This window comes from Streptomyces sp. NPDC001514 (assembly GCF_053597075.1).
Genome location: NZ_JBSFHO010000011.1, coordinates 57,672 through 112,299, shown reverse-complemented (window position 1 = coordinate 112,299; position 54,628 = coordinate 57,672). Strand labels below are relative to the sequence as shown.

59 protein-coding genes and 2 pseudogenes (2 of these 61 only partly in view) are annotated in these 54,628 nt (G+C 71.0%); 26 read left to right on the top strand and 35 right to left on the bottom strand.

The features are described 5' to 3' along the window. The 6 genes from ACWCXB_RS14505 to ACWCXB_RS14480 all read left to right on the top strand — a co-directional run. Positions 1-347, top strand: partial view of a carbohydrate ABC transporter permease gene (locus ACWCXB_RS14505; RefSeq protein ID WP_450722616.1) — the 3' end only. The gene continues 487 nt to the left of window position 1, outside the view; 347 of the gene's 834 nt are visible here — the last part of the coding sequence; its start codon lies beyond the left edge, outside the window; the stop codon is at positions 345-347. Beyond that, entirely contained in the window at positions 347-1,678 is a 1,332-nt protein-coding gene (locus tag ACWCXB_RS14500) for an ABC transporter substrate-binding protein (protein WP_450722614.1), read from the top strand. Before ACWCXB_RS14505 ends, ACWCXB_RS14500 begins: the two co-directional genes overlap by 1 nt. Before the next feature lie 57 nt (positions 1,679-1,735). Then, entirely contained in the window at positions 1,736-2,935 is a 1,200-nt protein-coding gene (gene mgt, locus ACWCXB_RS14495; RefSeq protein WP_450722612.1) for a macrolide-inactivating glycosyltransferase, read from the top strand. A 562-nt stretch (positions 2,936-3,497) separates the two neighbouring features. Continuing rightward, complete coding sequence (locus tag ACWCXB_RS14490) at positions 3,498-4,700, top strand: S8 family peptidase (protein ID WP_450722610.1); 1,203 nt, start codon at positions 3,498-3,500, stop codon at positions 4,698-4,700. Between the two features lie 91 nt (positions 4,701-4,791). Further along, positions 4,792-5,352, top strand: a complete 561-nt coding sequence (locus ACWCXB_RS14485) for a DUF1697 domain-containing protein (protein ID WP_450722608.1) — start codon at positions 4,792-4,794, stop codon at positions 5,350-5,352. Beyond that, positions 5,352-5,762: a nuclear transport factor 2 family protein gene (locus ACWCXB_RS14480; protein WP_450722606.1), complete on the top strand. Its 411-nt coding sequence runs from the start codon at positions 5,352-5,354 to the stop codon at positions 5,760-5,762. The genes ACWCXB_RS14485 and ACWCXB_RS14480 overlap by 1 nt, the downstream gene beginning before the upstream one ends. On the opposite strand, the gene ACWCXB_RS14475 is transcribed toward ACWCXB_RS14480, so the two are convergent. Then, the gene (locus ACWCXB_RS14475) at positions 5,719-5,922 is read right to left on the bottom strand and encodes a DUF4236 domain-containing protein (protein WP_450722604.1); all 204 of its coding nucleotides are present in this window, start codon (positions 5,920-5,922) and stop codon (positions 5,719-5,721) included. The two genes, ACWCXB_RS14480 and ACWCXB_RS14475, sit on opposite strands and share 44 nt — an antisense overlap. 92 nt (positions 5,923-6,014) lie before the next feature. Next, entirely contained in the window at positions 6,015-6,857 is an 843-nt protein-coding gene (locus ACWCXB_RS14470; RefSeq protein WP_450722602.1) for an aldo/keto reductase, read from the bottom strand. 56 nt (positions 6,858-6,913) lie between these two features. On the opposite strand from ACWCXB_RS14470, the gene ACWCXB_RS14465 reads away from it, so the two are divergent. Both ACWCXB_RS14465 and ACWCXB_RS14460 read left to right on the top strand, forming a co-directional pair. Next, the gene (locus tag ACWCXB_RS14465; protein WP_450722600.1) at positions 6,914-7,378 is read left to right on the top strand and encodes a hypothetical protein; all 465 of its coding nucleotides are present in this window, start codon (positions 6,914-6,916) and stop codon (positions 7,376-7,378) included. Positions 7,379-7,445: 67 nt separating this feature from the next. Continuing rightward, on the top strand, positions 7,446-8,102 hold the full coding sequence (locus ACWCXB_RS14460; protein WP_450722598.1) for a mycothiol-dependent nitroreductase Rv2466c family protein: 657 nt from the start codon (positions 7,446-7,448) through the stop codon (positions 8,100-8,102). A 16-nt stretch (positions 8,103-8,118) separates the two neighbouring features. Here ACWCXB_RS14460 and ACWCXB_RS14455 read toward each other — a convergent pair whose 3' ends face one another. The 15 genes from ACWCXB_RS14455 to ACWCXB_RS14385 form a co-directional block, all read right to left on the bottom strand. Continuing rightward, positions 8,119-8,892 (bottom strand): sirohydrochlorin chelatase, encoded by a 774-nt coding sequence (locus ACWCXB_RS14455; protein ID WP_450722596.1) that lies wholly within the window; start codon positions 8,890-8,892, stop codon positions 8,119-8,121. 9 nt (positions 8,893-8,901) lie between these two features. After that, a complete protein-coding gene (locus tag ACWCXB_RS14450; protein WP_450722594.1) occupies positions 8,902-9,786 on the bottom strand; it encodes an ABC transporter permease in 885 nt (294 codons plus the stop codon). Beyond that, positions 9,773-10,564: an ABC transporter ATP-binding protein gene (locus ACWCXB_RS14445; protein ID WP_450722592.1), complete on the bottom strand. Its 792-nt coding sequence runs from the start codon at positions 10,562-10,564 to the stop codon at positions 9,773-9,775. The genes ACWCXB_RS14450 and ACWCXB_RS14445 overlap by 14 nt, the downstream gene beginning before the upstream one ends. A 35-nt stretch (positions 10,565-10,599) precedes the next feature. After that, the gene (locus ACWCXB_RS14440) at positions 10,600-11,727 is read right to left on the bottom strand and encodes an aliphatic sulfonate ABC transporter substrate-binding protein (protein ID WP_450722590.1); all 1,128 of its coding nucleotides are present in this window, start codon (positions 11,725-11,727) and stop codon (positions 10,600-10,602) included. Positions 11,728-11,958: 231 nt separating this feature from the next. After that, the gene (locus ACWCXB_RS14435) at positions 11,959-13,314 is read right to left on the bottom strand and encodes a sulfate adenylyltransferase subunit 1 (RefSeq protein WP_450722588.1); all 1,356 of its coding nucleotides are present in this window, start codon (positions 13,312-13,314) and stop codon (positions 11,959-11,961) included. A 2-nt stretch (positions 13,315-13,316) separates the two neighbouring features. Beyond that, positions 13,317-14,252: a sulfate adenylyltransferase subunit CysD gene (gene cysD / locus ACWCXB_RS14430; RefSeq protein WP_450722586.1), complete on the bottom strand. Its 936-nt coding sequence runs from the start codon at positions 14,250-14,252 to the stop codon at positions 13,317-13,319. After that, positions 14,249-14,836, bottom strand: a complete 588-nt coding sequence (gene cysC / locus ACWCXB_RS14425; protein ID WP_450722584.1) for an adenylyl-sulfate kinase — start codon at positions 14,834-14,836, stop codon at positions 14,249-14,251. Before cysC ends, cysD begins: the two co-directional genes overlap by 4 nt. Beyond that, positions 14,836-15,546, bottom strand: coding sequence for a phosphoadenylyl-sulfate reductase (locus tag ACWCXB_RS14420; protein ID WP_450722582.1), 711 nt, complete (start codon positions 15,544-15,546; stop codon positions 14,836-14,838). The genes cysC and ACWCXB_RS14420 overlap by 1 nt, the downstream gene beginning before the upstream one ends. After that, the gene (locus ACWCXB_RS14415; protein ID WP_450722580.1) at positions 15,543-15,722 is read right to left on the bottom strand and encodes a hypothetical protein; all 180 of its coding nucleotides are present in this window, start codon (positions 15,720-15,722) and stop codon (positions 15,543-15,545) included. Before ACWCXB_RS14415 ends, ACWCXB_RS14420 begins: the two co-directional genes overlap by 4 nt. 31 nt (positions 15,723-15,753) lie before the next feature. Then, complete coding sequence (locus ACWCXB_RS14410; RefSeq protein WP_450722578.1) at positions 15,754-17,451, bottom strand: nitrite/sulfite reductase; 1,698 nt, start codon at positions 17,449-17,451, stop codon at positions 15,754-15,756. Between the two features lie 126 nt (positions 17,452-17,577). After that, positions 17,578-17,661 (bottom strand): putative leader peptide, encoded by an 84-nt coding sequence (locus ACWCXB_RS14405; RefSeq protein WP_313879519.1) that lies wholly within the window; start codon positions 17,659-17,661, stop codon positions 17,578-17,580. A gap of 183 nt (positions 17,662-17,844) precedes the next feature. Then, positions 17,845-18,411 (bottom strand): GNAT family N-acetyltransferase, encoded by a 567-nt coding sequence (locus ACWCXB_RS14400; protein WP_450722576.1) that lies wholly within the window; start codon positions 18,409-18,411, stop codon positions 17,845-17,847. 64 nt (positions 18,412-18,475) lie between these two features. After that, positions 18,476-18,796, bottom strand: a complete 321-nt coding sequence (locus ACWCXB_RS14395; RefSeq protein WP_450722574.1) for a hypothetical protein — start codon at positions 18,794-18,796, stop codon at positions 18,476-18,478. A gap of 41 nt (positions 18,797-18,837) precedes the next feature. Further along, positions 18,838-20,121, bottom strand: a complete 1,284-nt coding sequence (locus ACWCXB_RS14390) for a GAF domain-containing protein (protein WP_450722572.1) — start codon at positions 20,119-20,121, stop codon at positions 18,838-18,840. A gap of 296 nt (positions 20,122-20,417) precedes the next feature. Next, complete coding sequence (locus tag ACWCXB_RS14385) at positions 20,418-22,052, bottom strand: acyl-CoA dehydrogenase family protein (protein ID WP_450722570.1); 1,635 nt, start codon at positions 22,050-22,052, stop codon at positions 20,418-20,420. A 17-nt stretch (positions 22,053-22,069) separates the two neighbouring features. Between ACWCXB_RS14385 and ACWCXB_RS14380 the strand changes: the two genes are divergently transcribed. Beyond that, the gene (locus ACWCXB_RS14380) at positions 22,070-23,236 is read left to right on the top strand and encodes a YihY/virulence factor BrkB family protein (RefSeq protein ID WP_450722568.1); all 1,167 of its coding nucleotides are present in this window, start codon (positions 22,070-22,072) and stop codon (positions 23,234-23,236) included. Positions 23,237-23,378: 142 nt separating this feature from the next. Continuing rightward, the gene (locus ACWCXB_RS14375; RefSeq protein ID WP_450722566.1) at positions 23,379-24,113 is read left to right on the top strand and encodes a helix-turn-helix domain-containing protein; all 735 of its coding nucleotides are present in this window, start codon (positions 23,379-23,381) and stop codon (positions 24,111-24,113) included. On the opposite strand, the gene ACWCXB_RS14370 is transcribed toward ACWCXB_RS14375, so the two are convergent. After that, positions 24,053-24,445, bottom strand: coding sequence for a VOC family protein (locus ACWCXB_RS14370; RefSeq protein ID WP_450722564.1), 393 nt, complete (start codon positions 24,443-24,445; stop codon positions 24,053-24,055). The genes ACWCXB_RS14375 and ACWCXB_RS14370 overlap by 61 nt on opposite strands. 176 nt (positions 24,446-24,621) lie before the next feature. Here ACWCXB_RS14370 and ACWCXB_RS14365 point away from each other — a divergent pair, with 176 nt between their 5' ends. From ACWCXB_RS14365 to ACWCXB_RS14350, 4 genes are all read left to right on the top strand, one after another. Then, positions 24,622-25,377, top strand: coding sequence for a response regulator transcription factor (locus ACWCXB_RS14365; RefSeq protein WP_450722562.1), 756 nt, complete (start codon positions 24,622-24,624; stop codon positions 25,375-25,377). Continuing rightward, the gene (locus ACWCXB_RS14360; RefSeq protein WP_450722560.1) at positions 25,370-26,479 is read left to right on the top strand and encodes a sensor histidine kinase; all 1,110 of its coding nucleotides are present in this window, start codon (positions 25,370-25,372) and stop codon (positions 26,477-26,479) included. Before ACWCXB_RS14365 ends, ACWCXB_RS14360 begins: the two co-directional genes overlap by 8 nt. 237 nt (positions 26,480-26,716) lie before the next feature. Beyond that, positions 26,717-26,839 (top strand): hypothetical protein, encoded by a 123-nt coding sequence (locus tag ACWCXB_RS14355; protein WP_450722558.1) that lies wholly within the window; start codon positions 26,717-26,719, stop codon positions 26,837-26,839. Between the two features lie 133 nt (positions 26,840-26,972). Then, positions 26,973-28,514: a N,N-dimethylformamidase beta subunit family domain-containing protein gene (locus ACWCXB_RS14350; RefSeq protein WP_450722556.1), complete on the top strand. Its 1,542-nt coding sequence runs from the start codon at positions 26,973-26,975 to the stop codon at positions 28,512-28,514. 37 nt (positions 28,515-28,551) lie between these two features. Here the strand turns inward: ACWCXB_RS14350 and ACWCXB_RS14345 are convergent, their stop codons facing one another. From ACWCXB_RS14345 to ACWCXB_RS14330, 4 genes and pseudogenes are all read right to left on the bottom strand, one after another. Further along, the gene (locus ACWCXB_RS14345; protein ID WP_450722554.1) at positions 28,552-28,920 is read right to left on the bottom strand and encodes an SCO4225 family membrane protein; all 369 of its coding nucleotides are present in this window, start codon (positions 28,918-28,920) and stop codon (positions 28,552-28,554) included. 125 nt (positions 28,921-29,045) lie between these two features. After that, positions 29,046-29,381, bottom strand: a pseudogene (locus ACWCXB_RS14340) (transposase); the annotation flags it as partial. A gap of 212 nt (positions 29,382-29,593) precedes the next feature. Further along, entirely contained in the window at positions 29,594-30,679 is a 1,086-nt protein-coding gene (locus ACWCXB_RS14335; RefSeq protein ID WP_450722552.1) for an NAD(P)/FAD-dependent oxidoreductase, read from the bottom strand. A 100-nt stretch (positions 30,680-30,779) separates the two neighbouring features. Then, positions 30,780-31,958 (bottom strand): serine hydrolase domain-containing protein, encoded by a 1,179-nt coding sequence (locus tag ACWCXB_RS14330; RefSeq protein ID WP_450722550.1) that lies wholly within the window; start codon positions 31,956-31,958, stop codon positions 30,780-30,782. 211 nt (positions 31,959-32,169) lie between these two features. Between ACWCXB_RS14330 and ACWCXB_RS14325 the strand changes: the two genes are divergently transcribed. Continuing rightward, the gene (locus ACWCXB_RS14325; protein ID WP_450722548.1) at positions 32,170-32,424 is read left to right on the top strand and encodes a hypothetical protein; all 255 of its coding nucleotides are present in this window, start codon (positions 32,170-32,172) and stop codon (positions 32,422-32,424) included. Here ACWCXB_RS14325 and ACWCXB_RS14320 read toward each other — a convergent pair. From ACWCXB_RS14320 to ACWCXB_RS14310, 3 genes are read right to left on the bottom strand one after another with little or no spacing between them, the layout of a single operon-like run. Beyond that, positions 32,399-32,965, bottom strand: coding sequence for a cupin domain-containing protein (locus tag ACWCXB_RS14320; protein WP_450722546.1), 567 nt, complete (start codon positions 32,963-32,965; stop codon positions 32,399-32,401). The genes ACWCXB_RS14325 and ACWCXB_RS14320 overlap by 26 nt on opposite strands. Further along, positions 32,959-34,182: a cytochrome P450 gene (locus ACWCXB_RS14315; RefSeq protein ID WP_450722544.1), complete on the bottom strand. Its 1,224-nt coding sequence runs from the start codon at positions 34,180-34,182 to the stop codon at positions 32,959-32,961. The genes ACWCXB_RS14320 and ACWCXB_RS14315 overlap by 7 nt, the downstream gene beginning before the upstream one ends. Positions 34,183-34,185: 3 nt before the next feature. After that, on the bottom strand, positions 34,186-35,274 hold the full coding sequence (locus ACWCXB_RS14310) for a type III polyketide synthase (RefSeq protein WP_450722542.1): 1,089 nt from the start codon (positions 35,272-35,274) through the stop codon (positions 34,186-34,188). 464 nt (positions 35,275-35,738) lie between these two features. On the opposite strand from ACWCXB_RS14310, the gene ACWCXB_RS14305 reads away from it, so the two are divergent. Beyond that, positions 35,739-36,941, top strand: coding sequence for a cytochrome P450 (locus tag ACWCXB_RS14305; RefSeq protein WP_450722758.1), 1,203 nt, complete (start codon positions 35,739-35,741; stop codon positions 36,939-36,941). Between the two features lie 7 nt (positions 36,942-36,948). Beyond that, positions 36,949-37,182 carry an acyl-CoA carboxylase subunit epsilon gene (locus tag ACWCXB_RS14300; protein ID WP_450722540.1) on the top strand — a complete coding sequence of 78 codons (234 nt, stop codon included), beginning with the start codon at positions 36,949-36,951 and terminating at the stop codon, positions 37,180-37,182. Positions 37,183-37,315: 133 nt separating this feature from the next. Here ACWCXB_RS14300 and ACWCXB_RS14295 read toward each other — a convergent pair whose 3' ends face one another. Next, positions 37,316-38,290, bottom strand: a complete 975-nt coding sequence (locus tag ACWCXB_RS14295; protein ID WP_450722538.1) for a hypothetical protein — start codon at positions 38,288-38,290, stop codon at positions 37,316-37,318. A gap of 65 nt (positions 38,291-38,355) precedes the next feature. Further along, positions 38,356-39,366 carry an SPFH domain-containing protein gene (locus tag ACWCXB_RS14290; RefSeq protein WP_450722536.1) on the bottom strand — a complete coding sequence of 337 codons (1,011 nt, stop codon included), beginning with the start codon at positions 39,364-39,366 and terminating at the stop codon, positions 38,356-38,358. Between the two features lie 119 nt (positions 39,367-39,485). Here ACWCXB_RS14290 and ACWCXB_RS14285 point away from each other — a divergent pair, with 119 nt between their 5' ends. From ACWCXB_RS14285 to ACWCXB_RS14265, 5 genes are all read left to right on the top strand, one after another. After that, entirely contained in the window at positions 39,486-39,857 is a 372-nt protein-coding gene (locus tag ACWCXB_RS14285; RefSeq protein WP_450722534.1) for a DUF488 domain-containing protein, read from the top strand. A gap of 579 nt (positions 39,858-40,436) precedes the next feature. Beyond that, entirely contained in the window at positions 40,437-41,480 is a 1,044-nt protein-coding gene (locus ACWCXB_RS14280) for an amidase domain-containing protein (protein WP_450722532.1), read from the top strand. Between the two features lie 46 nt (positions 41,481-41,526). Then, positions 41,527-41,997: a hypothetical protein gene (locus ACWCXB_RS14275; RefSeq protein ID WP_450722530.1), complete on the top strand. Its 471-nt coding sequence runs from the start codon at positions 41,527-41,529 to the stop codon at positions 41,995-41,997. A 126-nt stretch (positions 41,998-42,123) separates the two neighbouring features. Continuing rightward, on the top strand, positions 42,124-42,252 hold the full coding sequence (locus ACWCXB_RS14270; RefSeq protein ID WP_450722528.1) for a hypothetical protein: 129 nt from the start codon (positions 42,124-42,126) through the stop codon (positions 42,250-42,252). Next, complete coding sequence (locus ACWCXB_RS14265) at positions 42,249-42,599, top strand: hypothetical protein (RefSeq protein ID WP_450722526.1); 351 nt, start codon at positions 42,249-42,251, stop codon at positions 42,597-42,599. The genes ACWCXB_RS14270 and ACWCXB_RS14265 overlap by 4 nt, the downstream gene beginning before the upstream one ends. A gap of 66 nt (positions 42,600-42,665) precedes the next feature. Here the strand turns inward: ACWCXB_RS14265 and ACWCXB_RS14260 are convergent, their stop codons facing one another. The 4 genes from ACWCXB_RS14260 to ACWCXB_RS14245 form a co-directional block, all read right to left on the bottom strand. Then, positions 42,666-43,526, bottom strand: a complete 861-nt coding sequence (locus ACWCXB_RS14260) for an amidohydrolase family protein (protein ID WP_450722524.1) — start codon at positions 43,524-43,526, stop codon at positions 42,666-42,668. A 5-nt stretch (positions 43,527-43,531) separates the two neighbouring features. After that, positions 43,532-43,843 carry an L-rhamnose mutarotase gene (locus ACWCXB_RS14255; RefSeq protein WP_450722522.1) on the bottom strand — a complete coding sequence of 104 codons (312 nt, stop codon included), beginning with the start codon at positions 43,841-43,843 and terminating at the stop codon, positions 43,532-43,534. Further along, positions 43,840-44,820, bottom strand: a complete 981-nt coding sequence (locus ACWCXB_RS14250; protein ID WP_450722756.1) for an aldo/keto reductase — start codon at positions 44,818-44,820, stop codon at positions 43,840-43,842. The genes ACWCXB_RS14255 and ACWCXB_RS14250 overlap by 4 nt, the downstream gene beginning before the upstream one ends. A gap of 191 nt (positions 44,821-45,011) precedes the next feature. Further along, complete coding sequence (locus ACWCXB_RS14245; RefSeq protein ID WP_450722754.1) at positions 45,012-45,869, bottom strand: VOC family protein; 858 nt, start codon at positions 45,867-45,869, stop codon at positions 45,012-45,014. A 218-nt stretch (positions 45,870-46,087) separates the two neighbouring features. Here ACWCXB_RS14245 and ACWCXB_RS14240 point away from each other — a divergent pair, with 218 nt between their 5' ends. The 3 genes from ACWCXB_RS14240 (at position 46,088) to ACWCXB_RS14230 (ending at position 49,031) form a co-directional block, all read left to right on the top strand. Beyond that, a complete protein-coding gene (locus ACWCXB_RS14240; RefSeq protein ID WP_450722520.1) occupies positions 46,088-46,213 on the top strand; it encodes a hypothetical protein in 126 nt (41 codons plus the stop codon). A 70-nt stretch (positions 46,214-46,283) separates the two neighbouring features. After that, positions 46,284-47,405 carry a ribosome small subunit-dependent GTPase A gene (gene rsgA / locus ACWCXB_RS14235; RefSeq protein ID WP_450722518.1) on the top strand — a complete coding sequence of 374 codons (1,122 nt, stop codon included), beginning with the start codon at positions 46,284-46,286 and terminating at the stop codon, positions 47,403-47,405. A 291-nt stretch (positions 47,406-47,696) separates the two neighbouring features. Beyond that, positions 47,697-49,031 carry a DNA-3-methyladenine glycosylase 2 family protein gene (locus ACWCXB_RS14230; protein ID WP_450722752.1) on the top strand — a complete coding sequence of 445 codons (1,335 nt, stop codon included), beginning with the start codon at positions 47,697-47,699 and terminating at the stop codon, positions 49,029-49,031. A 4-nt stretch (positions 49,032-49,035) separates the two neighbouring features. Here the strand turns inward: ACWCXB_RS14230 and ACWCXB_RS14225 are convergent, their stop codons facing one another. From ACWCXB_RS14225 to ACWCXB_RS14210, 4 genes and pseudogenes are all read right to left on the bottom strand, one after another. Then, on the bottom strand, positions 49,036-49,413 hold the full coding sequence (locus ACWCXB_RS14225) for a PPOX class F420-dependent oxidoreductase (protein WP_450722516.1): 378 nt from the start codon (positions 49,411-49,413) through the stop codon (positions 49,036-49,038). A gap of 80 nt (positions 49,414-49,493) precedes the next feature. Then, positions 49,494-50,184, bottom strand: a pseudogene (locus ACWCXB_RS14220) (glycosyl hydrolase family 95 catalytic domain-containing protein); the annotation flags it as partial. 25 nt (positions 50,185-50,209) lie between these two features. Beyond that, positions 50,210-50,692: a DUF456 domain-containing protein gene (locus ACWCXB_RS14215; protein ID WP_450722514.1), complete on the bottom strand. Its 483-nt coding sequence runs from the start codon at positions 50,690-50,692 to the stop codon at positions 50,210-50,212. Positions 50,693-50,868: 176 nt separating this feature from the next. Further along, a complete protein-coding gene (locus ACWCXB_RS14210; protein ID WP_450722512.1) occupies positions 50,869-51,882 on the bottom strand; it encodes a helix-turn-helix domain-containing protein in 1,014 nt (337 codons plus the stop codon). Positions 51,883-52,079: 197 nt separating this feature from the next. On the opposite strand from ACWCXB_RS14210, the gene ACWCXB_RS14205 reads away from it, so the two are divergent. Further along, positions 52,080-54,628, top strand: partial view of a S8 family peptidase gene (locus ACWCXB_RS14205; protein ID WP_450722510.1) — the 5' portion only. It continues 1,198 nt past the right edge of the window; 2,549 of the gene's 3,747 nt are visible here — the first part of the coding sequence; it begins with the start codon at positions 52,080-52,082; the stop codon falls past the right edge of the window.

The window sequence follows — 54,628 nt, the reverse complement described above, 5'->3', positions numbered from 1 at the left end:
CCGTACCGGCCGAGCTGGAGGAGGCCGCGGCGGTCGACGGCGCCGGAAAGGCCCGTACGCTCGTCTCGGTCACCGCGCCGCTGCTCGCGCCCGGGATCGTGGCCACGGCGATGTTCGCGTTCATCACCGCATGGAACGAGTTCTTCTTCGCCCTCGTCCTGCTCAAGACCCCGGAGAAGCAGACCCTGCCGGTCGTCCTCACCCACTTCATCGGCGCGGAGGGCGCCGCCGACCTCGGGCCGCTCGCCGCGGCCGCGTTCCTCGCGACGATCCCCTCGCTCGTGATCTTCGCGGTCATCCAGAAACGCATCACGGGCGGAATGACGGCCGGGGCGGTGAAGCACTGATGCGATCGACGAGACCGACGAGACCGACGAGATCGACGAGACCACGTGCCTGGGCCGCGGCGGCCGCGGCGCTCGCGCTGCTCCTGACCGGCTGCTCCGATGACGGCTCCTCCCGCACCGCCGGGAAGGTCACCCTCCGCTTCCAGTCCCTGGCCTGGCAGGAGGAGTCCGTCGCCGCCAACAAGGAGCTGGTGAAGGAGTGGAACGCGACCCACCCCGACATCCGCGTCGAGTACGTCCAGGGCAGTTGGGACAGCGTCCACGACCAACTGCTCACCTCCTTCGAGGGCGGCGAGGCGCCGGACATCATCCATGACGCGTCCGACGACCTCGCCGACTTCGCGTACGGCGGCCGTCTCGCCGATCTGCGTGAGCTGCTGCCCGCCCGGCTCACCGCCGACATCCCGGAGCGGAGCTGGGAGACGACGACGTTCGGCGAAGGCGTCTACGGCGTCCCGTTCCTCCAGGAGCCGCGCGTCCTCATCGCCAACAAGAAGCTCCTCGACGCGTCCGGAGTCCGCATCCCGACCCCCGAGAGGCCGTGGAGCTGGGAGGAGTTCCGGGCCATCGCCAAGAAGATGACCGCACAGCTCGGTCATGAGAAGTACGCGGTCGCCTGGCCGTTCAAGGACCCGGTTTCGGCCACCCTCAACCTCGGGCTCTCGGCGGGCGGGCAGATGTTCCAGCGCGGTCAGGACGGGCGGGTACGCATTGAGTTCACGGACGCCGACGCGCTGGTCCCCGAAACCGTCCACGATCAGGTCAACGTGGACCGGAGCGCGTCCAGGACCGCGCTCGGCGGGGGCGGCTCCGACTCCCTGCCCGGCTTCTTCGGCGGGAAGTACGCGATGGTCCCGCTCGGTTTCTCGTACCGCCAGCAGGTCGTCCAGCAGGCACCCGAGGGCTTCGAGTGGACCGTGCTGCCCGCGCCCGCCGGCAGTGAAGGGCTCGCGCAGGGCGTCAGCCCGCAGACCCTGTCGGTGGCCGAGGACAGCCCGCACAAGAAGGAGGCGGTGGAGTTCATCGACTTCCTGCTGCAGCCGCGGAACATGGTGCGGCTGGCGAAGGGCGACTGGATGCTCCCGACGGGCACGCAGGCGCTCGCCGACGCCGCCCTGCACAGCCCGGAGGACGGCTGGGCGACGGGCGCGGCGCTGGCGGAGCATCTGCGCTCGGCACCCGCGCAGTCGGTGCGCGGTTATCCCGAGTGGAAGGACAAGGTGGCGACACCGGCGCTCCAGGAGTACTACTCCGGCGGCATCGACCGCGCCGAGCTGGAGAAACGACTGGTCGAGGACGGGAATCGGGTGCTCACCCGCTATCAGCGCTAGGGGCGCCCGGCCGTAAAGAGATTGCACGAGACGTCTCGTCTCGTTTAGCGTGAGGGTATGACCGAACCGAAGCGTGCCCATGTCGCCATGTTCTCCATCGCCGCCCACGGGCACGTGAACCCGAGCCTCGAAGTGATCCGGGAACTCGTGGCCCGTGGGCACCGCGTCAGTTACGCGATCCCGCCGTCCTTCGCCGAGAAGGTCGCCGCCACCGGCGCCGAGCCGGTGATCTACACCTCCACGCTCCCGACCGACGACGAGCCGGAGGCGTGGGGTACGGATCTCATCGACAACATCGAGCCGTTCCTCGCGGATGCCGTCCAGGCGTTGCCGCAGCTCGCCGAGGCGTTCGCCGGCGACGAGCCCGACCTCGTCCTGCATGACATCACCTCGTACCCGGCGCCCGTGCTCGCCCACCGCTGGGGCGTGCCCGCCGTGTCGCTCTGGCCCAACCTCGTGCCGTGGGAGGGGTACGAGGAGGAGGTCGCCGAGCCGATGACCGCCGAGCTCAAGGCGTCGGAGCGGGGCAAGGCGTACTACGCCCGCTTCGAGGCGTGGCTCGCGGAGAACGGCATCGACATCCATCCGGACCCGTTCGTCGGCCGCCCGCGACGGGCCGTCGTGCTGATCCCCAAGGCGCTGCAGCCGAACGCCGACCGGGTCGACGAGTCCGTCTACTCCTTCGTCGGCGCCTGCCAGGGCGACCGCGCGGAGCAGGGGGAGTGGCGGCGTCCGGCGGACGCGGAGAAGGTGCTTCTGGTCTCGCTGGGTTCGGCCTTCACCAAGCAGCCGGATTTCTACCGCGAGTGCGTGAAGGCCTTCGGTGATCTGCCGGGGTGGCATGTGGTGCTGCAGATCGGCAAGTTCGTCGATGCATCGGAACTGGGGGACGTACCCGCCAACATCGAGGTCCACCACTGGATCCCGCAGTTGGCGGTCCTGAGGGAGGCCGACGCCTTCATCACCCATGCCGGTGCGGGTGGCAGCCAGGAGGGCCTCGCCACCGCGACCCCGATGGTGGCGGTCCCGCAGGCCGTCGACCAGTTCGGCAACGCGGACATGCTCGTCTCGCTGGGCGTGGCACGGCACGTCCCGATGGAGGAGGCCACCGCCGACACCCTCCGCGAGGCGGTTCTCGCCGTGGTCGCCGACCCGGACGTCGCCCGCCGCCTCCAGGAGATCAGGCTCTCCATGGCGGGCGAGGGCGGCACGCGGCGCGCGGCGGACCTGATCGAGGCCGAACTCCCGCAAGACTGAAGCGCAAAGCTCGGCGCGCAAAGGTCGGCGCGCATAGCCCGGCAAGTGTGGACCGGCGCGGTATGGCCCGGCCGAAAAGCCCAGTGCCCGCGGGCCGGACGCGTAAAGCCCGGTGCCCGCGGGCCGGATGTGTAAAGCCCGGTGCCCGCGGGCCGGATGTGTAAAGCCCGGTGCCCGCGGGCCGGATGCGTAAAGCCCGGTGCCCGCCGACCGGACTCGTAAAGCCCGGCCGTTAAGTCCGGCGCGTAAAGCCGGTGCCGTGGACCGGCCCGTGAGACTCCGGTGAGACCGGCCCTCAAGGGCCGGTCTCCCTTTTGCGCTGCGGAATTCGGGTGGAGTATGTGAAGGCCTCAAGCCCCTTGTGTGTAAGCCGAGTTGACGGCCAAGTCCGACATGTGCAGCCCTGGTCGTTTCGTTATTACGAAGGCTTGTTGAGTAAGTCACAGGTGTATGAAGGTCTTGATCTGAGCCCGTCAATCGGTCAGGGTTTCGAGTCAACCCCCGGAGATTTTCCTTCCGGAGGCCAAACCCCCCACAAATGATGACGAGGAGACCCCTCTTCATGGCAACTCACAAGCGCTCGAGCAGGATCAAGCTCACCGCGGCGATAACCGCCGTGGCCGCAGCCGCCGGAGTGACCGTACTCAACACCTCGTTCGCCGGAGCAGCACCCGCTCCCGCGGAGGGCACGATCTACGGCGCGAACGCCGAAGGCGCCGTCGCCGGCAGCTACATCGTGCTGCTGGACGAGAAAGCGAACAAGAAGGAACTGGCCAAGGAGTACGGCGGCACGCTGCAGCGCACCTACAACTCCGCCATCAACGGCTTTTCCGCCAGCGGGCTTTCGGAGACCGAGGCCAAGCGTCTCGCCGCCGACCCCGCCGTCGCCAAGGTCGTCCAGAACAAGAAGTTCACGATCAACGCCACCCAGGACAACCCGCCGTCCTGGGGCCTGGACCGGATCGACCAGGCCGACACCGCCGGCGACAGCAAGTACACGTACCCCGACAGCGCCGGCGAGGGCGTCACGGCGTACGTCATCGACACCGGAGTCCGCATCTCCCACAAGGACTTCGAGGGCCGCGCCACGCACGGCTTCGACGCCGTCGACAACGACGACTCCGCCGACGACGGCAACGGCCACGGCACGCACGTGGCGGGCACCATCGCCGGCTCCGCCCACGGAGTCGCCAAGAAGGCGAAGATCGTCGCCGTCCGTGTCCTCGACGACAGCGGTTCCGGCACCACCGAGCAGGTCGTGGCCGGTATCGACTGGGTCACCAAGAACCACCAGGGCCCGTCCGTCGCCAACATGAGCCTCGGCGGCAGTGCCGACCCGGCGCTCGACGAGGCCGTCCGCAAGGCCATCGCCGCCGGCGTCACCTTCGGCGTGGCCGCGGGCAACGAGTCGAGCGACGCGAGCCAGGGCTCCCCGGCCCGCGTCGAGGAGGCCATCACCGTCGCCTCCTCCACCAAGGACGACAAGCAGTCCGACTTCTCCAACTTCGGCAAGGTCGTGGACATCTACGCCCCGGGCTCGGACATCACGTCCGACTGGAACGACAGCGACGAGGGCACCAAGACCATCTCCGGTACGTCGATGGCGACTCCGCACGTCGTCGGCGCCGCCGCGGTCTACCTCGCCGCCCACAAGGACGCCACCCCGGAGCAGGTCGCCAAGGCGCTGACGGACGGCGCCACGGCGGACAAGATCAGCAACCCGAGCGAGGGCACGCCCAACAAGCTCCTGAAGGTCGTCGAGTGATCAACTGACCGACGACCGGTGATGAGCCGGCGGCCGCCGCGCCCTCCCCCACGGGGCACGGCGGCCGTCCTGTCGTGTGACCATGGCGACCATGACGAAGACCTCTGCGTACGCGCTGCTGCTGCGCGGCATCAATGTCGGCGGACACCGCAAGGTCCCCATGGCCGACCTCCGTGCGCTGCTGACCGAGCTGGGTCACGACGACGTCCGTACGTATCTGCAGAGCGGCAACGCCGTCTTCACCAGCGCGACGCGCGACGAGGACGCGCTCGCGGCGGGCATCGGGCAGGCCATCGAGAGGCACTTCGGCTTCACCGTCGACTGCCTCGTCCGCGGAGGCCCGTATCTTCGGGCCGTCGTCGAGAGCTGCCCCTTCCCGGCGGCCGAACTGGAGGGCAAGCAGCTCCACGTCACGTACTTCTCGGCGCGCGTCGACCCCGAGCGGTTCGCGTCCATCGACGCGGCGGCCTTCCTCCCCGAGGAGTTCCGGCTCGGCGACCGCGCGCTGTATCTGTACGCGCCCGAAGGGCTCGGCCGCTCCAAGCTCGCGGAGGCCCTCTCCCGGCCGGGCCTCACGAAAGGCGTCGTGGCGACGGCCCGTAACTGGAACACTGTCGTCAAGCTCGCCGAGATGACCGGAGGACATGCGTGATGACCGGGTCCGAGTCCGGCTCCGCCGCCGTCGACGCCGCCATCGAGGGCGAACTCCGACTCCTCGACCCTCTCGTACGCACCGAACCGGCGCTGGTCGCCGGGCTGCTCCACCCCGACTTCCTGGAGTTCGGTGCGTCGGGGCGCCGCTGGGACCGCGACGCGATCATCGAGGCGCTCGCCCAGGAGGGGGCCCAGGCCTCCGCCAAGCCGATCACCGCGTCGGAGATCAGAGGCACCCAGCTCGCCCCCGACGTCGTCCATCTGACGTTCGTGACCGAGTACAACGGGCAGCGCGCCCACCGCAGTTCACTGTGGCGTTCGACCGATGACACCTGGCAGCTCTACTTCCACCAGGGCACGCCGTTCAGTGCCGATGAGAGCTCCGACGAAGACTCCGGCGCCAGCTGAAGCCGCCGGGCAGCCGCACGGAAGCACTGTGGTGACCTGAGCTGTCCCGCGTGACGTGGGCGCGGCGCGTGCCGACGCTCAGCGACCAGCCGTGCGTGCTGAGGTTCAGGTGGACCAGCTTCGGGATGATCGTGATCCGCTTGTGGTAATAGATCGACATATCGGCCTCCTTGTCGCCATGGTGCGCGAAGGGCTCGGCGCGGCTGTCACGGCACCGCCACGGTCGTGTCACCGTGACGGCCGCCACCGCCGCTACCGCTGCCCCAGGGCAGACATGTCCTCATCCGACAGCCGGATCGCGGCCGCGTCCAGGTTCTCCTCCAGATGGGCGAGCGAACCCGTGCCCGGCGTCGGGCAGAGGGCGGGGGAGCGGTGCAGCAGCCAGGCCAGGGCGATCTGCCCGCGCGACGCGCCATGCCGCTCGGCAACCCGGTCCAGGGCGCCGGCCGCCGCGCCCGTGAGCGCCCCGTCGGCGAGCGGGAACCACGGCAGGAACGCCGCACCGCGCGCCTCGCACACCTTCAGCACGGCCTCCGACTCCCGGTCGATGAGATTGAAGCGGTTCTGCACCGACGCGATGTCCGTCAGCGCCAGGGCCGCCTCCAGCTGCTCCGCGGTCACCGTGTCCAGCCCGATGTGCCGGATCTTCCCCTCGCGCCGCAATTCGTCGAGCGTGCCCAGCTGCTCGGCCAGGGGCACCTTCGGGTCCAGCCGGTGCAGCTGGTAGAGGCCGATCGTGTCCGTGCGCAGCCGCCGCAGGCTCGCCTCGCACATCGCCCGCAGCTGCTCGGGCCGTGCCGCGACGTGCCACGCACTGGCGCTCGTCCGTACGACGCCGCCCTTGGTGGCCACGAGCAGGTCGGCCGGATACGGGTGCAGGGCCTCGGCGACCAGCTCCTCGGCGAGGCCGGGGCCGTAGTTGTCGGCCGTGTCGATCAGCGTGACACCGCGCTCGACGGCACGGCGCAACACGGCCACGGCGTCCGCGCGCTCGCCCCGGGGTCCCCAGTAGCCGGTCCCGGTGAGCTGCGCCGTACCGTACCCGAGCCGCCGGACCGACGGGCCTTCGCCGAAGGTGTACGTGTCGTTGATCATGCGGGCACGGTAGCCGAGCCGCCGGAATGTCAGTGCCGCGGCCTATGGTCGCTTCCATGTACGACGACGGTGACGGGCCGCCACGCGACCGCGGGGAGCGGGCGGCGCAGGCACGCGCGGCCGAGGTGCGGGTCGCCTTCGAAGGGCTGCTGCAGATCCGCCGGCTGACGAACACCGGCGCAGCCGACCCGGAGACGATACCGGCGGCATGGGAAAGAGGCCGGACGGTGCGGGCGGTCGCACTCGCGCTGGAGGCGTCCGGGATCACCCCTTCCGCGGTCGACGAGTCCACCGGACAGCGGGTCGCGACGGGATACCGCGTCAGGGAACGGGAGGACGAACCGGGCACGGTCACGGTCGAATGGCTCGGACCGCACGGCAGCGGGGCCGCGGCCCAGGAGGAGAGCGCCCTCACCGAATGCGCGCGGGTACTGGACCGGCTCGGCTGGGACGCCCTGCTGTACCGGGGACGCGGCCGTCACCGCTTCCTGGAAGTGCGGCCACCCCATCCCGGGCGCTGAATGGCCCACGTATCCGGTCCCTGATTGGCCCTCAGGGCAGGGACACCTGCCGCCTAGGGTGGCAGTCATGACAACCGAGTCCCCGGCCGAGCCCACGTCCGTCTTCACGTCCGCGCAGCCCGCAACCGCTGTCGACTTCTACTTCGACCCCGCCTGCCCGTTCGCATGGATCACCTCCCGCTGGATCCTGGAGGTCGAGAAGCAGCGCGACATCGAGGTGCGCTTCCGTCCGATGAGCCTCTACCTGCACAACATCGGCAACGAGCTGCCCGACTGGTACCGCGACCTGGTCGACCGCTCCATCGGTCCCGTCCGGGTCGCGGTTGCCGCGGCCGAGCAGCACGGCGAGAAGGTCCTGCGCGACCTGTACACCGCGATGGGCACCCGCATCCACCAGCAGAAGGCCGATGACTTCGACACCGTGATCGCCGAAGCCCTCGCGGAGACCGGTCTCCCGGCCGAGCTGGCCGCCGCCGCGCACGACACGGCGTACGACGACGCGGTGCGCCGCAGCCACGACGCGGGCAAGGACCCTGCGGCGGACGGCTACGTCGGTACGCCGACCATCCATGTCGACGGCGCCGTCTGGTTCGGGCCCGTCCTCAACTCGGTGCCGCGCGGCGAGGAGGCGGGGCGGCTCTTCGACAGCTTCCGCGTGCTCGCCAACCATCCCGACTTCTTCGAGCTCAAGCGGACGCGGACGGGGAAGCTGAACACGGCCTGACCGGGGCAGCGGCGGCTCAGCCGGCCAAGGCGACGATCCGGTCCACGTGCGCCTCGTCGTAGCGCTCCAGCAGCAGACGCGCCAGCTCGGGGCCCGGGCCCAGCACGTCCGCGAGGACGTCCGCGCCCGCCTCGGCGGCGCCCGCGACGATACGGTCCGGGAGGCGGCCCGGGGCGATGACGTACGGCGCCACCGCGACCCGGGCGACGCCATCGGCGCGCAGCGCCCGTACCGCGTCCTCGGGACGGGGACAGCCCGCGGCAGATACAGCGGAGGCGAACGCAGGTCGCACGGCGCACCAACCGGTGTGCCGCAGCTCCCGCGCCACATCTGCGATCACTGCGATCGCCTCCCGGTCGGAGGAGCCCGCCGAGGCCAGGACGACCCCGGTCGAGCGCTTGTCGCCAGGCGTGAGCCCGGCCTCGTACAGCCGCCGCTCCAGCGCGTCCAGCAGCAGCGGTGACGGGCCCAGCACGTCCGCCTGGGTGATCCGCAGCCGCGGGTGCCTGGCCCGCGCCTCGTTCAGGACGGACGGGATGTCGGCCTTGGCGTGGAAGGCGCGGGTCAGCAGCAACGGCAGCGCCACCACGTCCCGTACGCCGTCGTTCGCCATCCGCTCCAGGACCTGCGGCACGGAGGGTGCGTTGAAGTCGAGGAACGCCGTCGACACCCGCAGCTCAGGACGGTGCGACCGGACGCGCCGTACGAGGGCGTGCACGGTCGCGGCGTGCCGCGGGTCGCGGCTGCCGTGGGCGATGACGAGCAGGACGGGGCCGTGCGGGTTGTCCATGGGAGACGCTCAGTTCTTGACGAGCAGACCGCGGCTGCGCAGCACCCACCGCTCCAGCGGGCTGAAGAACAGCAGGTCGATGGCGATGCCGACGATCAGGATGAGGATGATCGCCAGGAACACCCCTGGCATGTCGATGTTGTTGCGGGCGTTCTCGAGCAGCTGGCCGAGGCCCAGGCCGAGGTCCGGAGACGACGCGATGATCTCGGCGGCCATCAGCGAGCGCCACGAGAAGGCCCAGCCCTGCTTCAGGCCGGCCAGATAGCCGGGCAGTGCGGCCGGCATGACGATGTGCCAGGTGCCCTTGAGGCCGGTGGCGCCCATGGTGCGTCCGGCCCGCAGAAACAGCGGCGGCACCTGGTCGACCCCGGAGACGAGTCCGTTGGCGATCGACGGGACCGCGCCGAGCAGGATGACCGCGTACATCATCGAGTCGTTCAGGCCGAGCCAGATGACGGCGGGCGGCACCCATGCCACCGACGGCAGTGACTGCAGACCGGAAAGGATCGGGCCGATCGCGGCGCGGACGAACTTCACCCGGGCCACCAGCAGACCCAGCGGCGTACCGATGGCCAGGGCCAGCAGGAAGCCGAACAGACCGCGCGAGATGCTGGTCCAGACGACGTCCAGCAGGGTGCCCTGCAGCCACATGTCGGTCACACCGGTCCACACCGCGGACGGGGCCGGCAGCTTGTCCTCGGACGTGACCTTCGCGGAGACGAGGAGCTGCCAGGCGACCAGAACGAGGCCGACGGCCACGACGGGCGGCAGGACCTTCTTGACGAGGACCTCGCGGACGGGCGTACGGCGGATCTCGACTGCGTCGAGTGCGTCCAGGCCGGCCTCCAGACCGGCGAGGTCGTCCTGCTTCGGGGCGGTGTCAGTGCTGGCCATGGCGGCGGATCTCCCCACGCAGTTGTTCAGTGATCTCGATGGACAGCTCCGCCACGGCGGCGTCCTCGATACGGCGCGGCTGGGGGATGTCGACCGTCCACTCGCGGGCCACCCGGCCCGGACGCGAGGACAACAGCACCACGCGCTGCGCGAGCCGCACGGCCTCGCGGACGTTGTGCGTGACGAAGAGGACCGACAGGTTCGTCTCCGCCCAGATCCGCGTCAGCTCGCCGTGGAGCACGTCCCGGGTGATGGCGTCGAGCGCCGCGAACGGCTCGTCCATGAGGAGCAGATCGCTGTCCTGGGCGAGCGCGCGGGCCAGTGCCACGCGCTGGCGCATTCCGCCGGACAGCTCGTGGACGCGCTTTCCGTACGCGCCGCCGAGCCGGACCAGCTCCAGCAGCCGCTCGGCCTCCGGGCGGCGCTCGGACTTGGGGACCCCGCGCAGCCGCAGGGCCAGTTCGATGTTCTTGCCCGCGGTCAGCCACGGGAAGAGGGCGTGCTCCTGGAACATCAGGGCAGGCCGCCCGCCGGGCGTCTCGATGGACCCGGCGGTCGGCTCGTCGAGCCCCGCGACCAGGTTGAGCAGGGTGGACTTACCGCACCCCGACGCTCCCAGGATGGTGACGAACTCTCCGGGCGCGACATCCAGGCTGATGTCGTCCAGGACGAGCTGCGATCCGGCCGGGCCGGAGAAGGACTTCGAGACGTGCTCGATCCGGGCGGCGTGCGACACCGTGGTGGTGTCCTCAGCAGCCTTGGCAAACGTGGTGGCCATGGTCGTCACCTCCTGGGAACGTGCGGGAATGCGGGCTACTTGACGCCGAGGCCGGCGTCGGAGACCTCGGACTTGCCCTCGGCCTTCAGCACCTTGTTCAGGAGCGTCAGGTCGTAGATGCCGTTCAGGTCGGGCTCCTTGATCAGTTGGGCCTTGACCGCCCACTCGGACTGCGTCTTCAGCGTGGCGGCCAGCGGGTCGTCGGTGATCCGGATGCTCGGCCACGCCGGGTCGATGACCTTGGCGGCGAGCTCCTTGCCGGTCTCCGCCTTCAGATGGGCGTTGGCCGACGCCTTGGCCTTGTCCGGGTTGGCGTTGATCCACGCGTTCGTCTTCACCGTGCCGCGCAGCACGGCCTCGACGACGTCCGGGTGCTCCTTGAGGAACGTCTGCGACACGATGACGTTCGTGATCACGAACTTCTTGTCGGGCCACAGGGTGGCCTCGTCGAGGAGGACCTTCGCACCCTCGGAGACCAGCTTGGACGCGGTCGGCTCCGGCACCCAGGCGCCGTCGATCGAGCCGGACTTGTAGGCGTCCGGGGTCACCTTGTTGTCCGTGCGGACGACGGAGACGTCACCCTTGCCGCTCTCGGAGTCGACTTTCCAGCCCTTCTCCGCGATCCAGTTGAGGAACGCGACGTCCTGCGTGTTCCCCTTCTGCGGAGTGGCGATCTTCTTGCCCTTGATGTCGTCCAGGGTCTTGATCTTGTCCGGGTCGACGACGAGCTTCACTCCGCCGGAGGCGGCGCCGGAGATGATCCGCAGGTTCTTGCCCTTGGACTTCACATAGGCGTTGATGGACGGCGAGGGGCCGATGAAGCCGATGTCGAGCGATCCGCCGTTGAGGGCCTCGATCTCGGACGGGCCGGCGTTGAAGGTCTGCGGCACGATCTTGGTGCCGCCGAGCTCCTTCTGGATCAGGCCTTCCTGGATGCCGACGAGGGCGGTGGCGTGGGTGAGGTTCGGGAAGTAGCCGATGCGGACGTTCTCGGCGGAGAGCTTCTCGCCCTTGGCCGCCACCTCGGTCTTCTTGTCGTCCTTGGCCTCGGAGCCGTAGCCGCAGGCGGTGAGCGCCACGGCGAGCAGCGGGAGGGCGGCGGCAGCGGCGACGGTGCGGCGCAGGGCGGTGCTGGTCGTACGGCTGGAACGGGCTGCAGGCACGGGAGGTCTTCCTCTCGGAGGCCCGGCGGTCACGGTTCTCAGGCCGTGGCCGGGAGGTCGGCAGGTCTTCGTCGCTTCCGGGACGTCGGGTGGGGGGACGGGGCGCGCAGGCAGTGCGCGTACGTCATCACGCACATCGCGCCACTCCGCCCGTGCCCGCGCCGAGTGCGCCGCTGCCGACGCGGCCGCCCTCCTTGGCGAACGTCGAGTAGAAGTCGGGGGATTCCATGATCAGAAGTCCCACCCGTCGTCCTCGGCCTCGCCCTTGACCGGCTCCGGCGAGGCGAACGACTCGCCGACCATGCCCGCGGTGAGCGTGGTGCCGTCGGCCGGGTCGATCAGGATGAACGAGCCGGTGCGACGCGAGTCCGCGTAGGAGTCGACCGGCAGCGGCTCGGCGGTGCGGATCTTCACGCGGCCGATGTCGTTGGCGACGAGCTGTCCCGGGTGCGGATGCAGCGACAGGTCGTCGAGCGTGAGACGGGACGGGATGTCCTTGACGATCCCCTTGACCGTGCGGGTGCCGTGCTTGAGCAGCACGCGGTGACCGACGGTCAGCGGCTGGTCGGCGACGTGGCAGACGGTCGCCTCGATGTCCTGGGTGGTCGGCGGTGCGTCCTTGCTGGGCACGATCAGGTCGCCGCGCGAGATGTCGATGTCGTCCTCCAGCAGGAGGGTCACCGACTGGGTCGTCCAGGCGACGTCGACCGGCTCGCCGAGCAGGTCGATGCCGGAGATCTTCGTCGAGCGGCCGGAGGGCAGGACGGTGATCTGCTCGCCGACACGGAAGGTGCCGGCGGCGATCTGGCCCGCGTAGCCCCGGTAGTCCGGGTGCTCGGCGGTCTGCGGCCGGATCACGTACTGCACGGGTAGCCGGGCGTGGCAGTGCGCCAGGTCGTGGCTGACCGGAACCGACTCCAGGTGCTCCAGGAAGGTCGGCCCGCCGTACCAGTCCATGTTCGCGGACGGCTCCACGACGTTGTCACCGGCGAGGGCCGAGATCGGGATCGCGGTGACCTCCGGGACGCCCAGCTCGGTCGCGTACGCCGTGAACTCCTCGGCGATCGCGGCGAACACGGACTCCTGGTAGTCGACGAGGTCCATCTTGTTGACGGCGAGGACGACGTGCGGGACGCGCAGCAGCGCTGCGATCGCGGCGTGGCGGCGGGTCTGCTCGACGACGCCGTTGCGGGCGTCCACGAGGATGACCGTGAGCTCGGCGGTGGAGGCACCCGTCACCATGTTGCGCGTGTACTGCACGTGGCCGGGGGTGTCGGCGAGGATGAACCGGCGCCGGGGCGTGGCGAAGTAGCGGTACGCCACATCGATCGTGATGCCCTGCTCCCGCTCGGCCCGCAGACCGTCGGTCAGCAGCGCCAGGTCGGGGGCGTCCTGCCCGCGGCTGCGGGAGGCGTGCTCCACGGCCTCCAGCTGGTCGGCGAGGACCGACTTGGAGTCGTGCAGCAGCCGCCCGACGAGGGTGGACTTGCCGTCGTCGACCGAGCCGGCGGTGGCGAACCGCAGCAGGGTGGTCGCCGACAGCTGCTCGACCGACAGCGTCTCGGTGGGTTCGGTGGTGCTGGTCATGGCTAGAAGTACCCCTCGCGCTTGCGGTCTTCCATCGCGGCCTCGGAGAGCTTGTCGTCGGCACGGGTGGCGCCGCGCTCGGTGAGCCGGGAGGCGGCGATCTCGGCGATGACCTGCTCCAGGGTCACCGCGTCGGAGTCGACGGCGCCGGTGCAGGACATGTCGCCGACAGTCCGGTAGCGCACCAGCCGCTTCTCCACGGTCTCGGCCTCCTTCGGACCGCCCCACTCGCCGGCGGTCAGCCACATGCCGCTGCGCCGGAAGACCTCGCGCTCGTGCGCGAAGTAGATCTCGGGCAGCTCGATGCCCTCCCGGGCGATGTACTGCCACACGTCCAGCTCGGTCCAGTTGGACAGCGGGAACACGCGCACGTGCTCGCCGGGCGCGTGCCGGCCGTTGTACAGGTTCCACAGCTCGGGTCGCTGGCGGCGCGGGTCCCACTGGGAGAACTCGTCGCGCAGCGAGAAGACGCGCTCCTTGGCGCGGGCCTTCTCCTCGTCCCGACGGCCGCCGCCGAACACGGCGTCGAACCGCTCCGACTGGATCTTCTCCGTCAGCGGCAGGGTCTGCAGCGGGTTGCGGGTGCCGTCCGCACGATCCTTGAGGACACCGCGGTCGATGTATTCCTGCACCGAGGCGACGTGCAGGCGCAGGTTGTGCTTCTCGACCGTGCGGTCCCTGTACTCGATGACCTCGGGGAAGTTGTGCCCGGTGTCCACATGCAGCAGCGAGAACGGGATCGTGGCCGGGGCGAAGGCCTTCAGCGCCAGATGCAGCATGACGATGGAGTCCTTGCCGCCGGAGAACAGGATCACCGGTCGCTCGAACTCGCCCGCCACCTCGCGGAAGATGTGCACCGCCTCGGACTCCAGCGCGTCCAGGTGGCTCAGGGCGTACGGGCTGTCCGTGCCTTCCTCGAGCTTGGCTACGGTCGTCACGCCAGTCCCCTTTCACTGAGCAGCGCGTACAGCGACGCCGCGGACTCCTGCACGGTCTGGTTGTGCGACTCGACCCGCAGATCCGGGGACTCCGGCTCCTCGTACGGGTCGTCGACCCCGGTCAGCCCGCTGATCTCGCCCGCGGCCTGCTTGGCGTACAGCCCCTTCACATCGCGTACGGAGCACACCTCGACCGGAGTCGCGACATGCACCTCGACATACGGCGTGCCCTCGGCGCCGTGGCGCTTGCGCACCGCCTCGCGGCTGTCGGCGTACGGGGCGATCACCGGGACCAGGACCTTGATGCCGTTCGACGCCAGCAGCTCGGCGACGAAGCCGATCCGCTGCACATTGGTGTGGCGGTCCTCGCGGCTGAAGCCGAGACCCGCGGAGAGGAACTCGCGGATCTCGTCGCCGTCGAGCACCTCGACACGATGGCCCTCGTCACGCAGCCGGCCCGCCAGCTCGTACGCGATGGTCGTCTTGCCCGCGCTCGGCAGCCCGGTGAGCCAGATGGTGGCCCCAGTCACGTGCTTCTCCCGATGGTTCACGTTCGGATTCAGGTCGTCGTTCGTCGTCGTCATCAGCCGTGCAGCCCGCACTCGGTCTTGGCGCGGCCCGCCCAGCGGCCGGCCCGGGCGTCCTCGCCCTCCAGCACCCTGCGGGTGCAGGGGGCGCAGCCGACCGAGGCGTAACCGTCCATCAGCAGCGGGTTGGTGAGGACGCCGTGCTCGGCGACGTACGCGTCCACGTCGTCCTGCGTCCAGCGCGCGATCGGCGAGATCTTGACCTTCTGCCGCTTCTCGTCCCAGCCGACGACGGGGGTGTTCGCCCGGGTCGGGGACTCGTCGCGGCGCAGTCCCGTCGCCCAGGCGTCGTACGCGGTCAGGCCCTCCTCCAGCGGCTTGACCTTGCGCAGCGCGCAGCACAGGTCCGGGTTGCGGTCGTGCAGCCTGGGGCCGTGCTCGGCGTCCTGCTCCTCGACCGTCCGGCGGGGGGTGAGCGTGATGACGTTGACGTCCATCACGGCCTCCACCGCGTCCCGGGTGCCGATGGTCTCCGGGAAGTGGTAGCCGGTGTCGAGGAAGACGACATCGACGCCGGGGAAGACGCGCGAGGCGAGGTGTGCGACGACCGCGTCCTCCATGGAGGAGGTGACGCAGAACCGCGGGCCGAAGGTTTCCGCCGCCCAGCGCAGGATGTCGAGGGCGGAGGCCTCTTCGAGATCCCGTCCGGCCTGCTCGGCGAGCGACTTGAGCTCGTCCTTCGTACGGTCCGTCCGAACCGCCGTCATATCTCGTCCCCTCCCACGTCGCCCCGTTGAACCCCGCGGGCGAGCAGCCCGAGGAACTTCAGCTGGAAGGCTCGATTGCATGCCGCGCATTCCCAGGCGCCATGGCCCTGCTCGCTGGGACGCAGGTCCTCGTCGCCGCAGTACGGGCAGTAGAAGGGGGCGGCCCGCTCGCTCATGACCCCTCCTTTCGCTGCCGTTCGCCGACGCTCATGACAGTGACTCCTCGCCGGCCCGCGCCGCCCAGGTCGCGAAGCGCTCGCCGTCCTTGCGCTCCTCCTGGAAGCGCCTGAGGACGCGCTCGACGTAGTCGGGCAGCTCGGCGGACGTGACCTTCAGACCGCGGACCTTGCGGCCGAAGCCGGCCTCCAGACCGAGCGCACCGCCCAGGTGCACCTGGAAGCCCTCGACCTGGTTGCCGTTCTCGTCCAGCACCAGCTGGCCCTTGAGACCGATGTCCGCCACCTGGATACGGGCGCAGGCGTTCGGGCAGCCGTTGATGTTGATCGTGATCGGCTCGTCGAACTCGGGGATGCGGCGCTCGAGTTCGTCGATCAGCGAGGCGCCACGGGCCTTGGTCTCGACAATGGCGAGCTTGCAGAACTCGATACCGGTGCAGGCCATCGTGCCGCGCCGGAACGGGGACGGGCTGACCCGCAGATCCAGCGCCTCCAGACCGGCCACGAGCGACTCGACCTGCGGCTCCTCGACGTCGAGGACGAGCATCTTCTGCTCGGCGGTGGTACGGACCCGGCCCGAGCCGTGCGCCTCCGCCACCGCGGCGATCTTGGTGAGCGTGGCGCCGTCGACGCGGCCGACGCGCGGCGCGAAGCCGACGTAGAAGCGGCCGTCCTTCTGCCGGTGCACACCGACGTGGTCGCGCCACTGCTGCACGGGCTGCTCGGGCGCCGGGCCGTCGACGAGCTTCCGCTCCAGGTACTCGTCCTCCAGCACTTGGCGGAACTTCTCCGCGCCCCAGTCGGCGACCAGGAACTTGAGCCGCGCACGGGTGCGCAGCCGGCGGTATCCGTAGTCGCGGAAGATCGAGATGACGCCCTCGTACACGTCCGGAACCTCGTCCAGCGGCACCCAGGCGCCCAGCCGGACACCGATCTTGGGGTTGGTGGAGAGGCCGCCGCCGACCCAGAGGTCGAAGCCGGGGCCGTGCTCGGGGTGGTTCACCCCGACGAAGGCGATGTCGTTGATCTCGTGCGCCACGTCGAGCAGCGGAGAGCCGGAGATCGCCGACTTGAACTTACGGGGGAGGTTGGAGAAGTCCTTGTTGCCGACGATGCGGCGGTGGATCTCGTCGATGGCGGGGGTGCCGTCGATGATCTCGTCCTCGGCGATGCCGGCGACGGGCGAGCCGAGGATGACACGTGGCGTGTCACCGCATGCCTCGGTGGTCGACAGGCCGACGGCCTCCAGCCGGTTCCAGATCTCGGGGACGTCCTCGATCCGGATCCAGTGGTACTGGACGTTCTGCCGGTCGGTGATGTCGGCGGTGCCGCGCGCGAACTCCTGGGAGATCTCGCCGATCACCCGCAGCTGCTCGGTGGTCAGCCGCCCGCCGTCGATCCGGACGCGCAACATGAAGTACTCGTCGTCCAGCTCCTCCGGCTCCAGGATCGCGGTCTTTCCGCCGTCGATCCCGGGCTTGCGCTGGGTGTACAGCCCCCACCAGCGCATCCGGCCGCGCAGGTCCGCGCCGTCGATCGAGTCGAAGCCGCGATGGGCGTAGATCGTCTCAATGCGTGTCCGCACATTGAGACCGTCGTCGTCCTTCTTGGTCTGCTCGTTGGCGTTCAGCGGTGTCATGTGGCCAACGGCCCACTGGCCCTCGCCGCGGTGGCGACCGGCCTTGCGGCGGGGCGTGGCGGTGGTGGGCTTTTCGGGGGTGGCGGCCATGGCGGTACGTCCTTCGGGACTGCAGGAGGGCGGCTCTGACCTGCACACTCGCGGACCGTACGGACGTACGGCGCGGCGGTGCGCAGAAGGCGGGGGATGCTCGGAAAGTGCGGCTGGGCTGTTCTGTCAGCTCGCCGGACAGATGGCGCTGGACATGCGGCCGAGGTCGACGTGCCGCCGACTCACCAAGGCAATTCCAGCTCGAGACATGACGGAAGCGTGTCACGGGACTTTGGACCCAGTCCACCGCTATCCAAAATGTGGACAACACTGTCCCGCATCACGAGACAGTGTGTCCTCGGTCACCGTGCCCCGGACGGCAGGCGCCGGGCCAGGGTCGGGGTGGTGCCGGGTCAGGCCCGGGCGCCGGGCCAGGGTCGGGGTGGTGCCGGGTCAGGCCCGGGCGCCGGGCCAGGGGCCGGGGACCTCGACCTCCGGCTCCTCCTCGACCTTGGTGGCGAACAGCGTGAAGCCGCGACGCAGATAGTTGTCCATGGCGTGCGGCCCGTCCTTGGAACAGGTGTGCAGCCACACCCGCTTCGTCGGCGTCCGGCCCGGCCAGCGCTCCGCCAGATCCCAGGCGCGGGCGGTCCCGTACGACAGCAGATGACCACCGATCCGCCGCCCCCGGAAGGCCGGGACGAGCCCGAAGTAGACGATCTCGACGACGCCCTCGTCCTGCGCCTCCAGCTCGATGTACCCGGCGGGCGTCCCCTTCTCGTACGCCACCCAGGTCTCCACGCCCGGCCGGTTCACGGCCTCGTCCCACTGTGCGTACGTCAGACCGAGCCGGTCGGTCCAGCGGATGTCGCCGCCGACAGCCGTATAGAGGAAGCGGCTGAACTCGGGCGACGGCACCTCGGCCCGTACGATCCGCACGTCTCCCGAAGGCTCTGCGGCCGGTCGCAGATCGGCGGGTGAGGTCTGCTCCAGGGACCACGTGGTCACAGTGATGCTCATGGCCGCCAGGGAACCACGTCGGCGGCCCGGGTCCAAAAAGCCGGCCCATGACACCGCGCCCGTGTCAGCCGCTCCGCTCTGCCCGACCGCCCAGCAGCCTGGCCGTCTCCTCGTCGGCCGGGAGGAACGCCTCCATCCTCAGCTCGGCGACCGTCACGTCCACCAGCGCCCCGGACCGCTCGCCGACGCGCTGCGCCCGGTCGGTCACGCCTCCGGGCTGCGCCGCAAGGTCGTCGCCGAGCTGTGGACCGAGGACGGCGTCCACGTCCTCCAGCCGCCCCAGGAGATGCGCACCGCGGCCCAGGGCCTGGGCTTCACCACCGCCGTCCTCGCGCGCCCGGAAGACCATGGTGCCGGGGGCGATCACCGCCGACCACCAGTTCATCGAGAGCTGACAAGGGCTGCGGCCGTGGCCCGGGACGGGAGCTATCCGCCTGTCATCCGTTCCTCGTTGACCGCAGGCGCCGACGAGTGCGGCAGGAGGTCCGCCGGGTCGGCAGGCCGTACGACCTCCACCTCGACCTCCTCGCTGAAGCGGTACGGACGGTGCGCCAGCACCCCCGCGAGATAACGCCGCACACGTGACATTTCCGCGCGCACGGTCACCGTGCGGGTCGGATCGCCGAAGACGTCGGCCGCCAGCTCGGCCGCCGTACGGCCCTGCGGACAGCTGGCCAGCACGTACAGCAGCTCGGCGTGGCGCGGGCTCAGCTCCTGGGTCCAGCTCCCGGCGGGGCCGGAGACGGCGACCGTCCAGCGGCGGGGGCGGCTGACGTCCAGGACGACGCGGCTCGCCGCCTCCGCCGGTCTCGCCTCGTCGGGACGCACCAGCCAGCCGCCCGGCAGGGGCTCCACCGTGCACATGCCCAGCGACGGCAGCCAGAGCCGGCCCGCCCTGAAGGACTTGGGCAGCGGCAGCCGGTCCACGGGCGCCATGCCCGTCACCGCCGCCGTCCAGCCGTGCAGGTCCACGGCCACCGCCCGGCCCGTGAGCCGGCACAGGATCGGCGCGGCCACCGAGCGCAGCCGCTCCACGGTCCGCAGATGCCGGTCCCGCAGCTCCGCCTCGGCCAGCTGCGCCACCGAGTTGACGAGGGCCAGCGTCGCCGGGTGGAAGCTGGAGGCGGGGCCGCTGACGTCGACGATGCCGAGCAGCCGCCCGTCGCGCGGGTCGTGCACGGGGGCCGCGGCGCAGGTCCAGTTGTGCAGGGTGTGCACGAAGTGCTCGGCCGAGTGGACCTGTACGGGCCGGCGAGCGGCGAGCGCCGTGCCGATCGCGTTCGTGCCGGTGGTGTCCTCGCTCCAGGCGGCGCCCTCCTCCAGGCAGATGGTGTTGGCCTTGCGCATGACCCTCGCGTTGCCCTCGCGCCACAGCACCCGGCCCTGAGCGTCCGTCACCACCATGATCTGCAAGGACGCGTCGGCGATCTCGGTCAGCCCGCCGCTCAGCGTGCGCATGACCTCGCCGATCACGGTCGCCCGCCGCCGGTGCTCCAGCTCGCCGGGCTCCAGCAGCACGCTGCTGGTGTCCCGGTCCGGGTCGAGCCCCAGCCGGAACATGCGCTGCCAGGACGCGTCGATGACCGGACGGGGCGCGATCGGCGGGCGCCGGCCGGCCAGCGTCGCGGCGCGTACCTGATGGAGCAGGCGGTTCGCATGAGCGGCGTCCATGGTGGCGAGCCGTGCCATGTCGAGAGCTGTGTTCCTCATCGGTACCCCCCGCCGCGCGCGGCGCTGAATGAGCTGCCTGTGGTGCTGGTCCGTCGTGGCTCCCATCGTGCCGCTCGCGCAGGTCCCTGGAGGGCCGCTTCACATATCTCCTGCAACGGTCTGCAACTCTGGCAAACAACAGTCCGATGCACGAAGGTGACAACAGCTGAGGGTGGTGCCGTGTCGGCGCAGCACCACCCTCGGCTCTTTCGTCACTCCGGGGCTGTTCCGTCAGCCCGGGGCTGTTCCATCACCCCGGGTCTGTTTCGTCACCCCGGGACGCCCGCAGCCGGCGCTCACACCTCGACGCGTGCCCGCTCCACCACCGCCGCCAGGTCGAGCCCGTGCGGCAGCGTCCCGAACGCCGCCCCCCAGTCCCCGCCCAGCCGCGAGGCACAGAAGGCGTCCGCGACCTCGGGCGGCGCCCAGCGCACCAGCAGCGACCCCTGCAGCACCAACGCCATCCGCTCGACCAGCCGCCGCGCCCGTACCTCCACGGTCTCCAGATCGGCCAGCTCGGTCAGCATCGCCTTGATCGCGCCGTCCAGCCGGTGGTCGGCGCCCCGGGCCTGACCGACCTCCCGCAGGAACGCGTCCAGGGCGCCCGGCTCCCGCTGCAGCGCCCGCAGTACATCCAGGGCCTGTACGTTGCCCGACCCCTCCCAGATCGAGTTGAGCGGCGACTCCCGCAGCAGCCGGGGCATCCCGGACTCCTCGACGTAGCCGTTCCCGCCCAGGCACTCCAGGGCCTCGGCGGTCAGCGGCGTGCACCGCTTGGTGACCCAGTACTTGGCCGCGGGCACCGCGAGCCGCAGCAGCGCCCGGTCGGCCTCGCCGTCGGAGTCGTACGCCGCGGCCAGCCGCATCGCCAGCACCGTCGCCGCCTCCGACTCCAGCGCCAGATCGGCCAGTACGTTCCGCATCAGCGGCTTGTCGATGAGCAGACCGCCGAACGCGCTGCGGTGCGCGGCATGGTGGACCGCCTGGGCGACGGCCTGGCGCATCAGCGCCGCGGAGCCGAGCACACAGTCGAGCCGGGTCGCCGCCACCATCTCGATGATGGTGCGCACCCCGCGCCCCTCGTCGCCGACCCGGCGCGCCCAGGTGCCGTCGAACTCGACCTCGCTCGATGCGTTCGACCGGTTGCCCAGCTTGTCCTTGAGCCGCTGGATCGCGAAGACGTTCCGTGTGCCGTCGTCCAGCACCCGCGGCACCAGGAAGCACGTCAGACCCTCGGGAGCCTGCGCGAGCACCAGGAACCCGTCGCTCATCGGCGCCGAGCAGAACCACTTGTGCCCAGTCAGCTCGTACTCCCCGGCCGCGGCCAGCGGCACCGCGCGGGTCGTGTTCGCCCGTACGTCGCTGCCGCCCTGCTTCTCCGTCATGCCCATCCCGAACAGGACACCGGCCTTCTGTGCCGCCGGCCGCAGCCCCTGCTCGTACACCTGGGAGGTGAGCAGGGGCTCCCACTCGTCCGCGAGCGCCGGGTCCGTGCGCAGCGCGGGCACCGCCGCGTGCGTCATCGACACCGGGCAGCCGTGCCCCGCCTCCACCTGCGACCACACGAGGAAGCCGGCCCCGCGCCGCACATGCCCGCCGGGCCGGCCCCAGGCGTTCGTCAGCCCGGATGTGACCGCCTTGCCCAGCAGCCGGTCCCAGGCCGGATGGAAGTCCACCTCGTCGATCCGGTGGCCGTACCGGTCGTGCGTGCGGAGAACCGGGGGATTCTCATTGGCCTGCGCCCCCCACTGCTGGGCCTGGGCCGAGCCCGCGGTGCGGCCCAGTTCCGAGAGCTCCTGACGCGCGGGGCCGAGGAGTGCGGGCGGGAGGTGCCGCTCCACCGCCTCGGCGAGCGCCCGGTCCGCCGCGAAGACGTCGTACCCCACCAGGGGCGGAGCCTGGTTGGTCACTGTGTGGGTGCTGGTCGCCATGCCGATACGGTAAGGAGGTGCAGGCAGCAAATGAAACACCCGAGCGGCCCCCCTCCGGCCGTCTCCACCGGGTCCGGGTCCTCTACCGCAACGTCTCGAAGCGGAAGCTCGCCTGGCTGCTGCTGAAGGACACCGTCAATTCCTGCATCGAGTACCGGATCCTCGGACTCGCGGCGGAGGCGGCATTTTTCACTCTGCTGTCCCTGCCGCCGCTGATGCTGGGCGTGCTGGGACTCCTCGGATACGTCGACGACTGGACGAGCACCACCACCGTCGCCTCCATCCAGGAGAACATCCTCGGCGCCGCCGGCACGGTGCTGTCCGACCGCGGCGTCAACGAGGTCGCCAAACCCCTGCTGGAGGACGTCACCCGCGGCGGCAGGCCCGACGTCATCTCGCTCGGCTTCGCGATCGCCCTGTGGTCCGGATCGCGGGCCGTGAACGTCTTCATCGACACGATCACCGTGATGTACGGGCTCGACGGCCAGCGCGGCATCGTCGCCACCCGGCTGCTGGCCTTCCTGCTCTACATCATCGCGCTGCTGATCGGCGCGGTCGTGCTGCCGCTGGCGGTCGTGGGCCCCGACCGCCTCGTCGAACTCGTCCCGTTCGGCACGGAAGTCGTGAGCGTCCTTTACTGGCCGGTGGTGATCCTGCTCTCCATCGCCTTCCTCACCACGCTCTACCACGTGTCCGTGCCGGTCCGCTCGCCGTGGGCCGAGGACATCCCGGGCGCGCTCGTCGCCCTCGCGATGTGGGTGCTCGGCAGCTTCCTGCTGCGGATCTACCTCACCAGCACCGTCGAGGGCCCCACCATCTACGGCTCGCTCGCCGCGCCCATCGCCGTACTGCTGTGGATCGGCATCTCCGCCTTCGCGGTCCTGGTCGGCGCCGCGGTCAACGCCGCCATCGACCGCGTCTGGCCGTCCGTCGCCACGGCCGCGGCCCGCGCCGCCAACGAGCGCGTCCGCGCCGCCCACGCCGCCGAGCTGGTGGCGCGCGCCCGGGCGGCCGCGGGGGAGAGCGAGGACGCGGACGAGGGCGAGGACGGCGGGGACATGCCGTCGGAGTTCCCCGAGCGCTGGTCCAGGTTCCTGCCCCCGGACGACGTGAGGTCCCGGCTGCACACCGGGCGGGACAGCCGGGACAGCCGCGATAACCGGGATAACCGGGACAAGGCATAGCCGACCGGCGGCGCTGGGCCGGGCCGGGCCGGGTCGGGCGGGATCAGGCCGGACCGGACCGGGCCGGACTGGGCCGGACCGGATCGAGCCGGATCGAGCCGGGTCCGGCCTGATCCGGAAGACAGGCCCTAGCCTCGGAAGCGTGTATGCGGAGAGGCCGTCGCGGCTCGACGGAGCCGTCGTCTGGAGCCGCTCGGAGTCCGGCCAGGGGCCGGTCATGCCCGTGCTGCCCGACGGGTGCATGGACCTGCTGTGGACCGAGGGGCGGCTGCTCGTCGCCGGGCCCGACACCCACGCACACACTCCGGCCGACGGCCCGGCCGTCCGGTACGCGGGCGGGCGCTTCGCGCCCGGCGCCGCGCCCGCCTTCTTCGGAGTACCGGCGCATGAGCTGCGCGACCTGCGCGTCGACCTCGCGGACCTCTGGCCCGCGCACGAGGTGCGGCGGCTGGCCGAACGCATCACGGACGCGCCGGACCCGGTGACCGAGCTGGAGGCCCTCGCGCTGCGGCACGCCGCGGACAGGCCACCGCCAGACCCGCTGCTGCGTGCCGTCGCCGAGGAGTTGAACGCAGGGCGGAGTGTCGCGGCGACGGCCGAGGCCGTGGGGCTGGGCGCGCGTCAGCTGCACCGCAGGTCACTGGACGCCTTCGGGTACGGACCCAAGACGCTCGCCCGGGTGCTGCGGCTGCAGCGGGCGCTGGGGCACGTACGGGCCGGAGTGCCCTATGCGGAGGCCGCGCTCGCCGCCGGCTGCGCCGACCAGGCACACCTCGCGCGGGAGATGCGGGATCTGGCCGGGCTCACTCTCGGCGCCTATGCCGCGTTGGCGAACAGCGCGACGCCGGAGCCGTCCGGGTCGAGCACGATCGCGTAGCGCTGCCCCCAGAAGGCGTCCCAGGGCTTGAGGTGGCCACGATGGCCCGCCGCGACGAGGTCTTCGTACAACCTGTCCACCTCAGCCGGGCTGTCGCAGAGGAAGGCGAGCCCGACGCGGTCCCCGCCCTCGGGCCGCGTCCAGCCGGGATCGAAGGACCTGACGGTCTCCTCGGTGTCCCAGAGCACGCGCAGCCCGCTGGGCAGCGTCGCCTCGGCGTGCGGCGCGGAGTCGGCCTCGGCGGGAACGTCCAGGCCGAGGTGGCGGTAGAAGGCGAGGGAGGCGGCCATGTCGGCGACGACCAGGCCGACGGCATCGAGTCGTGGAGTCATGCCCTCACCGTAGGAACGGCTCCGGAGGCCGGTCTTGTACGAATCGGACGTGATCGCACCGGACGTGACCGCACCGGACGCCGTCACGTTGTGGGCCGAGCGGGAGCCGTACGCCGTCACGGTTTCGTAAGCGGCCCGGTGCGTCGTCGCAGGGCGCAGCGGACGACACTGGGCCCATGCAGAACATCCTCGTCGTCGACGACGATCCGACCGTCGCCGAAGTCGTCACCGGCTATCTCGAGCGCGCGGGTTTCGCCGTGCAGCGTGCGGCCGACGGGCCCCAGGCCCTGCGGGCGGCGGGGGAGCGCCGGCCGGACCTGGTCGTCCTGGATCTGATGCTCCCCGGCATGGACGGTCTGGAAGTCTGCCGCCGACTCCGCGGCCAGGGCGCGGTGCCGGTGATCATGCTCACCGCGCGCGGTGACGAGGACGACCGGATCCTGGGGCTCGAGATCGGCGCGGACGACTACGTCACCAAGCCGTTCAGCCCGCGCGAGCTGGTGCTGCGGGTCGAGTCCGTGCTGCGCCGCAGCGGGGCGGCCGCCGCCGGACAGCCCGGCAGCGGCGCGGTGCTCAGCAGCGCGGGCATCACCCTGGACCCGGCCGCCCGCCGCGCGCTCAAGGACGGGCAGGAACTGGCCCTGACGCTACGGGAGTTCGACCTCCTCGCCCATCTGATGCGCCACCCCGGGCAGGCGATCGGCCGGGAGCGGCTGATGCACGAGGTGTGGGGCTGGGAGTTCGGTGATCTGTCAACGGTCACCGTGCATGTCCGGCGGCTGCGCGGCAAGATCGAGGACGATCCGGCCCGGCCACGGCTCATCCAGACGGTGTGGGGCGTCGGATACCGCTTCGACGTACCGAGCGGCGATCAGCGCCCTGGTGGGGCCGGGTTCGGCGGCGGCACGGAAGGGGACGGTCCGCGTGCGTGACTTCTTCCTCATCGCTCTGTTCGCGTTTCTTGGCGCGGCCGCGGCCGGACTGCTCGGCGCCCTCGTCCTGCGCCTGCTGCGGCACCGGTCGGTCGCCGTGTCACTGACCGTCGTCGCCTCGGTGACCGTGCTCGCGATGCTGGCCGGAACCCTCGCGGTCGCCCGGGCGATGTTCCTGTCCACGCACGACCTCACCGTGGTCACGACGGTCGTCGCGATGGCCGCCGTGGTGTCTCTCGCGACCGCGCTGCTGCTCGGCCGCTGGGTAGTGGCACGGAGCCGGGAACTGGCCCTCGCGGCCCGTACGTTCGGCGAGGCGGGGAGCTTTGCCGCACCCGGCAGCGCGGCGACGGCCGAGCTCGCCGAGCTGAGCAAGGAGCTCGAGGCGACCAGCGCCAAGCTGGCCGTGTCGCGGGAGCGGGAGCGGGCGCTGGAGACCTCCCGAAGGGAGCTCGTCGCCTGGATCTCGCACGATCTGCGCACCCCGCTCGCCGGGCTGCGCGCGATGTCCGAGGCGCTGGAGGACGGGGTCGTGCAGGACCCCGAGCGGTACTTCAAACAGATCCGCACCGAGGTCGAGCGGCTCAACGGAATGGTCGGTGACCTCTTCGAGCTCTCCCGCATCCACGCCGGGGCGCTCGCGCTCACGCCCACGCGGATGTCCGTGTACGACCTCGTCGGCGAGGCTCTCGCGGGCGCCGACCCGCTCGCGCGCGAGCACGGGGTGCGGCTCGTGGGGGACCGGGTGGAGCCCGTGCCCGTCGAGGTGGACGGCAAGGAGATGACGCGCGTACTGGCCAATCTGCTGGTCAACGCGATCCGCCGGACCCCGGCCGACGGAACGGTCGCGGTCGCCGCCGAGCGCCGCGAAGACTCCGTCGTGCTGTCGGTGACCGACGGCTGCGGCGGTATCCCGGAGGAGGATCTGCCCAGGGTCTTCGACACCGGCTGGCGCGGCAGCCAGGCCAGGACCCCTCCGGCGGGGGCGGGGCTCGGCCTTGCGATCGTCCGGGGCATCGTCGAGGCGCATGAAGGGCGCGCCGATGTGCGCAATGTGACGGGTGGCTGCCGCTTCGAGGTGACGCTCCCCGCGGCGCGCTGAGAAGCGTTGCGCAGCCGTACGGGCGTCGTGCAACCGGGTGACACGAAGGCCGGCGGAGTCGGCGACCGGGTGAGGGACCCGTAGACGTTGCGCTGGTCTCGTCGTCGTGGAGGACGCCACGACGTCGTTGCGAGCTCGGTCGCCGCTCATCCGGAGCCACCACGCGAAGGACGAACCGAGCACGTCGAGCAGCCCAACAGAGCCATGCCCCGAAGAGCCCCGGGCAGGGAAGTCCTGATGCCCGTCCGTCTGCTCGCCGTCGGCCACCACGACGAGCAGATTTCAGGGAGCACCAATACTCCCGCCCGACCCACGCTCGCCGTCGACGCCACCGAGCCATCCGGTGGCCCCAGTTCATGAATGCCCGTAATTTCGTGCCGAGAGACAGCCCGAGCGCGTGCCGTGAACTCAATCAAGGCGGGGTCACAGGAGATGTCCGCATACGTTTGTGAACTCTCTGGAGGTAGGAGTGTCGAAGCCGCCACGCCGTGCCGTGCTGGGGCTGATCGGGGCAGGAGCATTGGGAATGGCGGCCAACGCCTTCCGCAGCCGTCCGGCACCCGGCGTGAAGGAGGCCGGGTTCTCCGTTGTACCTCGCCCGGTCGAGCCGGTGGTCCTGACTCCTTCGCACTCCATAGCCGAGGAGAACCGCCTTGCAGGGTCCAAGGATTGGATATCCCGCCCGGACATCCCCATGGCTTCCAGCGATCGGCAGGGCAACATCATGGGGTATGCGTCCGCCACCTCAGTGGGACACGGCGGCGTCATCGACTTCCATGTGTCCGTACGCCGTCCGCAGAATTTCCGGGTCACCGTATTCCGAATAGGTGATTACGGCGGCAAGGGCGCCCGGCTGCACGCGACCAGCGAAAGCCTCCAGGGCAGGTACCACCCCGTGCCCATGTCCGATCCGAAGACCGGGACCATCGCCTGCGCCTGGCCCGTCTCGTGGAGGCTGCGTATCCCCGCGGGCTGGATGTCCGGGCTTTACCAGGCCGTGTTCACCGCCGATGACGGATATCGCAGCAGCACGCCATTCGTGGTACGGGCGGCGCCCGAGCGGGCGTCCGACATCTTGGTGGTGCTGCCCTTCGCCACGTACCAGGCGTACAACATCTGGCCCAAGAACGGTCGGACCGGAAAGAACCTCTACCGCGGATACCAGGACAACGGAAATCTCGGCGGCGCCGACGAGCGGGCGTACAAGGTCTCCTTCGATCGGCCCTATTCGGACGCCGGCGTTCCGAGTTGGTTCTCGATGGATACGAGCTTCATCCGCTGGGCCGAGCGGGCCGGACATGATGTGACCTATGCCAGCAATATCGATCTGCACGACGGGACGGTGGACACGACCAAGTACCGGGCAATCTTCTTTCCGGGCCACGAAGAATACTGGTCCAAGCCGATGCGCGATGCCGCCGAGCGGACCGTCGGGGCCGGCAAGCATCTCGCGTTCCTCGCAGCGAACAACGTTTACTACCACGTCCGGATGGAAAAGTCCGCCGACGGCCGGGTGAATCGGGTCATGACCTGCTACAAATCAGCCAACGACCCTGCGGCCCCCCCGTTGTTGCGCACCTCCCGCTGGCGGGACATCAGCCCGGACGGCCGATACGCCGAGCAGGGCCTGCTCGGCATCCAATTCAACGGCCTCGTGCACAAGCCCGCACCGATGGTCGTCAAGGAGAGCGGCCACTGGCTATGGGCGGGAACCGGGCTCCATTGCGGCGACACGCTGCCGGGGATGGTCGGCGTGGAAGCGGACGCCTTCGACCCGGCGGCCCCCAGCCCGCCCGGCGCCCGACGGACCCTGCTGGCCGAGTCGCCGTACCACGACCCGCGCGCCGTCAGGACTGCGAAGGTCCAGCACACCGCGCTGACCGAGTACCCCAGCGGGGGCATGATCTTCGTCGCGGGCACCTTCCACTGGGCACTGGCCCTGGACGACCCGGACCATCTGAACACGCGGATACGGCAGGCGACCAAGAATCTGGTCACCCGCCTGCTGGCACAGCCCAACCGCTCCGCCGAATGAGGTCGACGACGGCAACCGCCGCGCCCGGGGTCGCGCTCTACTCGCCGGTGTCGGGGCGGGCAGGCTGCTGCGGTTTCGGGAGATGCCGGCTGGAGCATTTCGAGCCTCGGCGGGCCGCGCGCACGAGCAGTCCCAGCAGGAACGCCTGGAAGATGTACGAGAACAGGAGGATGAACCACATGGTTGCGTCGGTCTCTGCCCAGGCGCCCAGGGAGTCGACAACTGAAAGCAGAACAGCGCCTGTCGGCACGGCGAGCAGCAGGGCGAACAGCCCTGCTGCCTGGCTGCCGTTGTCTCCAGCGCCGATCAGCAGCAGAAAGAGGGCGAGACCGAGGTAGACACCCGAGAGCCAGTTGCCGAACGTAAGGCGCGCGAGTGTGCGCAGTGGCCGAGCTCCGGAATGCATGCTTCTCCTCGTGAATATCGGCGGGCGTTCGTGCCCGACAGCCGTCCGCGCCCGGCAGGTTGCCGTCTCCGTGGGGCAGGCCCCGCTCGGCCGCTCGCGGTGATCACCATCATGGGTCCGCACGGCCGCCCGCGCCTGAGTACAGCTACCTGTCCGGTGCCTGGGTAGCCGCCGTCGGCAATGGTCAACGTCTTGCCGACGGCAGACTTGGCTCCGGATTCCTCCCAGCCGCGGGAGTCTTGCCGGTTGCCCGGCACGGGTCGGCCGACCACGACGGCCAGGCGGGTATCGGCATCGATGACCACCTGATGTGCCATGGAACAGCGGTAGTTCTTCGATTGCTCGGCCACCGAGTGGTCGCGGGTGGGCACGAGGGTGCCGTCGACGATGAGGACCGTGTCCTTGCGGAACCGCTTCCGTGGCCGGAGCGCGAGTAGCGGGCCGAGGTGGTTGATGATCCGGTCCCCCGGCCGACTTCACGGCCCGGCCTTGCCGCCCGAGGCCGTGGCCCACGGTCCGACGACCCCCGGCCGGACGGCCACTGCCACGCGAACCGCCGCCCCGCACCAGGAGTAGGCCCTTCGCCCCGGGAGCCCCGTACGCGGGCTCCCGGGGTCCGGGCTGGTGGGGCCGAACGGTGGGGAGGCAGTACGGCCCGGGGCAGCGCCCGCCGTCACAGGCCGTGGCGCCGGTCGCCGAGGACGCGCTCGCAGACCTCCCGTTCCAGCTGCGGGGAGAACACCTCGCGGCGGGCGGCGACGGCGTGCCGGGTCTCCTCGGCGATCAGGTCGGCGTTGATCGCCGCAGCCGCGCGGACACCCGCCGCCGCGGCGCCGACGAGCGTGTCGGTCAGGTTGGTGACATTGCCGGCCACCCAAACGCCGGGGACCTCGGTGGCGCCGGTCGCGTCGGCGGTGATGTGGCTGCCCACCACCTGTCCGAACATCTCCAGCTCCGTGGTCCGCAACCCGAGGCCGCGCAGCATACCGGCGCGCGCGGTGAAGCGCGGGGCCACCACCAGGGCCTGCGTGGGGATCGGCCGGCCGTCGGCCAGCACCACGCCGCTCAGCCGTGCATCGGTCAGGTCCAGGCCGGTCACCTCGCCGCTGACCACCGAGATGCCGCGGGCAGCCAGCTGCTCGTACTCCTCGTTGCCGGGTTCGGGCGCGGTGTGCAGGAAGAGGGTGATGCGGTCGCTCCACTGCCGCCACAGCAGCGCCTGCTGCACCCCCGCGGGGCCGGTGGCCAGGACGCCGATCGCCTGGTCGCGGACCTCCCAGCCGTGGCAGTACGGGCAGTGCAGGACGTCCTGCCCCCACAGCTCGGCCAGACCGGGCACCTCGGGCAGCTCGTCGACCAGGCCGCTCGTCACCAGGAGTCGGCGGGCCAGGTGCGTCCGCCCGTCCTCCCGTACGACACGGAAGCGCCCGCCCTCGATGCGCTCGGCCGTGACGACGCTGCCGGTCACGATCTCGCCGCCGTAGCCGGTCACCTCCTCGCGGCCCGCGGTCAGAAGCGACAGCGGCGGAGCTCCGTCGCGGGTCAGATAGTTGTGGGAGTGCGAGGCCGGGGCGTTGCGCGGACTGCCCGCGTCGATCACCAGGACGGAGCGGCGGGCGCGGGCCAGGGCCAGCGCACCGCTCAGTCCGGCAGCTCCGCCACCGACGACCACGACGTCATGGATCCGGCCTGGTTGCTCCGGCTGCTCCGGCTGCTCCGGCTGCTCCGGTTGGTCCGATTGCACTGACTGCACTGTCATGTGACGCACCTCCTTCACGGAGACAGTGCTGCCGTGCCCCGGAGTCCGGCAAATGTTATTGCCGAAACGGCAAGAGGTGCGTCAGGGCGTTCAGAGCGCGTCAGAGCGCGCCGTACACGGCCTCGATCAACGCCATCTTGCGCGGATCGTCGGCGATGTGCGGCCCCATGCGGTTCATGACGTATCCCATCGACAGGCCCGACCCGCCCGCCTCCGGGTCCGCGAGGCCGCAGGAGCCGCCGTAGCCGTCGTGGCCGAACGCGCGCGGATTGGGACCGTACGAGCGGTTCGGGCCGCTCAGCCACAGACCGAGGGCCACCTCGGTGTCGTGCGCGAAGCCCGCCCCGAGGACGAGGTCCCGGCACGCGCCCTGGCCCTCCCGGACCCGCTCCGCGGCCTCGGGGGAGAGCACCCGGTGCTCACCGATGAGACCGCCCGAGGCGAAGATCCCGTACAGCGCGGCGACCGCGCGGGCCGTACCGTGCCCGTTGGCGGCCGGGATCTCGGCGGCCCGCCACTGCGGCGTGTTCGCTTCCGCCGCGCCCACACCGGGGTTGATCAGCGCCGCCAGCGCGGCGGGCGCCAACTGGGCGAAGACCGCCGCCTGTTCGCTGTCGCCGGCGGCCGGGGGATGCGCCAGCTCGGCGGCGCGCTCCGCCTCCTTCTCCGGGAGGCCGATCGTGAAGTCGATGCCGTACCGTCCGGTCACCTCCTGGTGCAGGAACTCGCCGGGGAGCAGTCCCGTGATGCGCCGCACCACTTCGCCGACCAGGAAGCCGTACGTCATCGCGTGGTACCCGGACCGCGTGCCGGGCTCCCACCACGGCTCCGTCGCGGCCAGCCTGGAGGTGGTCAGTTCCCAGTCGTACAGCTCGGCGAGCGAATGCGGCTCGCGCAACCCGGCCAGGCCAGCACGGTGCGAGAGGAGATGCCGTACGAGAACGGCCTCCTTGCCCGCCGCGGCGAACTCCGGCCAGTACGAGGCCACCGGGGCGTCCAGGTCGAGCAGTCCGCGGTCGGCGAGGATGTGCGCGCACAGCGCGGTCGGGCCCTTGGTCGTCGACCACACATTGACCACGGTGTCCCGCTCCCAGGGCCTGGTCCGTGCCCCGTCCGCCCAGCCGCCCCACAGGTCGACGACGGTCTCACCGCCGGCCATGACGGTGACCGCGGCGCCCAGTTCGCCGCGCTCGCGGAAGTTCTCCTCGAACGCGGCGCGCACCGCGGAGAACCGCTCGTCGCAGTGACCCTCGATCAGTGGAACAACTGGTCGGTCCATGGCTCCTCCGTACGTACGTCCGGCGATGCCTAGAACATACCGACTGGTCGGACCGTCGTGAAGGTCCGTGCAACAAGGGCCCCGATAGCAAGGGCGGGCCCTGACGGCAAGGGCCCCGACAGCAAGGGCTCCGCACCGAAGGGCCGTTGTCAGTGCCATGGGGCAGGGTGGACGGTGCCCCGGCGTATTCACATGAGAGGAAGGCCGACCGATGAGTGTCACCGCCCTGATGACGTACCGCGAACGAGCCGCCGCCCAGGCCTATCTGCGCCTGCTCGGCGCCGTCCGCGCCTCCCTGGCCGCGCCTCCCGGCTCCGCCCCGCCACCCGTCGTCCTCACCGCCCCCATGGCGGAAGCCGACCAGGCTCTCGCGGCTGCGGGCCTCGCGGGCAACGAGGCGGAGCTCTTCGACCTGGTGACGGAGCTTCACACCGGCGGCGTCACGCGTCGTGGCGCAGGGGCGTGAGCTGCTCGATGTCGTAGCGGGCCCGCAGTTCCGCGATCGCCGCATGGTCGGGCGGGCCGCCCGCCTCGAGGATCTCGACGAGTTCCTCGAAGTAGCGTTCGTGATCCGGGGGCGGGGACGACTGGAAGAACATCCTGGCCGGTTCGCCGCTGCGGTTGGCGAAGGCGTGCGGGCAGCCCGGGGGGACGACGAGGACCGTGCCCGGGCATGCCCGGACCACGCGGCGGCCCGTGGCGGACTCCCAGTGCCGCCAGTCGTCGCGGGTCCGTACGCGCGGCTCGAAGGCGAGGATGTCGAGCTCGCCTTCGAGCACGTAGAAGAGCTCCTCGCTGCGCGTGTGCACATGGGCGCCGACGTCGAAGCCCGGCGGCACCACGACCTCGAAGCTGGACGAGACGCGCGAGTGCTCGCCGGTGACCTTGAACGTCACTTCCTGGGCCGGCGTGCGCAGCGTCCTGCCCTGCCCTTTCGGTACGACCAGGCCCTCGGGGGACCCGGCGAGGACGGCTCTGTCCGGGGCGCCGATCTGTGCGGTCACCACGTCACCGGCAATCCCTCGGGACCCCGGATCAGCGCTCCGGGCCGCCAGCGGAGCTCCTCGTCGGGGACGGCGAGGCGCAGTTCGGGGAAGCGGTCCAGCACGGTGGAGACGAGCAGTTCGGTCTCGAGCCGGGCGAGCAGGCCGCCGACGCAGTAGTGCGGGCCGTATCCGAACGCCACATGGGGGTTTGGGCTGCGCTCCAGCACGATCTCGTCCGGGTCGGCGAAGACGTCGGGGTCGCGGTTCGCGGCCAGGTACGAGACATGGACGGCCTCGCCCGCCCTGATGTCGTGGCCCGAGACGGTCACGTCCTCCCTCGCGATCCGGCCGAGACCGACGGCGTTGCGGTGCGGGATCCAGCGCAGCAGTTCGTCGATGCCCGAGGCCCGCAGCGCCGGCTCGGCCCGCAGCCGGGCCTGCACTTCGGGTCGCGTGAGGAGTATGTAGACCATGTTTCCGGTGTTGTTGGTGACCGCCTCGCCACCGATCTGGATGAGCAGCGCGAGGCCGACCGCCTCCGGCTCCGTGACCTCGCCGTCCGCGACGGCTGTCGCGAGCAGCCCGATCACATCGTCCCCGCCCGTGTCCCGTCGCTGCCGCAGCAGTTCGGCGAAGTACGCGCACATCTCCGTCTTCGCCCGCTCGCTGCGCTCCACGCCCTGGGAGGAGGAGAGGATCAGCGCGGTCCACTCGTGCATCCTCGGGCGGTCGGGCGCAGGCACGCCCATCAACTCGCAGACGACCGCCAGCGGGAACGGGGCGAGGATCCGCTCGGTGAGGTCGGCCGGCGGTCCGTCGCGCAGCACACCGTCGACGAGTTCGTCGAGCATCTCCTGTGCCCGCCTGCGCAGCCGCTCGACGGCACGGGTGGTGAACGCGGGCGCGACGGCCCGGCGGAGCCGGGTGTGGTCCGGCGGGTCCTCGAAGCCGACTGCCCCGTCGGCCGGGATGAAGTGCGGGGCGAGCCGCGTGACATCGTGCTCCATGACCGCCTTGCGGCTGAAGCGCGGATCGTTCGTCACCAGCCGCACATCGGCGTAGCGGGTCGCGAGCCAGGCCCAGCCCTTCCCGTTGGGGAGTCTGACGCGGGAGATCGGACCGTCCCGCATCAACTGGGCGAGCACGGGGTCGAAGTCGACGCCGGCAAGATCCTGGGCCGGCCAGAAGCGGACGGGTGGGCGGGCGGTCGCCTTGGCCGTCGTCGTCTCGCTCCGCATGGTTCAGGTCCTCTCCGCGAGCGCGTCGGAGGGCCGGCGGCCGTCGGGTATGGACCAGCGGCCCAGCGACATCTCGGCGGTGATGCCGGGCCCGAAACCGGCGAGGATGCCGCATGCCGAGTCCTCCGTGCCGCCCTCTTCGAACAGCCTGCGCAGGGCGTCAAGGACGACGGCGCTCGCGATGTTGCCGTACTCGGTCAGCGTGGCCCGGCTGAAGCGGAAGGCCTCGGGCGGCACTCCGAGAAACATGCTGAGGTCGTCCAGGATCCGCGGCCCGCCCGCGTGGATGATGTAGAAGTCCAGCGTCGTGGCGTCCCAGCCGTGGTCGGCTGCGAGTTCCTTGAGGGCCGGAGCGAGCGGCTCCATCGTGCCGGGCACGCGCCTGTCCAGCTTGAAGTGGAAGCCGGTGGCGCGGACGTCGTAGGCGATCCAGTCCTCGGTGTGCGGGACGAGATACGAGCCGTTGCGCTCCAGATCGACGCCGAGGCCGCCCCGCCCGCGGACGACCGCTGCCGCCACGCCGTCGCCGAACAGGCCGTTGGAGAGCAGATTGCCGACGTTCACATCGGTCGGCTGGTAGCAGAGCGAGCAGAACTCGCAGGCCACTATGAGGGCGTTCGCTTCGGGATAGGCGGTGCAGAAGTCGTGCGCGCGATTGATCGCGGCACCGCCCGCCGCGCATCCGAGCTGGGCGATCGGCACCTGACGGACATCGGTGCGGAAGTCCATGGTGTTGATCAGCCACGCGGTGAGCGACGGCATCATGAAGCCCGTGCACGAGACGAAGATGATCACGTCTATGTCCGTGGTGCGGAGCTCGGCGTCCTCCAGCGCCCTGACGATGACGGCGGGCACGCGCGCCTTGGCCTCTGCTTCGTAGACCGCGTTGCGCTCCTCGAAGCCGGGGTGCTGCAGCGTTTCCTCGATGGGGCGCAGCAGGTGCCGCTTCTCCACCCCGGTGTTCCGGATCAGGCGTAGCGCCAGCTCCAGTTGCGGGTGGTCCGCGTGAACGGATCGTGCCAGATCAAGGGTCTGCTCCATGGTGATGACGTGCTCGGGCACGGACACCGCGGGTTTGCACAGAGTGGCCATGACATGCCGCCCTTCTCTCGCGTTCCATCAAAGGATCTGCGACGGGAGGCCGTTGCGCGCGCCGGGGAAGGCGCTTCCCGTTGCGCCGAACGGGTGATGAGAAGGCCCGGCCGCGCCGATGGACCGCCGATCGGGAATGGATGGGTTCCTGAAGGGGGCCGTAAGCGCTCACCAGGCACGATCCGTGATCGTGCGTGAGCACAATCCGGGAGATGAACCCGATGACGTCAGAACCCGAGACGGAGGCCGTTCCCGGGCCCGGCCACGGGACCTTTGCCGGGCCCGGCCACGGGACCCTTGCCGGGCCGAGGACATCGACGGGAGCCGGCGGCTGTCCCGTGACCGGTGGCGGATCGCGGCGGGAGGGCGCTTACGACGGGCGCTCACGTGACGTGTCACGTGAGGTGTCTCGTGACGAGTCGCACGACGAGTCATACGCGTCTTCGTACGAGGCACCCGACGACGTGCACGACGAGCGGTCCGTCCATGACTGGACCCTCGAGGACTTCCCGGCCCTGGAATTCGACCCCTTCCTGGTCTCGCTCCTCCGCGACGAGCCGGTGGCCCGGATCCGGCTGCCGTTCGGCGAGGGCAGCGCCTGGCTCGTGACGCGCTACGAGGACGTCAAGCAGGTCTCGTCGGACCCCCGGCTCAGCCGCAAGGCCCTCGCGGAGCGCGAGGTGACGAGCAGCTCGCCGCACGCCATCGCCGCGAAGCACGCCGCCCTCAACTACGCGGACCCGCCGCACCACAACACGCTGCGCCGGGTCGTCGCCCGGGCCTTCACGGGCAGGAGCATGCAGCGGTTGCGACCCATGGCCCAGCGCACCGCGGACGCCCTGCTGGACGACATGGAGCGGCGCGGGTCCCCCGAGGACCTCATGGAGCATCTGCACGGGCCCTTCCCGCTCTCCGTCGTCAGCGATCTGCTGGGACTGCCGGAGGACGAGCGCTCGGAGATGACCTCCTGGGCGAACGTGATCATGACACCGCGCCCGTCCCCCTCCCGCAGCAAGGAGGCCAAGAACACGGTCCATGAGGTCGTGGTCGGGCTCATCGACCGGCGGCACACCGAGCCTCGCGACGACCTGGCCGGAGTCCTCGCGGCCGCGGTCCGGGCCGGTGAGATCAACGAGGACGAGGCGGTCTCGCTGGCGACGGCGATCCTGGTGAGCGGCGCGCATGCCGTGCGCAACAACAGCGCAAACATGGTGTACGCGCTCCTCACCCATCCGGAGCACCTCGCGCGGCTGCGCGCCGTGCCGGAGCTGCTGCCGCACGCCGTCGACGAGCTGCTGCGCTACATCCCGCACCGCAACGGCGTGGGTCTGCCGCGCATCGCCACCGAGGACCTCGTGATCGGTGACGTACGGATCAGGGCGGGCGAGGCGGTCTACTGTTCGTATCTCGCGGCGAACCGGGACCCGGCCGTGTTCGGCGACCCGCACACGCTCGACTTCGACCGTGGGCCCATCGCGCACCTGTCGTTCGGCTTCGGGCCGCACCACTGCGTCGGTTCGATGCTGGCCCGCATGGAGTCCGAGATCATGCTCGCGACGCTCCTGGACCGCTACCCGCGGCTCGCCCTCGCGGTGCCGCCCGAGCGGATCGAGTGGGAGGAAGGCGCGTTGATCCGCGGGCCCAAGTCCCTTCCCGTCAGCTGGTGATGCCGCCGTGGAATGCGACCTGCGGATTGTGCACGGGAACCCCGACGAGACCGAGCTGGCGGCCCTGCTGGCGGTGCTCACCGTGATCGCCTCCCGGCGCGAGGAGGACCAGGCGGCCGCCTCCGAGTGCCGGTCCCGACGGGCTCACTGGGACCGGGCCTGGGTTGGTGGCTTCCAGCCCAGCGGGTCCTGGCGGGTGCGGGACAGGACGCTGGTGGCGTTCGAACCCGGAGCCCGCTGAGGACCTCCCCCGCTGAGGACCTGTTCCGCTGAGGAGCTGTTCCGCTGAGGACCTGCCCCGCCGAGGCCATGGACGGCCGGTTCGGACGAGCCGGCCGGATCAGACCGGCCGGCGGGCCGGCGGGCCCGCGGGATCAGAGGAGCAGCCGAAGCGAGGTGTCCGACACTCCGAGCCGGACCGTCTGGCCCCAGGTCAGCTCCAGCGCGTCGGACTCCATTCCGTCGCCGAAGGCGACCAGCCGGTCGGACTCGACCGTGAGCCGGAGCCGTTGCGTGCTCGTGAGCGTGCCCTCGACCAGGGAGGTTCCGGTGGCGGGCGAGGGCCATGCCTCGCGTACGTACCAGACGAGGCGCGGGTCGACCGGTGCGGGCAGGGGCTGTCCGCCGCCCCGCTCCCGCCAGAGCGACCGCAGCCAGCCGGTCGCCCCGGTCCCGGTGCCGACCAGGACACCCGAGGACGCCTGGGCCTCGGCCCGGTCCGGGGCCTCCGTGGAGCGGCCCTGTCGAGCCTGTCCTGCCTGTCCTGCCTGTCCCGCCTGTCCCAACGGTTCTGGCGGGACAGGCCCCTGGCTGCTCGACGGGTCGAGGCCGAGCCGGTAGCGGGACGTCTGGTGGCCGGGCCGGCCGACGTAGATCTCGTTGAGGGCGACGAGGCGCTGGGTGTCGTCGGCGACGGCCTCCACCATGGTCAGCTCGTCCACGGTGCCGCCGCCGCGGGCGACGGCGGCCCGCAGCAGCTTGGCGGTGTCCGCGACCCGGTGCCTTACGAGAACACCGGGATTGCGGCCGGGGTCGGTGTCGATGCCGACGACGGGCCGGCCCGCAAGGTACTTCGCCGTGTTGGCGACCAGCCCGTCCTGCCCCACGACGACCACCACGTCCTCGGGAGCGAAGAGAAAGCGGTCGAGATCGGCGCGCTCCACCCGTGTCTGCCGCCAGCGCAGCGGTACGGCCGCCGCGACCTCGGCGAGCGCCCGCCGGGTGCGGTGATGCCGCTCGGCGACCTCCCGGATGCTGCGGCCGCGCGAGGACAGGAAGAACTCTGCCTGCCCGTGGGTGCCGTGACGGGCGAGCAACTCCTCGTACTCGGTGGTGCGATGCACGAGCACTGCGCGCGGAGCCAGGCCCCCTCCGGGACTCGCACCCCCTCCGGGACTCGCGCCCGCTCCGCGACTCACGATCCCTCCGCCCCCGAGCCGCCCAGCCTGGCGAGCAGCCCGGTGAGGACATCGGGGGAGAGCGTGATGCTGTCCACGCGCGGCAGGTTCTCGGCGAGCCGGGTCACGGCCAGCGCGTGCAGCGTGGCCGGATCCGCCTCCGAGTGGACGCGCAGCCAGGCCGCCTGGGCCGCGGCCCGTGCCTCGCCGATCTCGCGCGCCGCCGTGGCCTCCGCCCTGGCGAGCCGGACCTTGCGGGCGGCCTCCGCCTCCGCGCGTACGGCGTCGGCCGCGGCGCTCTCCTCGGCCTCGCGCCGGGCGTTGGTGCCGTTCTGGTCGACCAACTGCTCTTCTCTGCGGGCCAGTTCGATCCTGCTGGCCAGCTCGTTCTCGGCGATGGCCCGCTCGCGCTCGACGGCGACGGCCCGGCGCTCGTACGTGGCGCGGTCGGCCTCCTGCTGGATCTGCTCGCGCGCGGGGGTGCGCAGGGCGCGCTCGACCTCGGGCTCGGGGCGCAGCGCGACGACGCGTACGGCCACGACCTCGATGCCGGTGGCGGCCAGCCGGGGCTCTGCCGCGAGCCCGCCGGAGATCCGCTCGCGGACGGCCGCGACGCCGTCGACGAGGGCGGCCGCCAGGGTCGTACGCGCCAGGACGTCCAGCGCGTGCTGCTGGGCGGTCTCGGTGAGCAGGGTGGAGATCTGCTCCAGCGGGGAGCCGCGCCAGACGCCGGTGTCCGGGTCGATCGAGAAGTCCAGCCGGGCGGCGGCGACGGCCGGATCGCTGATCCGGTAGGTGACGGTGGACTGCACCGAGACGTCCTGGAAGTCGGAGGTCCTGGCGTGGAACGTCATGGCCAGCTCCCGGTCGTCGACCGGCACTTCGGAGAGCGCGGCGGTCAGCGCGCGGAACCAGAAGCTGAGGCCGGGCCCGTCGTGGACGAGCGCGCCGCGCCTGTGGTGGCGGACGTGGGCGGTGGGTGCGGAGCGCAGATGGCGCCATCCGAAGCGCCTGGTGATGTCGGCCATGGACAACCCCCTGTTTTCGTCATGGCGACGATATTAGGGAAAGCTGCTTATCGTCAAGACGACGAGATGGGGGGATTCCCGCGTTTGCGGCGCGGGCCCGTCCGCATCAGGCTGTCGGGATGGACAGCATCACCGTGCGCAGGGTCTACGACGACCCGGATCCGGACGACGGCACCCGCGTGCTGGTCGACAGGCTCTGGCCCAGGGGCGTCTCCAAGGAGCGGGCCGCCGTCGACACATGGCTCAAGGAGGTCGCTCCCTCCAACGAGTTGCGCAACTGGTACCACAAGGACGCCTCGCGCTACGAGGAGTTCGACGCCCGCTACCGGCAGGAGCTGCAGCAGGGCCCGGCCGCAGAGGCCCTGGACCAGCTCCTCGCACTCGCCCGCGGCGGGCGGATCACGCTCGTCACCTCGGTGAAGAACATCGAGGGGAGTCATCTGCCGACCCTCGTCGACATGGTGGAGCGGGCGCGGTCCGAGGGGTCGTGAGGCGGGGCGGCCGATGAGTCACCCTGTCGGCCGCCCGGCCTCCCGATCGCCGGGGCAATCGGTCAGCGGTCTCGGGTGACGGTCACCCGTCCGGGCCGACAACGGCGGCGACGTGCTCGCTGACATCCCAGTTGTCCATGGCGAGGGCGTACGAGCGACCGTCCAAGGCCATTCGGAAGCGATTCGTTGTTGTCACCGACGGAGCCCAATCCCAGTTCTGCCCAGGTCGATTCGCTCCCTTGTCGGCATAGTGCCGACTTTCCACCTCCCGGGAAACACGCTGTTTGCAACCTCAACGACCCGCCAATCCCCTGCCACGCAGTAGACCCTTCTCGGTCATCGTCAGCATCACTTTCGGACAGGATCGTTTCGCGCTGTCAACGTTTTCGCCCGCCAAGGCATCTTTGACCGCGACCAGTCATCCAGCTCACATGGGGGAATGGCATGCGCATGCGTGCATCGCACAGACGCATCCTTGTCACGGCATTAGCCGCGGCAGTGATATTTACCGGCACTGCCGCATCAGCGGATACGGCTGACCGGCCGACGGCGGCGCCGGATGCGGGCAGTCTGTCCCAGTTGGCCGAGAGATATCTGCAGCAGCGGGCTGACGCTGTGACGACGGGCGTGGCGCGGTTACGTTCGGCCGAAGTCCTGCCGGCGGCCACCGAGCCGATGAAGGCCGAGCTGAGAAGCGACCTCGCCGCGCTGGCCCGAAAGGGCAAGGTCTACAAGGAGGTCGACGGCGGTTACACCCGCGCGGGAGTCGATGTGACGGTGCTCTCCACGACCACGGAGGGGGACACCACGACCGCTCGCGTCGCCGAGGACACTCGCCTTTACCTGCCGTTCACCGCGGACGAGGTAGCCGACGGGGCACCGGAGTACGAGGAGTACTCCGTCCCCCACACCATGACGTTCACCCGGGACAAGTCCGGCGCTTGGCTCCTTGCATCCGACAAGGCCGAGCTCGAGGGCGGACCCCTGCCGAGCACTCAGATCGCCGAACCTGCCGACGCCCCGGCTCCGGACTCGGAGGACGAGGGTGAGAAGGGCCCGTCCTCCGTGACCACCGAGCCGCCGAGCGGCTCGGTGCCCCCGAAGGCGGTCCCCGGCGTGCAGGCTTCTGCGGCGGCCGCTTCGTACAACTACAGCGCGATGGTGCGCTACGCCGACAAGTACTGGAAGACGCCGAGCGATGACTGGCGCACGTACGGCAACGACTGCACGAACTTCATCTCCCAGGTGATGTGGGCCGGCGGTTGGCGGGCGACGTCGGGCAGTGTCATGAGCCGCAAGGACAACAGGAAGTGGTTCTACGGAAGCCACACCTGGAACACGAGCTACACCTGGGCGGGTGCCGAGAACTGGTACTGGTTCGCGCTCAAGCACTCCAAGCGGACCAAGTTCCTCGACAATGTGTGGAAGCTCGCCCTCGCCGACGTGCTTCAGGCGAACTGGAAGCCTCGGAGCGACAAGGTCATCGATCACACCATGGTCGTCACCAAGCTCTACAGGGGTACCCCTTACCTCACCTACCACACGGGGAACACTCACAACAAGAGCCTCCGCAAGCTGCTCGCTGACCATCCGAACGCGGCCTGGTACGCGCACCGGACCTGAGGACCGCCCTGCCTGACACCCAGGCTGAACCACCTGTGAGGGACACATGAAGAGGCGCTACTTCGCCGGCGTCACCCTCGCCGCGCTGCTCGCCCTGACCGGGTGCGACAGCGGCGACTCCGGGTCGAAGGCGAGCGGTGACCGCGAGACGGTAGAGGCGTACATCACCGCCCTCAACGACCGAGACGCGGACGCCCTGCTGAAGCTGGACGGGGCAACGGGCGCAGACGCCGAGCGGGATGCACAGAAGATCATCAAGGAGAAGGGCGGCCGCGGCCTCAAGGTCGAGGACATCCAGATCAGTTACGATCTCGGCCCGGACGTCGGGTCTGCGAAGATCACCGCCCGGGACAGCAAGGGCGCCGACTACAGCGAGAGCCTCACCATCACCCGTGATGGCGGGAGTTGGCACCTCACCATCCTGCCGCCGCCGACACAGGACCCGAGCGGGAAAACGCCCGCCGAAACAGGTGCGCCGTCCGACGGAGTAGGCCCCTCGAAGCCGGCGTCTGGCTGAACCACCACACACACGGAGGGCTGTGGGCGCTCGCTCTCCAGCACTTCGCTGACGGAGGTCACTCGGGTCGAGCGACAACCCCAGCCCTCCGTGATGCAGGTGATGGCCCATCTCAGGGTGTTTGAGGTGGGCCATCAGATGCTGGAGCTCGCCGCCCGTTACAACGGCGGCCCCTACTACGAAAGCGGAGACGCGCAGGCGTACGGTCGGGGCTTCGACCGCAGGCTGGACCAAGCGAAGGAGGCCCTGGGGTGAGCGGAACCACAGGCCCGACGACCGATGTGCAGGAACGGCGGCAGCCGGGGTCGTCCAACTGGTTCGGCTCGGCCGTTTGTGCCGTTGTTCTTGCTCTCGGACACCTGGTGACGGGCTATGTCGTGCTCACCGCCTACATGGTGGAGCCAGACGGCCCCTGGGACAGGCAGGCCGTCACCAACTCCAGCTTCGCCGCGGGCATCGCCCTGGCCTTCTCCGTCGTGACAGCACTGCTCTCGTGGCTGTTCGTGAAGGCCGAGTGGCTGCGCAGATGGTGGTTCGTCCTCCCGGCTTTGCTCGCCGTCGTCGCCATCCTGCGCCTGACGCTCCTCTCACCTGAGCTATGACCAGGGACGACGCTGTATCACCGGCGGAGCTCGTCGCCGGGTCGGGCGGGCCGGCCTGCGAGTCGGTCACTTCGTGGCCGTGAGCCCGTAGACGCGGTCCGCCGTCCCCGCGAGGACGAGGGCCTGCTCGTCCTCGCTCAGCTCCTCCGTGAGCGTGCGCGCGGTGTCGAGCACCTCGCCGTACGAGGACGCCAGCCGGCACACCGGCCAGTCCGAGCCGTACATCGTCCGGCCGGGCCCGAAGGCGTCCAGGACCGTCCGGGCGTACGGTCGCAGATCGTGTACCGTCCATGAGGCCCGGTCCGCCTCCGTCACCATGCCGGACAGCTTGCAGGCCGTGTTCGGCAGGGCAGCGAGCTCGCGCACCGAGGCCGCCCAGGTCCGCAGTTCGCCGCTCGCGATCGGCGGCTTGCCCAGATGGTCCAGGACGAACGTCAGCCCCGGATGCGTGGCCGCCGCCCGGGTCGCGGCCTCGAGCTGGTGCGGCAGGATCACCAGGTCGTAGACGAGTCCGGCGTCCGCGACCGCGGACAGTCCGCGCCGTACGTCGTCGCGCAGCAGCCACTCCGGGTCGGGCTCGGCCTGCACCTGATGGCGGATGCCCACGAGCCGTCCGCCACCCCGAAGTTCGCGCAGCGCCGCAAGAGTGTCGGCGACATCGGGCGCGGTGAGGTCCGTCCAGCCGACGACGCCCGCGACGAGATCGCTGCCGGGGCCGTCGGCGAGGGCGAGGAACTCCGGGGTCTCCTCCGCGACCGTGACGGTCTGGACGAGCACGGTCGCGTGCACCCCGGCCGCCTCCGCCTCGGAACGCAGCTCGGGCAGGAGGAAGTCCCTCCGGATCGAGGCGAGTTCGGGACCGGTGATCCAGTCCTGGTCGCGTACGGACAGATCCCAGAGGTGGTGGTGGGCATCGACGACGCGCACGGTGATCAGAGCTCCCAGACGATGGGCAGCCCGGCGCCGGCACCGTCGGCCGAGTAGTCGTGCACCACGTCGAGCAGCTCCGCCATCCGTGCCTGCCAGGAGATGTTGACCGGCAGGCCCTCGAGTTCGGCGAGCAGCCGCGCGTAGTCGTCGCACTCGATGAGGTGGAAGAGGTCGGTGCCGCTGCGCCAGATCGTCCAGGAGCTCGCCCCGGCGGCGCGGATCGCCACCCGCAGCTCTTCGGGCACCTCCCGGTGTGCGGCCTCGTACTCCTCGATCCGGTCGGCGCGGACCCTTGTGTGCAGGGCGATCCTCATGACCGCTTCACCAGTCCCTCCTCCTCCAGTTCGGCCCACAGCGCATCGGGTACGGGAACGGCCAGCATCTCCGCCGCGTCCTCGACCTCGTCCGCCGACCGCGCCCCCACCAGCACACTTGCCACGGCCGGATGCCGGAACGGAAAGCGCAGCGCCGCGGCCCGCAGCGGTACGCCGTGCCGCTCGGCCACGGCCTTGATGCGCAGCGCCCGTTCGAGGATGTCCGGGTCGGCGGCGCGGTAGTCGTAGGTCGCACCCGGCTTCGGATCCGCCAGCAGCCCGGAGTTGAAGACCCCGCCGATCACGACACTCCGTCCGCGCGACGCGGCCTCCGGCAGCAGCTCGTCCGCGGCCCGCTGGTCGAGCAGCGTGAACCGGCCCGCGCACAGCACCACGTCGACGTCCGTGTCACGGACGAAGCGGCTGAGCATCTCCGCCTGGTTCATGCCCGCACCGATCGCCCGCACGGTCCCCTCCGTACGCATCCGCTCCAGCGCGGGATACGCCTCGCGGAACGCCTGCTCGCCGTGGTCGTCCGGGTCATGGAGATAGACGATGTCGATCCGGTCGAGGCCGAGCCGCTCCAGGCTCTCCTCGACGCTCCGCAGCACGCCCTGCGCGCTGAAGTCCCAGCGTCTTCGGTACGCCGCGGGCACCGCGAACCCGTTGTCGAGGTCGTCGCCGTGCGCGTCCTCGCCCACCCCGACGCGCGGCTCCAGCACCCGCCCGACCTTGGTGGACACCGTGTACGAGTCCCGGGGCCGGCCCCGCAGCGCCGCCCCGAGCCGTCGCTCGGACAGCCCGAGCCCGTAGTGCGGCGCGGTGTCGAAGTACCGCACGCCCGCCGCCCAGGCGGCGTCCAGCGCGGCCGCCGCGGTCCGTTCCGAAACGGCGCTGTAGAGGTTCCCGATCCCGGCCGCCCCGAAGGCCAGCCAGGTCACCGGACAGCCGCTCCGCCCCACCGTGGTGCTGCGCATCATGTCGTCCCGCCCTTGATCCTCTGCGCCGCATGCCTATCAGATGTATGGGCGTCAGCAACACCCTTCTGTCCGGATTTACGGGCGGAATCAAGGAGATTGATCGGATGTCTCGGCCGGATTCACCCCAACTCGGCGGCGTTGCAGCGGTCCGTGACCAGTTGGGTCCGCGATCCGTTCGACGTCATTACTCACTCGGGCTCAGGCGAGTACGGCGACTCGCTGTCCGCCGATTCGCTGTCCGCCGATTCGCTCTCCGCGGACTCGCTGTCCGCGGACTCGCGCCCCTCGGAGGTGAGGTGGAACAGACCGCCCTCGGGGTCGCGCAGCGTCGCCACCCGCCCGAGCGGGGTGTCGTGCGGGGGCGTGACGACGCTGCCGCCCGCCGCTGCCGCCCGTTCGGTCGCGGCGTCCACATCGTTCCGGCAGAAGTGCACATGCCACCGCGGACGGATGCCCGGGTCCGTGGATTCCGCCACGCCGCCGCCGTACATCCCGGCGACCGTGTGCCCGTCGAGCCGCAGCAGCACCCGGTCGTGCTCGTACCGCACGTCGATGCGCTCGGGCGCCTGGGAGTCCCATTCGAAAACGCCGCCGTAGAACAGGGCCGAGGCGAACGGGTCCCGCGTATGGAGCTCCAGCCACGCCGCGGCGTTCGTACCGCGCCCGGCGTGCCAGCCGACGTCGACCGGTCCCTCCCAGATGCAGAACAGGGCGTCCACGGGGTCGGCGGCCCAGGCCATCCGTCCCGTGCCGAACGCGAGCGGGCCCACGGCGACCGTGCCGCCCCGCTCCCTGATGCGTGACGCTACGGCGTCCGCGCTGTCCGCCACGAAATAGGCCGTCCAGGTGACCGGCAGCTTCACCCCCATGGTCTGCGTGGACTCGACCAGACCGGCGACCGGAACCCCGCCCGCGTGCGCGACGACGTGCGCGCTCTGCCCCTCGATGTCGGGTTCGAACTCCCAGCCGAAGACTGCGCCGTAGAAGTCCTGGGCGGCCTTGATGTCCTGTGCCGTCAGGCTCACCCAGCAGGGCGTGCCCTGCACCCCACGCGCTGTGGCTGCCAAGGCCGCTCACCTCATCCATGTCATCCCTGCGCAGGAATCCACTCCCTCCACACCCTTCAACAGATTCAGGAGGGTCGCCACCGCAGGGCTCGGCCGGGCCCGAATTCCCGGCGGGCGTCACGTCCTGAATGGTCGTCGGCCTCGATGTTCGTTATTCGTTGGCGCCCCCGGAAGGGGCCGAGCTATGGTGTGCCCCGTTGCCGTACGAGACGTACGGGACGTACGAGAAGAAACCGGAGGTGAGGACATTGATGACTGTCGCCGCGCTGGGCGCTGCCCAGAACCAGAAGATCATCGTCCCCATCTCCGTGGTCTCCGGCTGACCTTCCTCTTCGAATTCCGCGCCCAGGACCGGGCGTGTGCGCCGGGGCCACCCTTGCGAAGGGTTTCCCCTTGTCTTCGTCTTTCTCTTCCGTACTGTCTTCTTCTTCGTCCTCCTCGCACCCGCTGTCCCCGTACGGCTGGGACGAGGGGATCGCCGCGCAGTTCGCTCCGTACGCCGAACAGGGCCTGGTGCCCGGACGGGTCGTACGCGTCGACCGCGGCCAGTGCGATGTCATCACCCCGGACGGGCTCGTCCGGGCCGACACCGCGTTCGTGACCCCGCACGACCCGATGCGGGTGATCTGCACCGGGGACTGGGCGGCCGTGGACGCGGACGGCAGTCCGCGCTACGTACGCACGTACCTGCCGCGGCGTACGGCATTCGTCCGCTCCACGTCGTCACAGCGGTCCGAGGGGCAGATCCTCGCCGCCAACGTCGACCACGCGATCATCGCGGTGTCGCTCGCGGTCGAAGTCGACCTCGGGCGGATCGAGCGGTTCCTGGCGCTGGCCTGGGAGAGCGGGGCGCAGCCCGTCGTCGTGCTGACCAAGGCCGACCTGGTGCCGGACGCGACCGGAAGGTCGTACCTCGTGCAGGACGTGGAGACCGTGGCGCCCGGAGTGCCGGTGCTGCCGGTGAGCTCGCTGACCGGTGAGGGCATGGATGTGCTCGCGGCGGTCGTCTCCGGCGGCACGAGCGTGCTGCTCGGGGTGTCCGGCGCCGGAAAGTCGACCCTGGCGAACGCGCTGCTCGGCGAGGACGTGATGGAGGTGCAGGCCGCCCGTGACGTCGACGGCAAGGGCCGCCACACCACCACCACCCGCAACCTGCTCGTCCTCCCCGGCGGCGGGGTCCTCATCGACACACCCGGGCTGCGCGGGGTCGGCCTCTGGGACGCCGCCGCCGGCGTCGGCCAGGTCTTCTCGGAGATCGAGGAGCTGGCGGAGAACTGCCGCTTCCACGACTGCGCCCACGAGTCGGAGCCGGGCTGCGCCGTCCGCGCCGCGATCGAGGACGGCGCTCTGCCGGAGCGCCGCCTGGACAGCTATCGCAAGCTCCTCCGCGAGAACCAGCGCATCGTCGCCAAGACCGACGCCCGCCTGCGGGCGGAGCTGCGCCGCGACTGGAAACTGAGGAACGCGGAGGGGCGCGCGGCGATGGAGGCGAAGCGGGGCGGCCGCGTGCGCTGAGGCCGATACGGGGGCCCGGGGGCGGGCCCCCGGGCCCCCGGTGCCGTCCGGTGGGCCCGGGGGCCGTCCTCAAGCGCCGGACGGGCTGGGTGTGCCCGGTACCGTCCGGTGGGCCCCGGGTGTCCGTCCTCAAACGCCGGACGGGCTGGACATGTGCGCCCGGTACCGGCATCGTCGCCGGACGGGGATGTTGAACCGTCCGGCGATAGAGGACCCCACCCCGGCGCCCGGTAGCGTGGTGTCCGAAAACCGCTGGAGAGCGCACCGCGCACCGCGGACACTGGACCCGTGATGGACGAAGACACCCAGTACCAGGCCGTGAGCAGCCGTGACGCGCGGTTCGACGGCGAGTTCTTCTTCGCCGTCGAGACCACCGGCATCTACTGCCGCCCGAGCTGCCCGGCAGTCACCCCCAAGCGCAAGAACGTGCGGTTCTTCCCCACCGCCGCAGCCGCCCAGGGCCATGGCTTCCGGGCCTGCCGACGCTGCCGCCCGGACGCCGTGCCGGGGTCGGCCGAGTGGAACGTACGGGCCGATGTCGTGGGCCGCGCGATGCGCCTGATCGGGGACGGGGTCGTCGACCGGGAAGGTGTGCCCGGGCTCGCCGGGCGGCTCGGGTACAGCGCGCGGCAGGTGCAGCGGCAGCTCAACGCCGAGCTCGGCGCCGGGCCCGTCGCGCTCGCCCGCGCCCAGCGGTCGCACACCGCACGCGTGCTGCTCCAGACGACAGGGCTGCCGGTCACGGAGATCGCGTTCGCGTCCGGGTTCGCGAGCGTACGGCAGTTCAACGACACGATCCGGCGGATCTACGCCCGCACGCCGACCGAACTCCGCGCCGAGATGCGCTCCCGGCAGGCAGCCGACGCCGCCGGGATTCCACTGCGCCTCGCCCACCGCGGCGCGTACGCCGCCCACGAGGTCTTCGACCTGCTCGCCCGAGAGGCCGTCGAGCGGATCGAGGAGGTCACCGGCGAGCCCGGCGCCCGCACCTACCGCCGCACGCTGCGGCTGCCGTACGGCTCCGGCATCGTCGCCGTCGACGAACGCTCGGCGGGGCCCTGGCTGGAGGCCCGGATCCAGCTGACCGACCTGCGCGACCTGACCACCGCCGTCCAGCGGCTGCGCCGGCTCTTCGACCTCGACGCCGACCCCTACGCCGTCGCGGAACGGCTCTCCGCCGACCCCCGGCTCGCCCCGCTCGTCGCCGCGCGCCCCGGGCTCCGCTCACCCGGCACCGCCGAACCCGAGGAGTTCGCGGTACGGACCGTCGTCGGCCGCGAGGAGGCCGCGCGGCTCGTCGAGACGTACGGAAAGGTGCTGGACCGGCCCTGCGGCGGGCTCACCCACCTCTTCCCCGAACCGGCCGCGCTCACCGGCCACCCGGTCGCGGGCCCGCTCGCGACCGCCCTCGCCGACGGCCACGTGCGCCTCGATCCGGGCGCCGACCGCGACGACGCCGAGCGCGCCCTGCTCGCCCTGCCCGGCGTCACGCCCCGCACGGCCGCGCTGATCCGGATGCGCGCGCTCGGCGACCCGGACGTCGCCACCGACGACGGTCCCGACGACGGGTCCTGGCGGCCATGGCGTTCGTACGCCGCCCGTTGTCTGGAGACCGCGGACAGGTAGGCCCTCAGGGAGAGGGCTCTTCCAGACCCCAGCTGTGGATCTTCTTCGGGTGGATCCGGATCACCTCCTCGCTGAAGTGCGGCCCCAACTCGTGCGGACCCGTCTGCAGTTCCGCCTCTCCGCGGATCTCGACCCCGCGCACCCGCCACGGCCGCGTGCTCACGATGTCGTCGACCACGAGCGCGACCTTCGGGTTCGCCTGCAGATTGCGCCACTTCTTCGTCTTCCCCATCGCCAGTCCGCCGATGAGGATCGTGCCGTCGTCCTGGGGGAAGAAGCCGACCGGGTTGGCCTGGGGCCGGCCCTCAGGGTCCACGGTCGCCATCCGCCCCAGCTGCTGGGTCCTGAGATACGCGCGCTCGGCCTCGCTGAATTCGGTCATGGGCACAGCATCACCCGCCCCGATCGGCTGCGCATCGGCACCTTGCCCTGGTCCCGGGGACCTAGGACCTGTCCTCCGGATCAGCCCGGAAGCCCCCACGGCAGCGCCGGCTCGTTCGGCGCGACCGGTCGCACCGCGAGGTCGGGGCGGTCGCCGCGTGCGGTGATCAGCGCCGAGTCGCCGCGGTCCAGCGGGATGCGTACGGTTCCGTCGCCCAGGTCCTCGTACCGGAGCGGCCGCCCCCGCCCGTCGCGTACGTCCACCGGACCCTCGATCCCGTGGCGTACCACGCAGGGCGCGCCCGCCTCGCTCGCCAGCCGCACCCATCGGGGGGCGCCCTCCTCCCGCACCGCGCTCAGCAGGAACGCGCCCTGCGTGCGGAAGTCATGGACCGTCACGTCCCGCCACGCGGCGGGGACGGCCGGGAAGACGCAGATCATGCCGCCCCAGGACTGGCAGAGCATGTCGTGGAGCGACTGGGCCGCGGAGAGCGGGGTCTCGATGACCGGCCCCGACTCCGCAGTGGTCGAGCGAGGTCTCGATCAGGGCCCGCTCCTGCGGCATACGGCCGGTGATCTCGTACAGCGGGTGGACCGCCAGGAGATGGGAGTAGTGACGGTGGGACTTCGCGAAGGGGACCCCGGCGCCGATCATGTAGCCGTTGGCGTCCACCGGATACGGTGCGAGCCTGCCGAGCACCTCCTGCCAGCGCACGGCCAGGGGGTCGTCGATGCCCAGCTCGCGCGCCGACTCGAGAAGCGTGCGGCAGCCCACGGCGTAGGACGGCTCCCGCCCGTCAGCCCCAGTTCACCGCCCCCACCCAGGCGCCGACGACCAGCAGACATCCGAGCAGCTCCACCAGCACGCTCGTCCCCGCCGCCCGCATGACCGTCCGCGTCGACGTCACGGCCTCGCCGTGCCCGCCCAACCGCAGCCGCTCGCTGCCGTACACCCCGCCGACGAAGCCCACCGCCGCGCCGACGACCGGCAGCAGCACGAAGCCGACCAGCGCCCCCAGGCCCGCGAACAGCGCCATCCGGGGGGTGATGCCCACGCCGCGCATCCGGCGTGGCCCCAGCTGCCACACGACGGCCTGGTTGACGAGCAGCAGCGCGGTCGCCCAGACCAGTACCCACCACGCCAGGGTGGTCTGTGCCTGCAGCGCCCACCACAGCACGGCGGCCCAGACGAGCCAGGTGCCCGGAACGCCCGGAACCAGCACCCCGACCAGGCCGAGCAGCATCACCATGCCGACCAGGACGAGCTGCCATGCACCCATCTGCCAAGGGTGCAGGACCGGGATCGGCTCCGCAGGTCGCGCCGCCCTGTCCGTCAACTGCCGTCGCGCTCGTTGCCGTCCGCCGCCGTGCCGCCGTGCCGCCGTGCCGTCGTGCCGTCGTGCCGCTGTGCCGCCGTTTGCGTCCGACGCCGTGCCGCCGTTCGCGTCGGCCGGCGCTACGCGTCGCCGGGCACCTGGTCGCGGGCAGAGGTCCGCGCCACCCAGCCCTTCTCGTACGCATGCCACCCCAGCTGCAGCCGCGTCGTCACCCCGGTCAGCTCCATCAGCCCCTTCACCCGCCGCTGTACGGTCCGCAGCCCCAGCTCCAGCTGCTTGGCGACGCTCGCGTCCGTCATCCCCGCCAGCAGCAGCGACAGGATCTCCAGATCGGTGGCGTCGGGGCCCGCCGCCTCGTCCTCCGTCACCTGGGCGCCCGCACCCAGCCGCAGCGGCAGCGCGTCGCGCCACACCGCCTCGAACAGGCCCATCAACGACTCCAGCAGCCCGCTCGCATGCACCACCAGCGCCGAGGGCTCCGAACCCCGCCCCGTCAGCGGCACCATCGCCAGCGCCCGGTCCGCGACGACGAGTTTGGTCGGCACCCGGTCCACGACCCGGACCTGCTCGTCACGGCCGAGCGACGCCGACACCTCGGTGAGCCCGGAGGGCAACGCCAGCACCTCGCGCTCGATGACGATGCGGTACGCCACCCCGCGCTGCGCAGCCTGCTCCTCCGCCTCGTTCTCCGTCCCCGACATCACCACGGGCTTGCCCGTCACGAGCGCGCACACCTCGTCGGTCGCACCAAGCTGAAGCTGCAGGAAACGGTGCGCCACCGCGCTCGCACCCGTCACCACCTCGACCAGGTCGTGCACGGCGGGCTCCGCGGCCTCCGCCCGGTACTCCTGTGCGAGCAGCGCCGCCGCCAGCTCGGCCTGCTCCAGCTCGTGCCGCTGCTGGGTGAGCAGCGCACCCAGCGCGACCGCGGGCGGCGCCGCCACCCACCGGCCCGCACCGGCCGACGACTGCGCGGCCAGACCGTGGCGTTCCAGCAGGCGCAGCGCGCGCTCGGTGTCCGTCTCGGGAAGCGCGAGGCGATGCGCCAGATCGGTGACCTCCGCGGCGCCGAGCGCCACCAGCGCCCGGTAGGCCGACTCCTGTCTCGCGTCGAGACCTATCGCTCCCAGCACCCCTGACCCTCCCCGGGCCTCGTCATTCCGCATGCGACGTACATGATCGTGGCGGAAATCGGCCACGGCGTAAACCCGCCGCCTGCATCATCCCTGCATCACCTGCCGCTCTGCCAATGTGGCGCCACCGCAGCACCAACAGCTCCCGGACATGGGTCCTTTGGCTGGTTGTGTCCGGAAAATTAGTGGGGAGAGCGATGCGCCCGATATCGCGTACGGCCCTGGGCGCGGCGACCGCCGCCGCCCTGGCCGTCACCGCGGTCGCGCCGTCCGTGGCCGCCAGGCCGCAGGACGACCCGGCCGGCAGCAGACCACTGACAGGAAGTCAGGCCGCCCAGGCGGCCCGGGGAGGGGCCGTCACGGTCACCCTCGTCACCGGCGACCAGGTGCTCGTCCGCGGCGCCGGCACGGCGAGCCCCGCCGCCGCGGCCCTGCCCCGCGAGGACGGGACCGTACCGCTGATCCAGACCCGCCAGTCGGGCCCGGACCTGTACGTCTACCCCGAAGGCGCGACCGGCGCGCTCGCCGCCGGCCGGGTCGACCAGGAGCTGTTCAACGTCACCGGGCTGATCCGCCAGGGCTACGACGACGCGCACAGCAAGACCCTGCCGCTCATCGCCGTGTACGGCAACGATGTCACGCGTTCCGCCCCCGCGACGCCGCGCGGTGCCGAGCGCTCGCTCGTCCTCCCGGCCGTGGACGGCGTCGCCCTCAAGGCCGACAAGAAGCAGGCCGCCGGATTCTGGGCCGATGCCACGAGCCCCCGCTCGCGCGCCGCCGCCGGCCTGAAGAAGCTCTGGCTCGACCGCAAGGTCCAGGCCACGCTCGACCGTTCGACGAAGCAGGTGCACGCCCCCGAGGCATGGGCGGCCGGATATGACGGCAAGGGCACCAAGGTCGCCGTCCTCGACACCGGCGCCGACGCCGAACACCCGGACCTGAAGGGCCGGATCGTCGCTTCCGAGAACTTCACCGACTCCCCGGACGCCGACGACCGCCAGGGCCACGGCACCCACACCATCTCCACGGTCGGCGGCTCCGGCGCCGCGAGCGGGGGCAAGAAGAAGGGCGTCGCCCCCGGCGCCGAGCTGCTCAACGGCAAGGTGCTGAACGACTACGGCTCCGGCGCCGAGTCCTGGATCATCGCCGGTATGCAGTGGGCCGTCGACCAGCAGGCCGACGTCGTCTCGATGAGTCTCGGCAGCCGCGTACCGACCGACTGCACCGACCCGATGAGCGTCGCCGCCGAGGAACTCGCCCAGAGCAAGGGCACCTTGTTCGTGGTCGCCGCCGGCAACTCGGGTCCCGCCCTCAACACCGTCTCCTCGCCCGGCTGCGCGCCGAGCGTCCTCACCGTCGGCGCCGTGGACCGCGACGACTCCACCGCGTACTTCTCCAGCCGTGGCCCGGCGATCGTCTCGCACACCCTCAAGCCCGAGATCGCCGCACCCGGCGTCGCCATCTCGGCCGCCGCCGCGGGCGGCCGCGGCGTGTACGCGTACCAGTCCATGTCCGGTACGTCGATGGCCACCCCGCATGTCGCGGGCGCCGCCGCGATCCTCAAGCAGCGCCACCCGGACTGGACGGCCCAGCAGATCAAGGCCGCGCTCGTCTCGTCGGCGGACTCCGGGATCCCGGGCGACGCGCGCGAGACCGGCGGCGGCCGCCTCGACGTCGAGGCCGCCGTCGACACCACGGTCACCGGCGCGCCCGCCGTCCAGGGCGGCAGCTTCAACTGGCCGCAGGACAGCAGCGACCGCACGACGGTCCGGCTGCCCTACACCAACCACGGCGACGAGGAGGTGAAGCTGGATCTGGCCGTCGACAAGGTCACCGGCAACGACGGCTCGCGCGTCCGCTCCGCGGTCGCCCGCCTCGGACAGCGTTCCGTGACCGTCCCGGCCGGCGCCACCGTCGAGGTTCCGCTGACGCTCGACCCGTCCGCGGACCTGGCGCGCAGTCAGTACGGCGACGTCACCGGCCGCGTCCTCGCCACCGCCCGCGGTGTCACCGTCTCCACGCCGTTCTCGCTGTACGTCGAGCCGGAGACCGTCACCCTCCGCGTCAAGCTCGTCGACCGCGCCGGACAGCCTGCCACCGGCGTGTCCTCGGTCGATGTCCTCGGCACCGACACCGCCACCGGCGAGCGCCGCTTCAACGAAGGCGCCGCCGACCAGGTCTACCGGCTGCGCCCCGGCTCGTACTTCCTCTCCTCCTTCGTCACCGGCCAGGACAACTCCCTCGCCTATCTGGGCCGTCCGCAGCTTGAGCTGACGAAGGACACCACGGTGGTCCTGGACGCCCGCAAGGCCCACCGCCTCCGGGTCGAGACCGACAGGCCCGGCGAGAACCGCGCCGGTACGCTCGCCTTCGCCCGCTCCTGGGACGCCTGGCTGCACGCGGGCACGATCACCGGCGGCCGCCAGATCCAGCAGTACTACGCCTCCGTCGAAGGCAGCGCCCACGAGGGCGACTTCGAGTTCGGCAGCTACTGGCGCCGCTACGCCCCCCAGATCACCGAACTCGCCGTGAACGGCGGCCCCGTGCTGCACCCGCTGACCTCCGGGGTGGGCTCGGCCAACCTCGACGGCACCGGCTCCGCCGAGCTCGTCGACGCCGGCAACGGTACGGCGGAGGAGCTCGCCGCCGCCGGGGCCAAGGGCCGTATCGCCCTCGTCCGTATCTCCGACGACAGCACCTCCGTCTACGCGCAGGCCCAGGCCGCCAAGGCGGCGGGCGCCGTCGC

Coding starts and splice junctions, on each gene's coding strand:
- ACWCXB_RS14500 (WP_450722614.1), top strand. CDS start 347: ATGCGATCGACGAGACCGACGAGACCGACGAGATCGACGAGACCACGT.
- mgt (WP_450722612.1), top strand. CDS start 1,736: ATGACCGAACCGAAGCGTGCCCATGTCGCCATGTTCTCCATCGCCGCC.
- ACWCXB_RS14490 (WP_450722610.1), top strand. CDS start 3,498: ATGGCAACTCACAAGCGCTCGAGCAGGATCAAGCTCACCGCGGCGATA.
- ACWCXB_RS14485 (WP_450722608.1), top strand. CDS start 4,792: ATGACGAAGACCTCTGCGTACGCGCTGCTGCTGCGCGGCATCAATGTC.
- ACWCXB_RS14480 (WP_450722606.1), top strand. CDS start 5,352: ATGACCGGGTCCGAGTCCGGCTCCGCCGCCGTCGACGCCGCCATCGAG.
- ACWCXB_RS14475 (WP_450722604.1), bottom strand. CDS start 5,922: ATGTCGATCTATTACCACAAGCGGATCACGATCATCCCGAAGCTGGTC.
- ACWCXB_RS14470 (WP_450722602.1), bottom strand. CDS start 6,857: ATGATCAACGACACGTACACCTTCGGCGAAGGCCCGTCGGTCCGGCGG.
- ACWCXB_RS14465 (WP_450722600.1), top strand. CDS start 6,914: ATGTACGACGACGGTGACGGGCCGCCACGCGACCGCGGGGAGCGGGCG.
- ACWCXB_RS14460 (WP_450722598.1), top strand. CDS start 7,446: ATGACAACCGAGTCCCCGGCCGAGCCCACGTCCGTCTTCACGTCCGCG.
- ACWCXB_RS14455 (WP_450722596.1), bottom strand. CDS start 8,892: ATGGACAACCCGCACGGCCCCGTCCTGCTCGTCATCGCCCACGGCAGC.
- ACWCXB_RS14450 (WP_450722594.1), bottom strand. CDS start 9,786: ATGGCCAGCACTGACACCGCCCCGAAGCAGGACGACCTCGCCGGTCTG.
- ACWCXB_RS14445 (WP_450722592.1), bottom strand. CDS start 10,564: ATGGCCACCACGTTTGCCAAGGCTGCTGAGGACACCACCACGGTGTCG.
- ACWCXB_RS14435 (WP_450722588.1), bottom strand. CDS start 13,314: ATGACCAGCACCACCGAACCCACCGAGACGCTGTCGGTCGAGCAGCTG.
- cysC (WP_450722584.1), bottom strand. CDS start 14,836: ATGACGACGACGAACGACGACCTGAATCCGAACGTGAACCATCGGGAG.
- ACWCXB_RS14420 (WP_450722582.1), bottom strand. CDS start 15,546: ATGACGGCGGTTCGGACGGACCGTACGAAGGACGAGCTCAAGTCGCTC.
- ACWCXB_RS14415 (WP_450722580.1), bottom strand. CDS start 15,722: ATGAGCGAGCGGGCCGCCCCCTTCTACTGCCCGTACTGCGGCGACGAG.
- ACWCXB_RS14410 (WP_450722578.1), bottom strand. CDS start 17,451: ATGGCCGCCACCCCCGAAAAGCCCACCACCGCCACGCCCCGCCGCAAG.
- ACWCXB_RS14405 (WP_313879519.1), bottom strand. CDS start 17,661: ATGTCTCGAGCTGGAATTGCCTTGGTGAGTCGGCGGCACGTCGACCTC.
- ACWCXB_RS14400 (WP_450722576.1), bottom strand. CDS start 18,411: ATGAGCATCACTGTGACCACGTGGTCCCTGGAGCAGACCTCACCCGCC.
- ACWCXB_RS14395 (WP_450722574.1), bottom strand. CDS start 18,796: ATGAACTGGTGGTCGGCGGTGATCGCCCCCGGCACCATGGTCTTCCGG.
- ACWCXB_RS14390 (WP_450722572.1), bottom strand. CDS start 20,121: ATGAGGAACACAGCTCTCGACATGGCACGGCTCGCCACCATGGACGCC.
- ACWCXB_RS14385 (WP_450722570.1), bottom strand. CDS start 22,052: ATGGCGACCAGCACCCACACAGTGACCAACCAGGCTCCGCCCCTGGTG.
- ACWCXB_RS14370 (WP_450722564.1), bottom strand. CDS start 24,445: ATGACTCCACGACTCGATGCCGTCGGCCTGGTCGTCGCCGACATGGCC.
- ACWCXB_RS14365 (WP_450722562.1), top strand. CDS start 24,622: ATGCAGAACATCCTCGTCGTCGACGACGATCCGACCGTCGCCGAAGTC.
- ACWCXB_RS14355 (WP_450722558.1), top strand. CDS start 26,717: ATGCCCGTCCGTCTGCTCGCCGTCGGCCACCACGACGAGCAGATTTCA.
- ACWCXB_RS14345 (WP_450722554.1), bottom strand. CDS start 28,920: ATGCATTCCGGAGCTCGGCCACTGCGCACACTCGCGCGCCTTACGTTC.
- ACWCXB_RS14335 (WP_450722552.1), bottom strand. CDS start 30,679: ATGACAGTGCAGTCAGTGCAATCGGACCAACCGGAGCAGCCGGAGCAG.
- ACWCXB_RS14330 (WP_450722550.1), bottom strand. CDS start 31,958: ATGGACCGACCAGTTGTTCCACTGATCGAGGGTCACTGCGACGAGCGG.
- ACWCXB_RS14325 (WP_450722548.1), top strand. CDS start 32,170: ATGAGTGTCACCGCCCTGATGACGTACCGCGAACGAGCCGCCGCCCAG.
- ACWCXB_RS14315 (WP_450722544.1), bottom strand. CDS start 34,182: ATGCGGAGCGAGACGACGACGGCCAAGGCGACCGCCCGCCCACCCGTC.
- ACWCXB_RS14310 (WP_450722542.1), bottom strand. CDS start 35,274: ATGGCCACTCTGTGCAAACCCGCGGTGTCCGTGCCCGAGCACGTCATC.
- ACWCXB_RS14290 (WP_450722536.1), bottom strand. CDS start 39,366: ATGGCCGACATCACCAGGCGCTTCGGATGGCGCCATCTGCGCTCCGCA.
- ACWCXB_RS14285 (WP_450722534.1), top strand. CDS start 39,486: ATGGACAGCATCACCGTGCGCAGGGTCTACGACGACCCGGATCCGGAC.
- ACWCXB_RS14275 (WP_450722530.1), top strand. CDS start 41,527: ATGAAGAGGCGCTACTTCGCCGGCGTCACCCTCGCCGCGCTGCTCGCC.
- ACWCXB_RS14255 (WP_450722522.1), bottom strand. CDS start 43,843: ATGAGGATCGCCCTGCACACAAGGGTCCGCGCCGACCGGATCGAGGAG.
- ACWCXB_RS14250 (WP_450722756.1), bottom strand. CDS start 44,820: ATGCGCAGCACCACGGTGGGGCGGAGCGGCTGTCCGGTGACCTGGCTG.
- ACWCXB_RS14230 (WP_450722752.1), top strand. CDS start 47,697: ATGGACGAAGACACCCAGTACCAGGCCGTGAGCAGCCGTGACGCGCGG.
- ACWCXB_RS14225 (WP_450722516.1), bottom strand. CDS start 49,413: ATGACCGAATTCAGCGAGGCCGAGCGCGCGTATCTCAGGACCCAGCAG.
- ACWCXB_RS14215 (WP_450722514.1), bottom strand. CDS start 50,692: ATGGGTGCATGGCAGCTCGTCCTGGTCGGCATGGTGATGCTGCTCGGC.